This is a genomic window from Lysinibacillus sp. FSL M8-0337 (genome assembly GCF_038593855.1).
In the GTDB taxonomy this organism is placed as follows: Bacteria; Bacillota; Bacilli; order Bacillales_A; family Planococcaceae; genus Lysinibacillus; species Lysinibacillus sphaericus_D.
In genome coordinates, this window is record NZ_CP151996.1 from 3,286,038 (window position 1) to 3,343,708 (window position 57,671).

General features: G+C 39.0%; 55 protein-coding genes, 1 riboswitch and 1 other annotated feature. Of the genes, 8 read left to right on the plus strand and 47 right to left on the minus strand.

The genetic code is table 11. From position 1 onward, the window contains the following. Positions 1-72: 72 nt before the first annotated feature. The 4 genes from MKY08_RS15920 to MKY08_RS15935 form a co-directional block, all read right to left on the minus strand. Positions 73-531, minus strand: coding sequence for a thioesterase family protein (locus MKY08_RS15920; protein ID WP_069513661.1), 459 nt, complete (start codon positions 529-531; stop codon positions 73-75). A gap of 212 nt (positions 532-743) precedes the next feature. Next, on the minus strand, positions 744-1,523 hold the full coding sequence (gene sdhB / locus MKY08_RS15925) for a succinate dehydrogenase iron-sulfur subunit (protein ID WP_024363272.1): 780 nt from the start codon (positions 1,521-1,523) through the stop codon (positions 744-746). A gap of 5 nt (positions 1,524-1,528) precedes the next feature. Further along, a complete protein-coding gene (gene sdhA, locus MKY08_RS15930; RefSeq protein WP_069513662.1) occupies positions 1,529-3,283 on the minus strand; it encodes a succinate dehydrogenase flavoprotein subunit in 1,755 nt (584 codons plus the stop codon). Positions 3,284-3,350: 67 nt separating this feature from the next. Then, a complete protein-coding gene (locus MKY08_RS15935; RefSeq protein WP_024363274.1) occupies positions 3,351-3,959 on the minus strand; it encodes a succinate dehydrogenase cytochrome b558 subunit in 609 nt (202 codons plus the stop codon). 272 nt (positions 3,960-4,231) lie between these two features. On the opposite strand from MKY08_RS15935, the gene MKY08_RS15940 reads away from it, so the two are divergent. After that, positions 4,232-4,666: a YslB family protein gene (locus MKY08_RS15940; protein WP_069513663.1), complete on the plus strand. Its 435-nt coding sequence runs from the start codon at positions 4,232-4,234 to the stop codon at positions 4,664-4,666. Between the two features lie 101 nt (positions 4,667-4,767). On the opposite strand, the gene MKY08_RS15945 is transcribed toward MKY08_RS15940, so the two are convergent. The 13 genes from MKY08_RS15945 to zapA form a co-directional block, all read right to left on the minus strand. Further along, positions 4,768-5,997, minus strand: a complete 1,230-nt coding sequence (locus MKY08_RS15945) for an aspartate kinase (protein WP_069513665.1) — start codon at positions 5,995-5,997, stop codon at positions 4,768-4,770. Positions 5,998-6,100: 103 nt separating this feature from the next. Beyond that, positions 6,101-6,278: riboswitch (Lysine riboswitch) on the minus strand. A gap of 137 nt (positions 6,279-6,415) precedes the next feature. Further along, a complete protein-coding gene (gene uvrC, locus MKY08_RS15950; RefSeq protein WP_069513667.1) occupies positions 6,416-8,206 on the minus strand; it encodes an excinuclease ABC subunit UvrC in 1,791 nt (596 codons plus the stop codon). 156 nt (positions 8,207-8,362) lie between these two features. Continuing rightward, positions 8,363-8,674 carry a thioredoxin gene (gene trxA, locus MKY08_RS15955; protein ID WP_024363864.1) on the minus strand — a complete coding sequence of 104 codons (312 nt, stop codon included), beginning with the start codon at positions 8,672-8,674 and terminating at the stop codon, positions 8,363-8,365. Between the two features lie 181 nt (positions 8,675-8,855). Next, positions 8,856-9,833, minus strand: a complete 978-nt coding sequence (locus MKY08_RS15960) for an electron transfer flavoprotein subunit alpha/FixB family protein (protein ID WP_069513669.1) — start codon at positions 9,831-9,833, stop codon at positions 8,856-8,858. A 51-nt stretch (positions 9,834-9,884) separates the two neighbouring features. After that, positions 9,885-10,658: an electron transfer flavoprotein subunit beta/FixA family protein gene (locus MKY08_RS15965; protein ID WP_024363862.1), complete on the minus strand. Its 774-nt coding sequence runs from the start codon at positions 10,656-10,658 to the stop codon at positions 9,885-9,887. 110 nt (positions 10,659-10,768) lie between these two features. Further along, positions 10,769-11,542, minus strand: a complete 774-nt coding sequence (locus MKY08_RS15970) for an enoyl-CoA hydratase (RefSeq protein WP_069513670.1) — start codon at positions 11,540-11,542, stop codon at positions 10,769-10,771. 14 nt (positions 11,543-11,556) lie between these two features. Then, on the minus strand, positions 11,557-12,138 hold the full coding sequence (locus tag MKY08_RS15975; RefSeq protein ID WP_024363860.1) for a TetR/AcrR family transcriptional regulator: 582 nt from the start codon (positions 12,136-12,138) through the stop codon (positions 11,557-11,559). 237 nt (positions 12,139-12,375) lie between these two features. Next, entirely contained in the window at positions 12,376-14,067 is a 1,692-nt protein-coding gene (locus MKY08_RS15980) for an AMP-binding protein (protein WP_069513673.1), read from the minus strand. Between the two features lie 457 nt (positions 14,068-14,524). After that, positions 14,525-14,938 carry a DUF350 domain-containing protein gene (locus MKY08_RS15985; protein ID WP_010860124.1) on the minus strand — a complete coding sequence of 138 codons (414 nt, stop codon included), beginning with the start codon at positions 14,936-14,938 and terminating at the stop codon, positions 14,525-14,527. A gap of 21 nt (positions 14,939-14,959) precedes the next feature. Then, on the minus strand, positions 14,960-17,326 hold the full coding sequence (locus tag MKY08_RS15990) for an endonuclease MutS2 (RefSeq protein ID WP_069513675.1): 2,367 nt from the start codon (positions 17,324-17,326) through the stop codon (positions 14,960-14,962). Between the two features lie 18 nt (positions 17,327-17,344). Then, positions 17,345-19,054: a DNA polymerase/3'-5' exonuclease PolX gene (gene polX / locus MKY08_RS15995; RefSeq protein WP_069513677.1), complete on the minus strand. Its 1,710-nt coding sequence runs from the start codon at positions 19,052-19,054 to the stop codon at positions 17,345-17,347. A 259-nt stretch (positions 19,055-19,313) separates the two neighbouring features. Then, complete coding sequence (locus MKY08_RS16000) at positions 19,314-19,859, minus strand: CvpA family protein (RefSeq protein ID WP_069513679.1); 546 nt, start codon at positions 19,857-19,859, stop codon at positions 19,314-19,316. A gap of 5 nt (positions 19,860-19,864) precedes the next feature. Beyond that, positions 19,865-20,125, minus strand: a complete 261-nt coding sequence (gene zapA / locus MKY08_RS16005; RefSeq protein ID WP_024363855.1) for a cell division protein ZapA — start codon at positions 20,123-20,125, stop codon at positions 19,865-19,867. A gap of 135 nt (positions 20,126-20,260) precedes the next feature. On the opposite strand from zapA, the gene rnhC reads away from it, so the two are divergent. Next, positions 20,261-21,187, plus strand: a complete 927-nt coding sequence (rnhC, locus tag MKY08_RS16010) for a ribonuclease HIII (protein WP_069513680.1) — start codon at positions 20,261-20,263, stop codon at positions 21,185-21,187. 288 nt (positions 21,188-21,475) lie between these two features. On the opposite strand, the gene pheT is transcribed toward rnhC, so the two are convergent. The 6 genes from pheT to MKY08_RS16040 all read right to left on the minus strand — a co-directional run bounded on the left by pheT (position 21,476) and on the right by MKY08_RS16040 (position 29,806). Continuing rightward, entirely contained in the window at positions 21,476-23,893 is a 2,418-nt protein-coding gene (gene pheT / locus MKY08_RS16015) for a phenylalanine--tRNA ligase subunit beta (protein ID WP_069513681.1), read from the minus strand. 12 nt (positions 23,894-23,905) lie between these two features. Beyond that, complete coding sequence (gene pheS / locus MKY08_RS16020) at positions 23,906-24,943, minus strand: phenylalanine--tRNA ligase subunit alpha (protein ID WP_069513965.1); 1,038 nt, start codon at positions 24,941-24,943, stop codon at positions 23,906-23,908. Between the two features lie 486 nt (positions 24,944-25,429). Next, complete coding sequence (locus MKY08_RS16025) at positions 25,430-26,194, minus strand: RNA methyltransferase (protein ID WP_069513682.1); 765 nt, start codon at positions 26,192-26,194, stop codon at positions 25,430-25,432. A gap of 112 nt (positions 26,195-26,306) precedes the next feature. After that, the gene (locus MKY08_RS16030; RefSeq protein WP_069513683.1) at positions 26,307-27,275 is read right to left on the minus strand and encodes a sensor domain-containing diguanylate cyclase; all 969 of its coding nucleotides are present in this window, start codon (positions 27,273-27,275) and stop codon (positions 26,307-26,309) included. Between the two features lie 27 nt (positions 27,276-27,302). Then, the gene (locus MKY08_RS16035; protein WP_069513684.1) at positions 27,303-28,097 is read right to left on the minus strand and encodes an alpha/beta hydrolase; all 795 of its coding nucleotides are present in this window, start codon (positions 28,095-28,097) and stop codon (positions 27,303-27,305) included. A 359-nt stretch (positions 28,098-28,456) separates the two neighbouring features. Then, complete coding sequence (locus MKY08_RS16040) at positions 28,457-29,806, minus strand: FAD-binding oxidoreductase (protein WP_069513968.1); 1,350 nt, start codon at positions 29,804-29,806, stop codon at positions 28,457-28,459. A gap of 174 nt (positions 29,807-29,980) precedes the next feature. Here MKY08_RS16040 and MKY08_RS16045 point away from each other — a divergent pair, with 174 nt between their 5' ends. The 3 genes from MKY08_RS16045 to MKY08_RS16055 all read left to right on the plus strand — a co-directional run bounded on the left by MKY08_RS16045 (position 29,981) and on the right by MKY08_RS16055 (position 31,922). After that, on the plus strand, positions 29,981-31,387 hold the full coding sequence (locus MKY08_RS16045; protein ID WP_069513686.1) for a LysM peptidoglycan-binding domain-containing protein: 1,407 nt from the start codon (positions 29,981-29,983) through the stop codon (positions 31,385-31,387). 172 nt (positions 31,388-31,559) lie between these two features. Then, positions 31,560-31,718 (plus strand): YfhD family protein, encoded by a 159-nt coding sequence (locus MKY08_RS16050; RefSeq protein WP_105928897.1) that lies wholly within the window; start codon positions 31,560-31,562, stop codon positions 31,716-31,718. 12 nt (positions 31,719-31,730) lie between these two features. Beyond that, complete coding sequence (locus MKY08_RS16055) at positions 31,731-31,922, plus strand: H-type small acid-soluble spore protein (RefSeq protein WP_024363847.1); 192 nt, start codon at positions 31,731-31,733, stop codon at positions 31,920-31,922. A gap of 104 nt (positions 31,923-32,026) precedes the next feature. Here MKY08_RS16055 and MKY08_RS16060 read toward each other — a convergent pair whose 3' ends face one another. Beyond that, positions 32,027-34,180: an EAL domain-containing protein gene (locus tag MKY08_RS16060; RefSeq protein WP_256093263.1), complete on the minus strand. Its 2,154-nt coding sequence runs from the start codon at positions 34,178-34,180 to the stop codon at positions 32,027-32,029. Positions 34,181-34,392: 212 nt separating this feature from the next. Beyond that, on the minus strand, positions 34,393-34,917 hold the full coding sequence (locus tag MKY08_RS16065; protein WP_256093264.1) for a sigma-70 family RNA polymerase sigma factor: 525 nt from the start codon (positions 34,915-34,917) through the stop codon (positions 34,393-34,395). A gap of 236 nt (positions 34,918-35,153) precedes the next feature. Between MKY08_RS16065 and sspI the strand changes: the two genes are divergently transcribed. Next, positions 35,154-35,363, plus strand: a complete 210-nt coding sequence (sspI, locus tag MKY08_RS16070) for a small acid-soluble spore protein SspI (RefSeq protein WP_024363844.1) — start codon at positions 35,154-35,156, stop codon at positions 35,361-35,363. Between the two features lie 77 nt (positions 35,364-35,440). Then, a complete protein-coding gene (locus MKY08_RS16075) occupies positions 35,441-36,820 on the plus strand; it encodes an FAD-linked oxidase C-terminal domain-containing protein (RefSeq protein ID WP_069513688.1) in 1,380 nt (459 codons plus the stop codon). 222 nt (positions 36,821-37,042) lie between these two features. Here MKY08_RS16075 and MKY08_RS16080 read toward each other — a convergent pair whose 3' ends face one another. From MKY08_RS16080 to MKY08_RS16140, 13 genes are all read right to left on the minus strand, one after another. Continuing rightward, complete coding sequence (locus tag MKY08_RS16080) at positions 37,043-37,555, minus strand: GNAT family N-acetyltransferase (protein WP_069513690.1); 513 nt, start codon at positions 37,553-37,555, stop codon at positions 37,043-37,045. 72 nt (positions 37,556-37,627) lie between these two features. Continuing rightward, complete coding sequence (locus MKY08_RS16085) at positions 37,628-38,335, minus strand: amino acid ABC transporter permease (RefSeq protein WP_069513693.1); 708 nt, start codon at positions 38,333-38,335, stop codon at positions 37,628-37,630. A 13-nt stretch (positions 38,336-38,348) separates the two neighbouring features. After that, on the minus strand, positions 38,349-39,050 hold the full coding sequence (locus MKY08_RS16090; RefSeq protein WP_069513695.1) for an amino acid ABC transporter permease: 702 nt from the start codon (positions 39,048-39,050) through the stop codon (positions 38,349-38,351). 24 nt (positions 39,051-39,074) lie between these two features. Continuing rightward, positions 39,075-39,899 carry a transporter substrate-binding domain-containing protein gene (locus tag MKY08_RS16095; protein WP_069513697.1) on the minus strand — a complete coding sequence of 275 codons (825 nt, stop codon included), beginning with the start codon at positions 39,897-39,899 and terminating at the stop codon, positions 39,075-39,077. Positions 39,900-39,915: 16 nt separating this feature from the next. After that, the gene (locus MKY08_RS16100) at positions 39,916-40,194 is read right to left on the minus strand and encodes a glutaredoxin family protein (RefSeq protein ID WP_069513699.1); all 279 of its coding nucleotides are present in this window, start codon (positions 40,192-40,194) and stop codon (positions 39,916-39,918) included. Between the two features lie 15 nt (positions 40,195-40,209). Next, entirely contained in the window at positions 40,210-41,223 is a 1,014-nt protein-coding gene (locus tag MKY08_RS16105; RefSeq protein WP_069513700.1) for an LLM class flavin-dependent oxidoreductase, read from the minus strand. Between the two features lie 47 nt (positions 41,224-41,270). Beyond that, entirely contained in the window at positions 41,271-42,599 is a 1,329-nt protein-coding gene (locus MKY08_RS16110; RefSeq protein ID WP_069513702.1) for an LLM class flavin-dependent oxidoreductase, read from the minus strand. A gap of 201 nt (positions 42,600-42,800) precedes the next feature. After that, positions 42,801-43,697 carry a LysR family transcriptional regulator gene (locus tag MKY08_RS16115; protein WP_069513703.1) on the minus strand — a complete coding sequence of 299 codons (897 nt, stop codon included), beginning with the start codon at positions 43,695-43,697 and terminating at the stop codon, positions 42,801-42,803. A gap of 297 nt (positions 43,698-43,994) precedes the next feature. Then, positions 43,995-44,960, minus strand: coding sequence for an ornithine carbamoyltransferase (gene argF / locus MKY08_RS16120; RefSeq protein WP_069513704.1), 966 nt, complete (start codon positions 44,958-44,960; stop codon positions 43,995-43,997). Positions 44,961-45,252: 292 nt separating this feature from the next. After that, complete coding sequence (locus MKY08_RS16125; protein WP_069513706.1) at positions 45,253-45,468, minus strand: helix-turn-helix transcriptional regulator; 216 nt, start codon at positions 45,466-45,468, stop codon at positions 45,253-45,255. Positions 45,469-45,837: 369 nt separating this feature from the next. Beyond that, complete coding sequence (locus MKY08_RS16130) at positions 45,838-46,320, minus strand: DUF2975 domain-containing protein (protein ID WP_069513710.1); 483 nt, start codon at positions 46,318-46,320, stop codon at positions 45,838-45,840. 208 nt (positions 46,321-46,528) lie between these two features. Then, positions 46,529-47,617: a M42 family metallopeptidase gene (locus MKY08_RS16135; protein WP_069513711.1), complete on the minus strand. Its 1,089-nt coding sequence runs from the start codon at positions 47,615-47,617 to the stop codon at positions 46,529-46,531. 108 nt (positions 47,618-47,725) lie between these two features. Beyond that, on the minus strand, positions 47,726-48,211 hold the full coding sequence (locus MKY08_RS16140; RefSeq protein WP_069513712.1) for a dUTP diphosphatase: 486 nt from the start codon (positions 48,209-48,211) through the stop codon (positions 47,726-47,728). Positions 48,212-48,314: 103 nt separating this feature from the next. Here MKY08_RS16140 and MKY08_RS16145 point away from each other — a divergent pair, with 103 nt between their 5' ends. Continuing rightward, positions 48,315-48,710 carry a sigma-w pathway protein ysdB gene (locus tag MKY08_RS16145; RefSeq protein ID WP_069513713.1) on the plus strand — a complete coding sequence of 132 codons (396 nt, stop codon included), beginning with the start codon at positions 48,315-48,317 and terminating at the stop codon, positions 48,708-48,710. A 61-nt stretch (positions 48,711-48,771) separates the two neighbouring features. On the opposite strand, the gene MKY08_RS16150 is transcribed toward MKY08_RS16145, so the two are convergent. From MKY08_RS16150 to MKY08_RS16190, 9 genes are all read right to left on the minus strand, one after another. Continuing rightward, complete coding sequence (locus MKY08_RS16150; RefSeq protein ID WP_069513714.1) at positions 48,772-49,044, minus strand: DUF1294 domain-containing protein; 273 nt, start codon at positions 49,042-49,044, stop codon at positions 48,772-48,774. Between the two features lie 248 nt (positions 49,045-49,292). Further along, positions 49,293-49,652 carry a 50S ribosomal protein L20 gene (gene rplT / locus MKY08_RS16155; RefSeq protein WP_069513715.1) on the minus strand — a complete coding sequence of 120 codons (360 nt, stop codon included), beginning with the start codon at positions 49,650-49,652 and terminating at the stop codon, positions 49,293-49,295. Between the two features lie 58 nt (positions 49,653-49,710). Next, on the minus strand, positions 49,711-49,911 hold the full coding sequence (gene rpmI, locus MKY08_RS16160) for a 50S ribosomal protein L35 (protein ID WP_069513721.1): 201 nt from the start codon (positions 49,909-49,911) through the stop codon (positions 49,711-49,713). A 31-nt stretch (positions 49,912-49,942) separates the two neighbouring features. Then, on the minus strand, positions 49,943-50,446 hold the full coding sequence (gene infC / locus MKY08_RS16165; protein ID WP_024363824.1) for a translation initiation factor IF-3: 504 nt from the start codon (positions 50,444-50,446) through the stop codon (positions 49,943-49,945). A 95-nt stretch (positions 50,447-50,541) separates the two neighbouring features. Then, positions 50,542-50,687, minus strand: a sequence feature (ribosomal protein L20 leader region). Between the two features lie 152 nt (positions 50,688-50,839). Next, the gene (thrS, locus tag MKY08_RS16170; protein ID WP_069513723.1) at positions 50,840-52,774 is read right to left on the minus strand and encodes a threonine--tRNA ligase; all 1,935 of its coding nucleotides are present in this window, start codon (positions 52,772-52,774) and stop codon (positions 50,840-50,842) included. Between the two features lie 394 nt (positions 52,775-53,168). Then, on the minus strand, positions 53,169-54,098 hold the full coding sequence (dnaI, locus tag MKY08_RS16175; RefSeq protein WP_256093266.1) for a primosomal protein DnaI: 930 nt from the start codon (positions 54,096-54,098) through the stop codon (positions 53,169-53,171). Between the two features lie 24 nt (positions 54,099-54,122). Next, entirely contained in the window at positions 54,123-55,496 is a 1,374-nt protein-coding gene (locus MKY08_RS16180) for a DnaD domain protein (RefSeq protein WP_069513727.1), read from the minus strand. 18 nt (positions 55,497-55,514) lie between these two features. Continuing rightward, positions 55,515-55,985 (minus strand): transcriptional regulator NrdR, encoded by a 471-nt coding sequence (gene nrdR / locus MKY08_RS16185; RefSeq protein WP_024363821.1) that lies wholly within the window; start codon positions 55,983-55,985, stop codon positions 55,515-55,517. A gap of 168 nt (positions 55,986-56,153) precedes the next feature. Beyond that, positions 56,154-57,176: a glyceraldehyde-3-phosphate dehydrogenase gene (locus MKY08_RS16190; protein ID WP_069513729.1), complete on the minus strand. Its 1,023-nt coding sequence runs from the start codon at positions 57,174-57,176 to the stop codon at positions 56,154-56,156. Positions 57,177-57,671 lie beyond the last annotated feature (495 nt).

Here is a 57,671-nt window from a genome sequence, read left to right on the forward strand (position 1 = left end):
ACTTGCCAAGTGGAATCCCGTGCCCTCCATTCTACCTCACTTACAAGGATGAAGCACTCACTGAATAGCAAATTACATAATCGCTAACTGTGCTAATTGCGCCTTTTCTTCTTCTGATATCGGCACGCTTTTACCTGTTCGTGGATCCATTTGTACTACTGTACCACGACCTGTAAAGCATACTTCATCCTTTTGATTTTTCGCCAAGTAATGGATATCCATTGATGAGTTACCTAATTTCGCTACTTTTGTATATATACGAAGTACATCATTAAAGAAAACTTGCTTTCGATAATCACATTGTAAATCTGCTACAATCGGAATACCCTTTACCTTGTCATCCAATGCAGAAGGCATTAAGATGCCTAAATGATTAAAATAATCGATTCTAGCCTGTTCAAAATATGTAAAGCTAACGGTATTATTCATATGCCCATACATATCCGTTTCTGAAAAACGAACACGTACCTCAATATAAAATGAAAAATCCTCTGCCCATTTCTCAAAGTCTTCAATATAATTTGCTTTCATATCCCCAACCCCTTTGTGTGATTGCCTACTGTTAATCTATTCGTATTACCATAGTTCAAAAATGAATACAAATTCATTATATAGGAATATAGGCAATTATGATAGAAAAATCAGAAATTTTAGTGTTTTATTCATGATTTCACTCATCTTCTATCTAACAGTCTATAAAAAAACTCCCTTACACTATTGTGTAAGGGAGTAGCATTGTACAATTAGTCAACGTAATGGTCAGAACCGAAGAAGTTACGGAACATTTGCACTGTTGTTGCACGGTTTAAAGATGCGATAGATGTTGTTAAAGGAATACCTTTAGGACAAGCAGCTACACAGTTTTGAGAGTTACCGCAGTTAGCAAGACCGCCGTCACCCATAATTGCATTTAAACGTTCGTCTTTAATCATTGCACCTGTTGGGTGAGTGTTAAATAGACGTACTTGTGATAATGGTGCTGGTCCAATGAATGAAGCTTTTTCAGACACGTTTGGACATGCTTCCATACATACACCACAAGTCATACATTTAGATAATTCATAAGCCCATTGACGTTTACCTTCTGGCATACGTGGACCTTCACCTAAATCATACGTACCATCGATTGGTACCCATGCTTTAACTTTTTTCAGTGCGTTGAACATACGATCACGGTCAACTTGTAAGTCACGTACAACCGGGAAAGTTTTCATTGGCTCAAGGCGAACTGGTTCAGTCAATTGATCAATCAATGTTGAACATGATTGACGAGGACGACCATTGATTACCATTGAACATGCGCCACAAACTTCTTCAAGACAGTTCATATCCCATGAAACTGGTGTAGTTTTTTCACCGTTTGCCATCACTGGATTTTTTTGAATCTCCATTAACACAGAAATAACGTTCATACCATGACGGTAAGGAACTTCGAATTTCTGCCAGTAGCTTTGGCCACCTTGTGTATCTTGACGTAAAATTTCAACTTTTACCATTCTTCCAGTATTAGCTGCGATTTCCATAATTCTTAGTCTCCTTTCGCAGAGTAGTCACGTTTACGTGGTGGGATTAATGAAACGTCTACTTCTTGATATGTGATAACTGGCTCGCCCGTAGCTGGGTCGAATTTCGCCATCGTTGTTTTTAAGAAGTTTTCATCATCACGTTGCGGGAAGTCTGGTTTATAGTGCGCACCACGAGATTCATTACGTAGTAAAGCGCCTTTTGTCATTACTTTCGCTAGGTAAAGCATGTTTTTCAACTGACGTGTAAAGTGAGCACCTTGGTTACTCCATTTTTGAGTATCGTTGATGTTAATGTTTTCCCAACGTTTTTGGAATTCACCAAGTTTTTTATATGTTTCTTCAAGTTGGTCGTTATAACGTACAACTGTCATTGTAGCAGTCATTAACTCACCAAGCTCTTTGTGAAGAAGGTAAGCGTTTTCTGTGCCGTCCATTTTCATGATAGCATCCCACTTAGCTTGTTCTTCTTTAACACGTACATCATAAATATCTTGCGATAAATCTTCAGCATGCTTTTTAAGATGTTTAACGTAATCTACTGCATTTGGACCAGCAACCATACCGCCATAAATTGCAGATAATAATGAGTTTGCACCAAGACGGTTTGCACCATGTTGAGAGTAATCACATTCACCTGCTGCGAATAGACCAGGAATTTCAGTCATTTGGTTGTAGTCAACCCATAATCCACCCATAGAGTAGTGAACTGCAGGGAAAATTTTCATTGGTAATTTACGTGGGTCATCACCTACGAATTTTTCGTAGATTTCAATGATACCACCAAGTTTTACATCTAATTCATGTGGATCTTTATGAGAAAGATCTAGGTATACCATGTTTTCGCCGTTGATACCAAGTTTTTGGTTTACACAAACGTCGAAAATTTCACGTGTTGCGATATCACGTGGTACTAAGTTACCATATGCAGGGTATTTTTCTTCTAAGAAGTACCAAGGTTTACCGTCTTTATATGTCCAAATACGGCCACCTTCACCACGAGCAGATTCTGACATTAGACGGTTTTTGTCGTCCCCAGGAATCGCTGTTGGGTGAATTTGAATGAACTCACCATTCGCATATGAAGCACCTTGTTGGTATACGATAGAAGCAGCAGAACCTGTGTTAATAACAGAGTTTGTTGTTTTACCGAAGATAATACCAGGGCCACCAGTCGCCATAATAACAGCGTCTGCACGGAATGATTGAATTTCTTCTGTACGCATGTTTTGAGCTACGATACCGCGGCAAACGCCGTCATCATCGATAACAACACCAAGGAATTCCCAGTGTTCATATTTGTTAACTAAACCAGCTACTTCGTGAGAACGAACTTGCTCGTCCAGCGCGTATAGTAATTGCTGACCAGTTGTAGCACCTGAGAATGCTGTACGGTGCATTAACGTACCACCGAAACGGCGGAAATCAAGTAAACCTTCTGGTGTACGGTTGAACATTACACCCATACGGTCCATTAAGTGAATAATACCAGGGGCAGCATCACACATACCTTTAACTGGTGGTTGGTTCGCTAAGAAATCCCCACCATATACTGTATCATCAAAGTGAATCCAAGGAGAATCCCCTTCACCTTTTGTATTTACGGCACCATTAATTCCGCCTTGCGCACATACAGAGTGTGAGCGTTTTACAGGAACTAATGAGAATAAATCAACTTCAGTACCAACTTCAGCTGCTTTAATCGTTGCCATCAGACCAGCTAAACCGCCGCCGACAACAATTATTTTGCTTTTCGCCATGATTATTTCTCACTCCTCTTAAAAAATTGCAATGATTGCATGTACTCTTATAGTAGCTTCTATTGAATTATACGAAAGCTAAAATAGCAGCCACACCAACTACACTTAGAATTACGAAAAGAACGTTTGTTACATAAGTAGCAATCTTTTGAGACTGTGGTGATTGTGTAATACCCCAGCTTACTAAGAATGACCACAAACCATTTGTTAAGTGGAAAGTTGCTGATAAAATACCAACAATGTAGAATCCAAGCATAAATGGATTTGCAACGATATTTGCCATCATGTCGTAATCAACGTGTGTACCAAGCGCTTTTTGAATACGAGTTTGGAAAATATGCCATGCAATGAAAATTACTAAAAATACACCTGTGAAGCGTTGTAATGAGAACATCCAGTTACGGTATGTGCTGAAACGCCCTGTATTTGGTGTAGCTGTGAATGCAATGAACACACCATAAAATGCGTGGAACATTAATGGAATGTAGATGACAATCCACTCAACTAGGATAAGAAATGGAATTTTTTCCATTACTGCGGTAGCATCATTGTAACTTTCTGCTCCGCCTGTTGCTGTAAAGTTAATGAATAGGTGCATCGTTAAAAACAGACCTACTGGAATGATCCCAAGTAGAGAATGTAAGCGACGCCATAAAAACTCTCGATCTTTCGACAAGACTGTTACCCCCCTTAGTACTTAAAATAGCACAACAAAAGAAGTCATCATTTTGTAAATGATACTCCATTGACTGTGTATTTCATCATGGTACAATATTATGACATGTTTATTGTACTCTCAAGAGCTACGAGCGTCAAGGTAACATAGAGTTTTTGCTAGACCTTATTAAAGAAGTAATCTAGTACATAACGTGTCGTTTCTTCTCGAAAAATCTATCATTACTTTATTGGTGCTAAATTATAAGAAAATTCTAAGAAAGAAGGATTTCTATGTTAAATAATCCATCTAATACTATCTCATCATTTGGATATGAGTTAATTCGTGATCATGTCCTATCTTCAATACTCGGTAAACATGAGGATGACGTACTATATTGGGCTGGCAAGGAGCTTGCGCGGAAGTTTCCTTGTAAAAGTCAAGATGAACTTATCGCATTTTTCGCAGATGCGTGCTGGGGTACTCTAGTATTGACAAAGGAGTCTAAAGATGGACGTATTTTCCATTTAGTGAATGAACCAACCCTTTTACAAATTCAAAATCGTAGCTTTAGACTTGAAGCAGGCTTTATTGCTGAACAAATTCAGCAAGTAAAAGGTTACTTGACTGAATGTTATGATGAGAAGCGTGAAAAACAACAGCTTGTCACGTTTACAATCAAATGGGATGTTAAAGAACGCATTATGAATACAATAACAAATGAATAAAAGTCTAAAGGATTTTTTTGGTAGAAAAGCAAACCTTATGCGTGTAGACAAAAGGCAACAAGATGTTACTCTTGATGCCTTTTATCATTTTTATATAGTAGTTACTGTTTGTGAATCTCTTCTTCTAAATTAAACTCCTCGTGTAATGCATTGGCAGCACGAATCATTTCGTCTTGCGGTACAACAACAGAGACTTTAATTTCCGACGTACTCACCATTTTTACTGGAATATCCTCTCGACGTAAGCGATCAAACATTCTGGCAGCTACTCCAGGATTCGATGCCATCCCAGATCCAATAATCGAAACTTTCGCTAAGCCAATCTCAAAATCAGCAAAGCTAAAACCAAGCGACAATTTACTATTTTCTAACACACGTAAAGCTTCAGCGAATTCCTCTTTTAAAATGGTAAAGGATACAGATGGTTTCACACCTTCAATAATAGCTTGAACAATAATATCAACATTAATGCGGTTTTCTGCCAGTATCGCAAACATATCTGCTAACGAAGCAGTAGAATATGTATCATAGCCAATTGTTAGACGAATAATATCTGCTTCGAAAGCAACACCACGTACAATTAAATTTTTCTCCATTTCAACTTCCTCCTTCAATAAAGTACCGACTGTATCCACTACACTTGAACGAATAATCACCGGTATTTGGAATTTTTTTGCCAACTCCACTGCACGTGGATGTAGAATATGTGACCCTAAATGCGAAAGTTCCAACATTTCATCATAGGAAATCTCCTGTAACTTTCTCGCTTTTTCAATATGACTTGGATCAGCTGTATAGACACCATCGACATTTGTATAAATCTCAACACGCTCCGCATCTAATGCTGCTGCAATGGCTACTGCTGTCGTTTCCGCTCCACCCTTACCAAGTGTTGTAATATTGTTGGCAGCATTTATCCCTTGTTCCCCAGCAACGACAACAATTTGTCCTTGCGTCATATGCCCTTGCATGCGACGAACATCGATTTGATCAATACGTGCATTAAAATGTTTTGCATCTGTCTGCACACCAGCTTGCCAGCCAGTTAATGACACTGCATCATAACCGGCCTCTTGCAAAGCGATTGCAAATAGTGCACTTGATAGTTGTGAGCTCGTCGATAACAGTACATCCATCTCACGTTTAGAGGCATCATCTGATAATGCACGTACCATTTTCGTTAAGTCTTTAGCTGTACGTCCCATCGCTGCTGTCACTACTACTACATCATAGCCACGCTCTTTTTTTGCCATTGCAATTTTAGCGACCTCCTGAATCCGCTCTGTTGAGGCGATTGCAGGTCCACCAAATTTCAATACAATACTTGCCATTTTCATCATTCTCCTTTTTTAGATTCGTTTCTAGAACAGCAAAAAGGCAGCCTTCACATAACGTGAAAGCTGCCTGCAACATGTACAATAAAATAGCTTGCGCATGTGTGATAGCTCTCCGAAACGTCAAGATTCGACAGTCCTACATCTGTTAAATGCAAAACCAGCAAAGTATCGGAACAACGATACTTCACTTCGGCAAGCTCCCCTTTCACACATCATCACTGGATTTGTCCATCCTTCGATGTGCTACTATTGAACCTTGCACCTCTATCATCACTTAAAATAGTGAAATGTAATTTTTTCCTTTTATGAAAATGCTGCGTTATTATGCTTTACTGCACAATCGTTCATACAAGGATCGTTAGAACATAATGGTATTACCATTGCCATGTTCTATTCCAACATTAGCATATGTCTAATCCTTTGACAACGTCTGCTGCTGAAAATAAGTGTAAATAATGTTCGCTAAGTTTGCAGGCATTCCTGCTTCTTGAAGGGCAAGCTCACTCGCCTCACGAATCTTTTTAACTGAGCCAAAATGCTTCAATAGCTGTTGCTTTCGTTTCGGTCCAACACCTTCAATGCCATCGAGTACAGATTGAATAGCATTTTTTTCATGCTGTTGACGTAGGAATGTAATAGCAAAACGGTGCACTTCATCCTGAATACGTTGAAGTAAATAAAAGCCATCACTCGTTCGTTTTAATGCGACAACATCAGGCGGATCTCCGAATAAGAGCTGAGATGTATTATGCTTATCATCTTTTGCTAAACCAGCGATCGGAATAACAAGACCAAGTTCATCTTCCAACACTTCTCGTGCCACTTCCATCTGTCCTTTACCGCCATCTATTAGCACTAAATCGGGCAATGGCAAGCCTTCTTTTAATACCCTCGTGTAACGGCGTCGTATCACTTCCTGCATTGCCCCGTAATCGTCATGTTTTGCGGCTGTTCGTGTTTTGTATTTACGATATTCTTTCTTTGCCGGTTTACCATCAATAAAAACAACCATTGCTGATACTGCATCCGTACCATGCATATGACTATTATCGAATGCTTCAATGCGCAGTGGTGCTGAAATGCCCATTGCTTCGCCTAGTGCTTCGCATGCGCCAATTGTACGTTCTTCTTGTCGTTCAATCAATTGGAATTTAGCTGCCACAGCAATTTCCGCATTTTTCATAGCCAAATCAACTAGCTCTTTCTTTTGCCCTCGCTTGGGTGTCAGTACTTTAACCCCTAATAATTCGGTTAAAATTGCCGCATCAATAGCCTGTGGAATGAAAATTTCTTTCGGTTTAATATGCTCTAGCTTTTCATAAAAGCGTCCGACAAACGTTAAAAATTCTTCCTCCACGTCCTGATAAATTGGGAAAATGGAGACATCCCTTTCAATTAACTTGCCTTGACGAACGAAAAACACTTGCACACACATCCAACCTTTTTCAACTGCATAACCAAAGACATCACGGTTGGTCGTATCACTAGACACGATTTTTTGTTTTTGCATAACCGTCTCAATATGTGCAATTTGATCGCGGAACTCCTTCGCGCGCTCAAATTCTAGTTGCTCTGCAGCAACTAGCATCTTGTCCTCCAGTTCTTTTTTTACTGTCTCAACACCGCCATTTAAGAACTTCGTCATATCTTCAATCATATCGTGATAGATGTGAGCATCAATATCCTTTACACACGGAGCTAAACACTGTCCCATATGATAGTACAAGCAAACCTTGGCTGGTAATTGCACACATTTTCGCAGTGGATATAGTCTATCCAGCAGCTTTTTCGTCTCACTTGCTGCATAAGCATTTGGATAAGGGCCAAAATATTTCGCCTTATCTTTTTTTACTTTACGTGTTGTAATAAGTCGTGGATATTTCTCGTTCGTAATTTTCAAATACGGATACGTTTTATCATCTGTAAGCATGATATTGTATTTAGGATCGTGTAGCTTTATAAGGTTCAACTCTAAAATAAGTGCCTCCAAATTTGATGAAGTCACAATATACTCAAAATCTTCAATTTCGCCAACAAGGCGTTGTGTTTTGCCTTCGTGTGTTCCTGTAAAATAGGAGCGCACTCGATTTTTTAGCACCTTTGCCTTACCTACATAAATAATTGTCCCTTGTCGATCTTTCATCAAATAGCAGCCAGGCTGATCTGGTAAAATATCAAGCTTTCGTTTAATTAAATCATTCATCGCCTACCTGCCCCCCTTTTTTTGATGCTAAATAAAAGCGCCATTTGCGATGCCTAAACGGATATCAAATATCAACATTTAACGGTGCTTCTCTTTTATTATATAACGAAAAAAAGCCGAGCACATCTAAAGATGGCTCAGCTCTTTTTTTACGAATTAAGCATGTTTTGCGATGAAAGCTTCTAATGCTTCTTTTGGTTGGAAACCAACAGTTTTGTCTACTAATTCACCATTTTTGAATAAAAGCAGTGAAGGAATAGACATGATTTGGTATTGTGCAGCAGTACCTTGGTTGTTATCTACGTCAACTTTGACGATTTTAGCAGCACTACCCGCAGCATCCATTTCTTCAAGAACTGGTCCAATCATTTTACATGGTCCACACCAAGCAGCCCAAAAGTCGACTAATACTAAGCCTTCTTTAATATCATCTTGGAACGTCGCATCTGTTGCATGTACAATTGCCATTTGAAATCCTCCTTAAACTTACTATGTTTGTAGTATAGCATGGTTAATTTATGTTGAGCGAACAATCTGCCTGCAATGTCTAATTTAGGCTTTACATACAATCGGCATCCTGTTCCCCTATTTCACTATTCTCCATTTTTTCTTCTCTCAAGCATTAAAAAAGCTAGGGAAGACCCCTAGCTTATGCGTTCACTTTTAACGCTTTAAATTCTTCAATTAGCAATGGAATCACTTCGAATAAATCTCCTACGATACCGTAGTCTGCTACTTTAAAGATATTTGCCTCAGGATCTTTATTAATCGCTACAATGACTTTTGAGTTTGACATACCCGCTAAATGTTGGATAGCCCCAGAAATACCTGCTGCGATATAAAGGTCTGGTGTCACAACCTTACCCGTTTGACCGATTTGTAATGAATAATCACAATACTCAGCATCGCATGCTCCACGAGATGCACCAACTGCACCACCAAGTAAATCTGCTAATTCTTTTAGCGGTTCGAAGCCTTCCTCTGATTTAACACCACGACCACCTGCTACTACCACTTTGGCTTCTGAAAGATCTACGCCTTCTGAAGATTTACGTACAACCTCTTTAATGATGGAACGTAAGTTTGTAATATCAACCGTAATAGACGATACATCACCTGTTTTACCTGGCGCTTTTTCTAAAGGTGCAATATTGTTTGGACGGATAGAAGCTAACACTACGCCATCTTTTACTTTTACCTTTTCAAAAGCCTTACCAGAATAAATTGGACGGATGAAGACTACATCGTCACCGGCACCTTCAATCGAAGTGACGTCAGAAACAAGTCCTGCTTGTAATTTACTCGCAATTTTAGGCGATAAATCTTTACCGTTAGCTGTATGACCAAATACGATGCCTGTTGGATTTTCTTGCTCGATAACAGCTAATAAAGCTTGTCCATAGCCATCTGATGTATATTGTTTTAAATGTGGATGCTCCACTGTCACAACACGATCTGCCCCATGCTCGAATAATGCACTTGCTAACCCTGCAACCGCATCCCCTAAAAGTACGCCTACAACTTCGCCGCCATCAGCGATTTGTTTTGCTGCTGCAATTGCCTCGAAAGATACATTACGTAAGCTTCCTTCACGAACTTCACCTAATACTAATACTTTTTTTGACATAGTATATTCCCTCCGTTACCCTTTAAGATTCGATTTGCGTTAACAAATGACTTAAACTACTTTCGCTTCTGAATGAAGTAGGTTGACTAGCTCTTTTGCTTGAGCAGAAAGCTCGCCTTCTAAAATACGACCTGCTGCTTTTTGAGCTGGCAAGTAAATGTCGACTGTTTCTACTTTTACCTCAACATCATCTTCATCGATATCTAAATCATCTAATTCAAGCTCTGCAAGCGGTTTCTTCTTCGCCTTCATGATGCCTGGTAAAGATGGGTAACGTGGCTCATTTAAACCTTGTTGAGCAGTTACTAAAAGTGGTAAAGATGTTTCAATTACTTCTGAATCTCCTTCGATATCGCGCACGATTTTTGCAGATGTGCCATCGATTTCAAGGTTTGTAATAGTTGTTACATAGTTAATGCCTAATAAATCGGCAACTCGTGGGCCTACTTGACCAGAACCGCCGTCAATTGCCACATTGCCTGTTAAAATTAAGTCCGCCTCTTTATCTTTTAAGTACTCAGCTAAAATATAAGCAGCTGCATTTTGATCTAATTCATCTAGATCATCTTCTGTATTAATAAGAACCGCTTCGTCAGCACCCATGGCTAACGCTGTACGTAATTGTTTCTCTGCGTCTTCGCCACCAATTGTGACAACTGTTACTTTACCACCAGCTGCGTCACGAACTTGGATTGCTTCCTCAATTGCATATTCATCATAAGGATTAATAATGAATTCAGCGCCGTCCTCTTGGATTTTACCACCTGACACAACGATTTTTTCTTCTGTATCAAACGTACGTTTAATTAATGCAAAAATATTCATATATTCATACCCCCTGCAACGTTTTTTGATTTCCAAGTAAACTTGTAAATATTATATATTTTCAACGTAGATGAACTCCCCTTTCAGTCGTTACCTACACTGATGGAAAACTATTTGCCAGTAAACACAGGCTCGCGTTTTTCAATAAATGCTTGAATACCTTCTTTAGCATCTGCTGATACAAAGACCGTACCAAAGGATTTAGCTTCTGCTTCAATACCTTCATAGAATGAAGCCGGCTTCGCATATTGCAATGCTTGAATTGCTTCTTTCAAAGCGATTGGGCTCTTCTTAGCGACTTTTTTAGCAATCTTTAGCGTTTCCTCAAGTAATGATTCATCGGTAAATGCACGGTTCGCTAAGCCCCATTGCACAGCTTCTGCTCCTGAAATAGGTTCGCTTGTAAACATCATCTCCGCTGCTTTCGCTACGCCAACATAACGTGGTAAACGTTGTGTGCCACCAAAGCCTGGAATAAGACCTAGTTGTAATTCAGGCAACCCTAATTTCGCAGATTCCGTTACAAAGCGCATATGGCAACTCATTGCTAGTTCGAGACCACCGCCAAGTGCTGCACCGTGAATCGCTGCAATAACAGGTTTTGAGAACGTTTCAACACGTTCAAATACTTGTTGCCCATTGCCTGCAAGCTTTGTGAATTCATCTCCAGACTCAACTTCTGTAAATTCCTTAATGTCTGCACCCGCTGAGAAGAAACGGCCTTCACCATGAAGTACAAGGACACGTACAGCGTCATCGTTTTCTACGGCATCTAGCACAGCATCTACTTCTGCAATGATTCCACGAGATAATGCGTTTGCTGGAGGACGTGCAATCGTAATAATTGCTACTCCATCTTCTACTTTCCAACTTAGAAATTCCATTTCTCCACATCCTTTTAAGCTTTAATGCCGTTCAGGATTAATGCCTGAACTTTCGGAACCTGTTCTATCAAATCATATCGATAGTCATTCATCACCCACGATGTAATCGTTTCGTCAATTGTGCCAAATACCATTTGACGTGCCAAACGTACATCCATCGTTTGATTGAACTCACCAGTAACCATACCTTCAATTAGAATCTGATCAAGCAATTGCAAGTAATCTCTTAATACTGCATTGATCTTTTGGCGTAAATCTTTATTTGATTGACGAAGTTCTAATTGAGTCACAGTCGCTAATGATCGATCTGTAGCTAGAACATTAAAATGATTTTCAATCATGCGTGAAAGTTTGTCTTTCGACGTGCTTCCATTTTCTATTATATCTTGTAATGACTCTACAAAAACAGCCATTTTTTCATTAAAGACAGAAATTAATATATCTTCTTTATTTTTAAAATATAAATAGATCGTTCCGTCAGCCACCCCAGCTTGTTTTGCGATCTTCGATACTTGCGCTTGGTGATACCCATTTTCTGCAATAACGAAGACAGCTGCATCAATAATTTGCTTATATTTTGGCTTATCTCGTTTCATCTTTATATCACCACCTAAAAAACATACGCACGCCCATTTCCATCTGTGGCACTTTGCTTATTTGCCAATCAGTACTAATAAGTGCTGAAGTTCCCGATACAAAAATTTGAGCGGTACATCCTAGCTAAATACGGCGTGGTCAATAGAAACAAAAAAAATATGAAAATATGAATGGTTATTCATTCATATTTTCATATTATATTTTACACTCGCGCTTGTCAATACTTTCACACGTAGTTATTTTGCTTCTTTATTCGCTAATTTTGTTTTTTCTTCATCCACTAAGGAACGACGCAAAATTTTTCCAACAGCTGTTTTTGGTAGTTCATCTCGGAATTCATAAATGCGTGGCACTTTAAAAGCAGCCAAGTGCTGACGACAGTATTTATTTAATTCGTCTTCAGTAATCGAATATCCTTCTTTTAATACAATATATGCTTTTACTGTTTCTCCTCGATACGGATCAGGAATACCTGCTACAACGCATTCTTGAATTTCTTCCCGTTCATACAAAACTTCTTCGACTTCACGAGGATAAATATTAAAGCCACCCGCAATAATTAAATCCTTTTTCCTGTCCACCACATAGAAGTAACCTTTCTCATCCATATAGCCAAGGTCTCCTGTTAAAAACCAGCCATCTGCAAAAGTTGCAGCCGTATCTTCTGGACGATTCCAATAGCCCTTCATAACCTGTGGACCTTTGACAGCAATTTCACCTACTTCACCGACAGCAAGTTGTTCTGTATCCCCCGTACGTAAAATGACAGAATCGGTATTCGGCCACGGTAAACCTACTGAACCGATAACCCGGTTACCCCAAATGGGTGTTGCGTGCGTTACGGGAGAGGTTTCAGTTAACCCATAACCTTCCACAAGCTTCCCACCTGTTACGGCCTCAAATTGTTCCTGTACTTCTACAGGCAGTGAAGCGGAACCACTTAAACATGCTTTAATAGACGATAAATCATACTTCGCAATATCTGGATGATTTAATAAACCAATATATAATGTCGGTGCACCAGGGAACAATGTTGGCTTTTGCTTATCAATTGTTTTTAAAGCTGTTTCAGCATCAAACTTCGGCAACAATACCATTCTATTTTGGGTAAAAACAGATAGTAGCATCACAGTTGTCATACCATAGACGTGGAAGAATGGCAGAATACCCATAATTGTTTCCTCGCCATGTACGCATTTATACATCCAGGCATCACACATTGTCGTATTGGCAATTAAGTTTTTATGCGTTAACATAACGCCTTTCGGGTACCCTGTCGTCCCTCCTGTATATTGAAGCAATGCAAGGTCTTCTTCGAAATCAAATGGCAGTTCAATCATTTTTACAGGTGAAGACTTCATGATTTCTGTAAATAAATGATTTTGTCCACTATGCTCTACTTTCACACTAAAACCGTACTGCTTTTTTTGAATAAATGGATATACTAAATTTTTTGGAAATGGTAAGTAATCTTTAATTGCTGTTACAATGACATTTTCAAGATTCGTTTCTTTCATGATTTTCATAACACGTGGATACAAGATATCCATTACTAAAATTACCTTCGCACCAGCGTCCGCCATTTGGTACTGCAATTCTCGTTCAGTGTAAAGTGGATTTGTCTGTACTACGACTGCGCCGGCATACATTGCCCCATAGTAAGCGATTACACTTTGTGGCGTGTTTGGTAGCATAATCGCTACACGATCTCCTTTTTCCACGCCAAGTGCTTGTAAGTAGTTTGCAAACTTAAGTGCAGATTCATATAACTCGGTATACGTCAAATCCTTACCCATGAAATGAATTGCCACTTTCGATGGCTTCTTTTTATAGGCACGCGTTAAAAACTCTTGCACAGGAATTTCCTCAAACGTTAAAGACGGTGGTACTTCTTCAGGATAATTTGCTAGCCATGGTTTTGCTGTCATACGTCCTCTCCCCTTTGTCCCAAACTTTGTAAATTCTTATTTTAATTATAATGAAAAAGGAATGTACTTTCAAACGTAAAATAGAAAATAAATGCATTTTCGATTAATTATTATGCATTTAACAACATTTATATTACTACCCCTTAATGTCTTCTCCGTTGATATCATTATGAATACTCATTCATTGTTTTGCTTTTTATGCAACTGATTGCCATTATATTTCTATATTAGAAAAATTTTTTTAAAAAAGCAGTTTCCATCAACGTGCGATTGGTTTTGTGGCGATTCCTACAGATTTCTAAACAAAAAAAACTGTAGACAAACTTGAAATTCAAGTTTACCTACAGTTAAATCCCTCGTCTCATTATACGGTCAACATATAGTAGACGCCGACTGCCAAAAATGCGATACAGACTACGATTAGAACTTTCGCTAATTTTTCCATCCTATAACACTCCTATGCAATACTTGCCCCAATAACAAACGATAAACCGACTGAAATCGTAAAGGAAATAAAGCCAACTGAGCGATTGTCGTTAGCAATTTCTTGATCTACGTTAAAACGAGGGGTCATAAATTCAAATAAGAAATATGCAACAATTAGCAACGTGAAGCCAAATAGTCCCCAACCAATCATTTCACTCAGCGTGCTATGGCGAGCAATTGAATATCGAAAAATATTACAAATACCTAATATTTTACCACCCGTTGCAAGCGCCACAGCTACATTACCATTTTTTATTTCTTCCCAGTTTTTATATTTCGTAACGACTTCGAACAATGCCATCGAGACGACTAAACATAACACAACAACACTAAAATATCCTGCCGTTTCGATAATTGGATATCGCCAAAAGCTAGAATTTAGCATTTTCTCCGTCCCCTTTACAGCTTATTTCAATTCCACAACAGTGACGCCAAATCCACCTTCGCCTGCTTCTCCAAAACGGAAGGATTTCACCCGTTTATGTTTTTTCAGGTAACTTTGAATGCCCTGACGTAATGCTCCTGTTCCAACACCGTGGATAATCGACACTCGACCATAGTTTGCAAGTAGCGCATCATCTATATATTTTTCAGTGCGAATTAAGGCATCCTCATAGCGCTCCCCACGTAAATCTAATTCTAATTTCACATGGCTATCTCGATTTTTCACACCAGCAACACGTTGTATAGGTGCTTTCTCTGGTTTAATGTATTCAAGATCGGTATCGGCAATTTTCATTTTTAAAATGCCCATTTGTACAACCCATTCAACATCAGACACTTTTTCAAGCAACGTACCTCGTTGACCATAGCTTAACACCTTTACCTCATCACCGACAACCAAGTTTTGTGCTCGCGCCTTGACTTGTGCTGCTTTTTTCAATACTTTGTTATGCTCAAGTGGTGTCGCTTCTTCCAATCGTTTCCGCGCCTCAATCAGCTCGTGTTCTTTCACTACTTGATCGGCATTTTTACGCATTTCTCGAAGCTCTGAAATAATCGTTTCAGCTTCTCGTTTCGCTTCTTCGACAATTTTGCGTGCTTTTTCTTTCGCTTTTTTATCAAGGGCTTCTTTGCGTTCTTCGTAAGCTTGAAGCTTGTCCTGAAGCTCTTTACGTAGTGCTTCGGACTCTAGTAGTAAATCATGGGAACGCTCTGCATCATCCTCTGATTGGCGTCTAGTTGCTTCTAAGGACGCAATCATGGATTCCACCTCATGACGATCCGTTCCTGTAAAGCTTTTAGCACGATCGATAATTGACTCTGGCAAACCGAGACGACTAGAAATTTCAAAAGCATTGGAGCGACCCGGTACACCAATAAGTAAGCGATAAGTCGGACTCAACGTTTCAATATCGAATTCCACACTTGCATTAGCAACACCAGGGCGATTATAGCCGTACGCTTTTAATTCAGGATAGTGCGTCGTTGCCATGACACGAGCGCCACGACCATGCACTTCATCTAAAATAGAAATCGCTAAGGCAGCTCCTTCTTGTGGATCCGTTCCGGCCCCTAATTCATCGAATAACACAAGTGATTCGTGATCAAATTGCTGTAAAATGTCGACAATGTTCACCATATGTGATGAAAATGTTGAAAGCGATTGTTCAATTGATTGCTCATCACCAATATCAGCAAAAAGTTGCTCAAATACCGCTAGCTCTGAACCGTCTAATGCCGGCACCGGTAAGCCTGCTTGTGCCATTAATGTACAAAGGCCTACTGTTTTTAACGTCACGGTTTTACCACCCGTGTTGGGTCCTGTAATTACAATAGCCGTAATATCTTTGCCAAATTCGATGTCATTGGCAACCGCCGTTTCGATAGGTAATAGCGGATGGCGTGCGCGCACAAGACGGATATAACCATCCTTGTTCATTTTAGGCATCGTACATTTATTGGCTTGGCCATACTTACCCTTTGCCAAAATAACGTCAATCTCACCTAATAGTTTTACTAAATTAAATAAATCAGGTGCCACCTCTTCAACCATTGCACTTAACGCAAGCAAAATGCGCTCAATTTCAACTTGCTCTTTCATTTTGAGACGGTGTATTTCGTTATTCGCTTGTACAACTGAATCTGGTTCAATAAATAACGTTTGACCAGACGATGATTGGTCATGCACAATGCCACCATAGTGATAGCGGTATTCTTGTTTAACTGGAATCACATAACGGTCGTTACGAATCGTTACAATTGCATCTGAAAGCATTTTGGCTGCATTACTTCCTCGCGTTAAGCTCTCTAGCTTTGAACGCACTTTAGCCTCTTCTGCTCGTAGAGACTGGCGAATAGAGCGCAACGTTTGACTTGCAGAATCTAAAACAGCACCATTGTCATCAATACAGTTATTAATTTCATGCTGTAAACCTGTTAATACAGGCATCATTTCCTTTTTAGCGATAAAATGAGGGATTTCAATAATTTCATCTGACTCTAAATCTTCTAAGAAATTCCGCAGTATTCGGCTAGCTCGAATCGTACTAGACACTTCCATTAATTCCATCGCTGAAAGCATGCCTCCGATTTGAGCACGTCTTGCTGCTGGTCGTACATCGAAAATACCACCCATTGGCACATTGCCTTTTACACGTAAAATGGATAGCCCTTCATCCATTTCTTCTAATAATTGAACGACTTTTTCAAAGTCTGTTTGTGGCACAAGTTCATCAATGGCTGATTTGCCGATTGAAGAAGTACAGTATGTAGCCACTTGTTGACGTACCTTATCATATTCTAGTGTTTTCAATGCGCGGTCTGCGATCACTGAGAACACCTCCTCAACCTATTTATTTCGTCGAATGAACGACTCGAACTGTTCGCTCGTCCATGTATTGACAATCATATCTTTTTTCAGCCATGCCCTATTTGCATAGCGCACACCAATATCCATAAAACGTAAATGCGCAATATCATGTGCATCGGTATTAATCGCTACTGGTACACCTGCTGCAACAGCCATTTCTAAATGCTCAACGCATAAATCTAAACGATAGGGATTGGCGTTCAACTCTAAAATTTTACCATATTCCTTTGCCCATTCAATCAACTGCGCGATATTTGGATTATAACCAGCCCGGTCTTCAATAATGCGACCCGTCGGATGAGCAATCATATGTACATACGGATTTTGCATCGCGGTATGTAATCGCGCCATAATTTTATCCTGTGATTGTGTAAAACTCGAATGAATGGAGGCAATCACGAAATCCAATTTCCGCAGTACTTCATCATCAAAATCTAACGAACCATCTGGTAAAATATCCATTTCTGTGCCTGCATATAAATAAAAGTCAGAATGTGTTTCGTTAAAAGCATCAATTTCAGCTCGTTGCTTCACTAAGCGTGCAGGTGTTAAACCATTTGCCACTTTTAAATATTGTGAGTGATCGGTAATAACGCTATATTGATAACCACGGGAAATAAGCGCCTCGCCCATTTCCGCCACAGAGTACGCGCCATCTGACCATGTTGTATGCATATGCAAATCAGCAACAATATCCTCTAGCTTAACTAAATCCTTGACTTCACTTTGCCGGTCAAACTCTGTTGACCCTGTTCGTAAGCTAGGCGGGATAAATGGCATATCAAAATGGGCAAAAAATGCCGCTTCGTCTGCAAATGTCAGCACAGAACCATCTGCTTGCTCTACACCATACTCACTAATTTTTTCCCCACGTGTTTTGGCAAGTTGGCGCATGCGAACGTTATGCTCTTTTGAGCCTGTAAAATGGTGCAAGGCTGTGGCATACTCAACATCCTTTACTAATCGAAAATCAACACTTACAGCATCATCTAAATCTAAAATAACGGAAATTTTTGTATCTCCGGCTGCCACTACCTCTTGAATAGCGAGTGCACTCAATATTTTTTCTCGTACCGTCTCTACTGCTTCAGTGACAACAATAAAATCAATATCTTTACTTGTTTCAGATGCACGACGGAAACTGCCTGCTACGGAAAAACGCGTCACTTCTTCCATACTACCGAGAAGTGCTTCAATTTGTAAAACGACAGGCTCAAGTTGCCAAATTGGCAAACGTTCTGAACGATTGGCAAAATTAGCAAGTTCCTTTAAAATCTTTTCTTCTGTTTTGGCGGCAAAGCCTGATAGCTCGCGCACTTTACCCGCTTCACATGCAGCTTGTAAGCTTTCAGCAGAGTCTATGCCTAGCTCTTGGTGAAGCTTCGCAATCTTTTTGCCGCCTAAGCCTGGTAACTTCAGTAATGGCAGTAATCCTTTCGGGACAATATCTTGTAATTCTTTAAGCAGACTCGATTCACCTGTCTCGATTAAGTCTTCAATAACAGCAGCGGTGCCTTTACCGATTCCTTTAAGCTTTGTTACATCCTCCATCTCACTAAGCGAGCGCTCGTCACCTTCTAATGCTGCTGCAGCTTTGCGGAATGCGGATACTTTGAACGGATTTTCACCTTGTAACTCCATATATAATGCAATTTTTTCTAATGTACGAATAATTGTTTTTTTGTTCATTTAGAATTCCCCCTATCGTAAAAACACTTCCCTCTAGTCCGAGAGAAGTGCATCATTTACTATTGCCTATTCATTACGGCTTTTGCGCAACTTTGTTTTAGCTTACATTGCGATAGGCAATCAACATTCAACAAATTTTACAATCGGCTTGTGCACAAAACAGCTATGCCCTTAACAGAAATTTCGCCATTTAGCAGATTTCTACGGTCAAATGAGTGAATACTACATTCAATTTTCCATGCGTAGATGCCAAATTGTATTAGGAAGCATGGAGATAAATATACCACCAATTTTGGAACATCTTTGTAATAATCGGCGTATGTTCCAAAATAAGGCCTGATATAAACGACTTCGACATTAAATTCTGAATGAAATCAATCGGTACTAATGCCATAACATACAATACAATAAACAAAATCAAATAATTTTCAATCATGCCAAGCAGTGCACCAAGCCAGCGATTGACCGTACTTAACACTGGTAAATACGCAATGAAATCAAAGATGGATGCCACTATTTGCAAGGCAATCTTTACTGCAAAGAAAATAACCGCAAACGCAATGACACGATAAAATGTTCGGTCTAAATCTAAGCTGTCAATGACAACTCCAAGGCTTCCCGAATCTGTAACACCTGGATATGGCACCCAAAACACAAATTTCTGTGCTAATGGCTTATAATAAATATACGCAACAATTAGGGCAACAACAAAGCTAACTATATGCATCATTTGTACAATGAAGCCACGTTTTGCCCCCACTAGCAGTCCACCTAATAGAACTACTAATATAATTAAATCTAGCATTTACTTCAACCCTTTAATTTTTTCAATTCTTCTTCTAGTAATTCTATTTGCTCTTTTAAGAGTAAATAATCATGCACCGTATTTACGGCTGTAAGGACGGCAAGCTTTGTGCTATCAAGTGAGGGATTATGTAAATTCATTTCGCGCATACGGTCATCAACAATAGAAGCGACAAGTCGCATATGTCCAATGGATTCGGAGCCGACCATTTTATATGTATGACCATATATTTCCACAGAAATTTTATTCTTTTCTTGATTTTCCATAGTCGCACCCTCCAGTAAAATCTTTTTGCTCACAGTTTTATTCGTTATGAGCAACGTCCATACAAAAAAGCTATATATTATCATACCATGAAAGGTATAAAATTGTGAACAATGAGGATAGAAAGGAACGGTTTAATGTCAAATATTGTACTTTTAATTTCAACAACTGCACAAAAAGAGGTAATGTCCTACTACGCAAATTATTATGTGGAGCGAAAAGCACCTGGTGTTGTGTTCGCCGCAAAACTGCCTGATACAGCCATTACGATGTATAAATCAGGAAAATGTATGTTTCAAGGAGGCGGTGCTGAGCGAGAAGCCGCACGATGGGGAAGCTCTGGGGCATCAGCTACGCAAAAGGCTTCAACTGTTGGTGTAAAAGGAGATACACTTCCAGCAGGTTTTGCCGCCATGTCTGTGTTAGGCTCTGACGAAACAGGAACTGGCGATTATTTCGGACCGATAACAGTGGCAGCCGTTTACGTTCCTTCTTCAAAAATAGAATTGATTAATGAACTTGGCGTGAAAGATTCTAAAATGCTTACGGATGACTATATGCGAAAAATTGCCCCTGATTTACGTGCGGCATGTATTCATAGCGTACTCGTATTGCGCAATGAAAAATATAATGCTTTACAAGCAAAAGGCTATTCACAGGGCAAAATGAAAGCGATGATGCATAATAAGGCACTTGGACATACATTAGCGAAAATGGCGCCCGAAAAACCTGCACATATTTTAATTGATCAGTTTGCAGAACGCGGGGTGTATTATAATTATTTAAAAAATGAGCGTGAAATTGTCCGAGATGGCGTCCTATTTTCAACGAAAGCAGAACAATTACATGTTTCCGTTGCCACCGCTTCCATTTTGGCTCGTGCAGCATTCTTAAAAGAAATGGATCGACTCAGTGAGCTTGCTGGCGTGACGTTACAAAAAGGTGCATCTAGCAAGGTTGATGCCTTAGCAGCCCGTATTTGGCGTGGACAAGGCGAGGAATTTTTACGCTCCATTACGAAATGGCATTTTGCCAACACCGAAAAAGCTCGGAAGTTAAAATAGATTTATAGGGGTTTCTGCCGTTGATTTCTGCTACGGACTGGAAGCTTTCCGCTCAGCCAGTAAGCCGCAACCCTCGCTAAAAGCGTGGAATGCCCGCATCTTATGTGCTGTGCTGTCCCGCAGGAGTCTCCAGCCCTTTGCTGCAATCAGGTGAATATAATTGCAAAACTATTTTATGCTCATCAATAATATAAAAAAGACAAAAGGCATCTAGAGCGAACCTCTGGATGCCTTTTGTCAACATTCTGCGCTATCTCCGTATTCGAGACAGCTTATAATTAATGTAAATTAACGTACTTCTGTTCCTTCAATTGTAGCAATGGCTTTCAATACTTTATTATGCGCAGCAACAACTTCTTCATCTGTTAACGTGCGTTCTGGATCGAAGTATGTGAGGGAGAAGGCAACAGATTTTTTACCTGCCTCCATTTTTTCACCTTCATAAACATCGAATACTTTAATATCCTTCAACAGTTTCACTCCTGCCGAACGAATAATCGTTACTACTTCACCCGCTGTTGTTGCGCGATTCATCACAAGTGCGATATCACGAGACATCGCTGGGAAACGAGGCACCGGTTTATAGCCAAGTGGCGCTTCACTTGCATTGGCTTGTAGTAATGCTACTAGATTCATTTCCATCACGTACGTATCTTTTACACCCCTTGCTTTTTGCTCCGCAGGATGTAAACCGCCGATAATACCCACTTGTTCGCCATCTAATAAAATGCTAGCGGTACGACCAGGATGTAAGCCAGCTACTTCTGCTTTCACAAACGTAATGCGCTCTGTTAAACCAAGCTTGCCAATAACACCCTCGATAATACCTTTCAATACGAAGAAATCAACTTCTTTTTTCTCACCTTGCCAAGCATGATCTAACCATTTACCCGTTAACACAGCTGCTACATGCTCTTCCTCAAACGGTAAGCCCTCTGCTGTTTGACCAAGGAAGACAGAACCAACCTCGTATAATGCTACGCTATCCGCTTTACGTGCTACATTATATGCCGCCGCTTCGATTAAATGTGGAATTAAGCTTTGACGAAGTGTTGAACGTTCTTCACTCATTGGCATTAATAAACGTGTTACGGGCTCCGCTTTTAGTGCAAAGCGTTGTGATAACGCCTCAGACGTTAATGAATAAGTAACCGCTTGATAAAGCCCCGCACCTTCCATATAGTTACGTACAACGCGACGATTTGCTTGATAAGCTGTCAGTTGCCCAACTTGGTTGGCACCTTCTGGTAAAGTCATAGGGATTTCATCGTAGCCATATAAACGTGCAATCTCTTCGACGATATCTTCTTCGATTTTAATATCTTGACGACGTGTTGGTGCATCAATGATTAATAAGCCATTTGCTGCTTCTACACCGAATTTCAAACGCTCTAAAATCGAAAGCATATCTTCTAATGAAATTTTCATACCAAGACGTTCGTTAATAAAATCTGGAGAGACTACAACACGTGCTGGTGTTTTATCTAATTCATCTACGATACAAGTGCCTTCTAACACTTCACCGCCAGCTAATTCAGCAAGCAATGCCGCTGCACGTTCAGCTGCAGGCACAACACGGTTAGGGTCAACACCTTTTTCAAAGCGAGCTGAAGCATCTGAACGAAGACCTAGATTGCGTGAAGTTTGACGTACTGTTAAGCCATCGAAATAAGCAGATTCAATAACAACGGTCGTTGTAGATGCTGTTACTTCCGAATTGGCTCCACCCATTACGCCTGCAATTGCCACTGGCTCTTTGCCATTCGTAATCACTAAATCAGATGCCTTTAATGTACGCTCTTGGTCATCTAAAGTCGTGATTTTTTCACCTTCTGTTGCTTTACGCACAACGATTTCACCTGTTGCTAAGCTATCATAGTCAAATGCATGAAGTGGTTGACCATATTCCATTAAAATATAGTTTGTCACATCGACTACATTGTTGTGTGGACGTACGCCAGCTGCCATCAAACGGTGCTGTAACCACATTGGTGATTCTGCTATTTTAACGTTTTTTACAACTTTCGCTACGTACATTGGGTTCGCTTGTAAGTCTTCGACACGAAGCTTTAGTAAATCCTCCGCTTTGTCAGAAGATGTGCTATAAGCGATTTCTGGGTACTTTACTTCCTCTGATAGAATAGCACCCACCTCATAAGCTACCCCTAACATCGAAAGCGCATCTGAGCGGTTTGGTGTTAAGCCAAGCTCAAGCACTGTATCACGAAGACCTAAAAGCGCTAGCGCATCAGCGCCCACTTCTGCATCTGCTGGTAACACGTAAATGCCCTCTGCATAAGCTTTCGGTACTACCTTCCCTTCAATACCAAGCTCTTGTAATGAACAAATCATACCGTTCGATTCGTGCCCACGTAGTTTTGCTTTTTTAATTTTAATGCCACCTGGTAAATGTGCACCTGGACGCGCAACAATTACTTTTTGACCTGCATCCACGTTTGGCGCTCCACAAATAATTTGTTGTGGTGCTTCTTCTCCAACATCTACTTGGCAAATATTTAATTTATCAGCTTCAGGGTGTTTTTCTTTTGATACAACATAGCCGACAACAATTTTATCCATACCGCTTGCACGGTCAATTACTGCGTCTACTTCAATGCCTGAGCGAGTAATTTTTTCTGCTAATTCTTCAGGCGCTAAGCCTTGTGTACTTACATAATCTTTTAACCATTCTAATGATACTAACATTTATAGTCCCCCTTACGCCTCTGTTCGCTCGAATTGTGATAAGAAACGTGTGTCACTTGTATAGAAATGACGAATATCGTCGACGCCATATTTCAACATAGCGATACGTTCTGCTCCAATACCAAATGCGAAACCAGAAACTTTCTTCGGATCATAACCAGCCATTTCAAGTACATTTGGGTGTACCATACCTGCACCTAAAATCTCAATCCAGCCTGTGCCTTTACATACGTTACAACCTGCACCACCGCATTTGAAGCAAGAAATGTCCATTTCAACAGACGGCTCTGTGAATGGGAAGAAACTTGGACGCAGACGAATCTCACGGTCAGCACCGAACATTTTTTTCGCTAGTGTATCTAATGTCCCTTTCAGATCACTCATACGAATATTTTCACCAATAACTAAACCTTCAATTTGCATGAATTGGTGAGAGTGTGTTGCATCATCATTATCACGACGGAATACTTTCCCTGGACAAATAATACGAATCGATTCGCCTTTTTTCGCTTCCATTGTACGTGCCTGAACTGGAGACGTATGTGTACGTAATAATATTTCCTCGGAAATATAGAATGAATCCTGCATATCACGTGCAGGGTGACCTTTTGGTAAGTTTAACGCTTCAAAGTTATAGTAATCCTTTTCCACTTCTGGACCTTCCGCAATTTCATAACCCATGCCGATAAATAAATCTTCAATTTCTTCAATAACGCGTGTTAAAGGATGACGGTTACCTACTTTAATAGCACGCCCTGGTAATGTGACATCAATCGACTCACTTGCTAATTTTTCGGCAATTGCTGCTTCTTCTAATACAGTCGCTTTTGTTTCTAACACTGCTGTAACATTTTCACGAACTGTATTAACTAAAGCCCCCATTTTTGGACGTTCTTCAGCCGATAATTTCCCCATTCCTTTTAGTAAGTCTGTGATGGGTCCCTTTTTCCCTAAATAAGCGACACGCACATCATTTAATTCTTTTAGATTTGCTGCTGCTTCAATTTTTGCTAGCGCTTCTTGTTCTAACTGCTTTAATTGCTCTTCCATGTAAAAAACCTCCTTGATCATATAAATGCCCGCTTGCTCAAATGGCATAAAAAAACCTCGCCCCCAAAAAAGGGACGAGGACATATTCGCGGTACCACCCTAGTTATTGCGCGCTTTTAGTGCGCACAATCACTTCATTGCCATAACGACTCGATTGAAGCCGGCTTACCTTTACAGCATCTATTCTTGCTGGTCCCGGTAGCTGCTCGCAGGATGAATTCAAAATTGCATTGGTTCGGCGCTGGCTCTCAATCTCCGGCCTACGCTCCCTGTCGTCCATTCACAATCTTTACTACTTCCTGGTCAAAGCATTTCATTATACAGAATTACATTTTAAATGTGATTATACAATATGATACCACTTCAAATCAAGGGGCATCTGTGCAAGCTTCACTTTAGCATTATTTTATCGGCGTTGTTGGAAGGTTTACTTTACAGGTGATTTACACTTGTTTATCGGTATTAACCTCCATTATATACCAATTTTTATTTGACAAAGCCATATAACACAATACCTGTTGCAACAGCGACATTTAACGATTCTGCTTGTCCGAAAATGGGAATAATAATGTTTTGATCTGTCATCGCTAATAGCTGTGGATTAATGCCACTACCTTCATTGCCCATCATAATCGCAAAAGCACCCGTATGCTGAATTTCATGATAAACGACTGCATCCTCATCAAGAGCTGTCCCAAATACAGGTACACCATTGCCCTGAAGCATATCAATCCAATCTTCTAATTCACCACGGATTACAGGAATATGGAAATGTGACCCTTGGGCAGAACGCAGTGTTTTCGGGTTATATAAATCTGCACAACCTTTGCCTAAAATCACTGCATCGAGACCAGCAGCATCTGCTGTTCGAATCATTGTGCCAATATTACCTGGGTCTTGCACAGCATCAATTAGAAGTACCTTGCGCCAAGAAGCCATTGCATCTTCTTCTACTGCTAGCTGTTTGCATACTGCAAAAACTCCTTGAGAGGTCTCTGTTTCAGCAAATTCTTTTGCTACTGCTGCTGTTACTTCCACCATTGCTACATTGTCGATTGGCCATAGCAACGGTAAATCAACACCCTCGCGCACAATGAGCTGTAACACTTGATTGTCGTTTTTCAACGCTTCTTCTACTAAATGGAAGCCTTCAACTAAAAACTCACCCGAACGTTCCCGCTCTTTTCGCGTAGTTGCTAGCTTTTTCCAATATTTCACTAACGCATTTTGCGTAGATTCTATTCTTTTCATCGTAGTTTGTACCGCCTTTATCCTATTTACTGTTCATTATTATACAGTAGAAAACCGCAAATTACATAGTCCAGTAAAACGTAGTGAATTGTCAGAATTGTTTGCGTGCCAGTCACTCAAATACACTTACTCTGTTTCTTCCGTTCTCTTTCGAAGTATATAAAGCCTGATCCGCCTTTTTCAAAATCGTCGCATCGGAATCGTTCTCGGTTGCTGTGGCAATGCCGATACTTATCGTAATGCTTCCTGTCTGCCATTGAGCCTGCTCAACCGTTTGACGAAGGTGTTCGGCAATAGCCCAACAATCATCGACACTGGTATCAGGTAAAATAATGACAAATTCTTCTCCACCATAGCGCGCTACTACATCGCCAGGACGAGCTTGTGCATCTAAAATTTGCGCCAATTGGGCAAGCACCTCATCTCCTACTTGGTGTCCAAATGTATCATTGACCTTTTTAAAATGATCGATATCCAAAATTAATAGTGAGAAAGGGATCCCCGTTTTACTGAACATAGCAAACTGTTCCTCAAGTTTATCTTGAAAAAATCTTCTGTTTTTCAAGCCTGTTAGCTTATCCGTAATGGAAAGTTCTACAAGCGTAGCGTTCATATTTAATAGCTCTTCTTGTTTGTGCTCAATTGCCAAATGGATTTGCTTTAATTTTGCTAATGCTTGATCCTTTTCTAAATAAGCTGCCTCTAGTTGCTTTTTAGCCGCACGTAATTCTAATTCATAATCAATGCGCTTTTTCATCGGCACAAAAATGCAATCAATACATTCTACCTCTCCCACCGCATATTTCCGACCGTTCAACAGAAAAGGAATGGCTGTACCATTGTCATGCTTTAAACTGATGAATAATTCTTCCACATAATCGTGCAAATTAATGGTCGGGTAAAAATATGAATGAAAAATCATTTTGTTAGGCTTTGACATGAGAATTTCAATATGCTGGTGTAATATATCCACCCGTTCATAACCCATCCACTGCAGAAAGGTCTGATTCACCTCAATCATGATGCCATCAAGTGTAATGGCAATAAATCCACAAGGTGCATAGTTCAATCGTTTATCCATGTCTGATAATAATCCTTTCATTTTCCATTAAAGAAATTGTGTAATTAAATCAATCGTTTCTTGCGGATGGCTAATATGTGGATAATGGCCTTTTGCTGTCATTAAACGCAACGTACTAGCTTTTAAATGCTGATGTAGATATTCTCCAACCTCAATTGGAACGATACTATCATCCGAACATTGCATGATTAAAATAGGGACACTTGCCTTAGATAAATCACTTCGATGATCCGATAAAAAAGTAACTTCTGCAAACTCCCTTGCAATGACCGGGTCTGCTGATTTAAAAGTTTGTTCAAGCTCATTTGTTAATTTTGGAGATTCAGGATTATTCATAGCAATAGGCGCTAGAAAACTAGCCCAACCCAAAAAGTTCATTTCCATCATATCTAATATTTCGATAATGTCACTTAGCTCAAATCCACCAACATAGCCATCTCTATCATTTAAATAACGAGGTGAAGGGCCAATCATGATTAGTTTTTCAAAATAATCTGGGCGTTCAATGGAGGCAAGTAAGCCAATCATTGAACTAATAGAATGACCAATAAAAATGACCTGTTGCAGTTCAAGTGTCTCAATGATATCCAAAACATCCTGTTTGTAACCCTGAAGTGACTGGTATTTTTGAGATTGATAGGCATTAAAATCAGAATTACCTGAACCAACATAATCAAATAAAATAATTTGATAGTGTTCCTCAAATGCAGGTGTAATATAACGCCACATATTTTGATCGCAACCAAATCCATGTGCAAATAATATTGGTTGCTTCCCTTTGCCGATTATTTTCACATTATTGCGTACAACTACATCCTTCATCGCATTTACTCCCTCTAGAAATATATGTAATATCTCCATTTTGACGGTGTATTCAATAATTATCAAGGGAAATAACGAGTGTGAAATGAATAATAAAAGGCATCGGGCATAATTTTTTAATAATTTCGAAACAAGGGCTCTGTGTTTTTCCATTTTTGCTGTGAAAAATAGCTCTTTTACAAAAAAATTTAGTAACTAGTTGAGGCTAGCTACAACAGGAACCCCTGCGGAAAAGCACACAACGGAGGATATGCAAGCTATTGAGAAATTCGCCAGTTTACCTTTAAAACATAGCAAAAAGTGTTAGATTGTGCGCACGCAATCTAACACTTTTTCCTTATGTCCAAACTTTACTTTCACTACAGCCATTTTCGAATCGGAGGGATACTTTGCTGGAATCGAAATACATTGAAAGGATCGTATTTGGTTTTCACTTCTCTTAACCGTCTGAAATTACGCCCATAGTATGCAGTTGGCCAGTTTTCAATCGATTGATCTGGAAAGTTCACATAATCACCCATTGTAAACGGGGATAATGTCCTTCTTAACTCTTCCACCCACTGCACATTTTCCTTTTCATCTTGAGTTTGTTCCCATGAAGTGATGTACTCTTGGGCAATAAGAGCGTCCCGATAGTAATAGGCAGTACGATTTGGTGCAATGTGACTAACAGCACCTCTTAGCGATTGGTGCCAGATGCTCGCATTTCTGTTGGGCGCATTTGCTAAAAATTGCTTCATAGTCAAGATGGCAGCATGAGGAAATGGTTTTTCAATAAAGGAACCTGATCTTTTACGGAGTGCCGGCTGGTTACCACTCGGGACATCAAAAAATCGTACCGCTTTCATGTACGGGACTTCTTTTATCCATACATCCGTTGGTGAACCACTTTTCCTTAATGGTCGTAATAGCTTTTTTAATTCCGATGCCGCGCCAACAAATATACCTTGCACAACAATGTCCCCTACTTCCTTTGCTTTTAGCTCTATTTGTGAGGTTAAACGTTCATCTGTATAAGGCGCCCATTTCTGCCATGCATCAAAAGCAACCTCAAAATCATCCCAGTCCCATGTAATATTGAAAAGAGACACTTCCGCTATAGGATGTAGCTTAAACGTAAGTGCTGTGACAACTCCGAAATTCCCCCCACCGCCACCACAGCTAGCCCAAAATAAATCACTATTCATCTGCCGATTTGCTCGAATCAGCTCCGCTCCTTGATGACCACTCGCTCCAACCATTTCAATTTCAATTAATTGATCGCAAGTAAGCCCAAAAGGACGAGAAAGCATACCGATACCTCCACCAAGCGTTAAACCCACAATTCCTACACTACTTTCAGTTCCTCCTGGGATTGTCATACCATGTTCCCATAATGTACGGTATACTTGCCCTAAGTTCGCACCCGCCTCAATGCGAGCAGTTCCATAATCTAAATTAATGGTTATGTCGTTCATTTCACTCACATCAATGACTAAACCGTGATTGATTAAGGAATAATTTTCATAACTATGACGCCCACTCCTGATTCGGAAGTCCTCATTATTTTCCCTAACCCATTTTAACGCATTCACGACATCTTTCGTCCTTTGGCAAAAGACAATTTTACTCGGGAATTTTGGCAAACTTAAGTTATTATTTGTCCTCGCTTCATCGTAATCTGGATCACCTGGACTAACAATTCTTCCTGTGAGCTTTACTTTCTTCAACATACAGCCCCTTTCTCCAATAATGCAATGCGCATGTACTATACTATGTATATTTATTGAGGAAAAAATATGCATTTTAAAATGGGAAAGAATGAAAAATAACATGGCATTTCATCATCAGCTATCTATTTTGTTTCATATGATGCATTAACAAAACCTATTAGGGGGAGAACAATGTTAATACATGTAGTGCGTGCTGGTGAAACATTATGGCACATTGCAAACCGTTATGCTGTGCCACTGCAAGCGATTATTCAATTAAATGCGTTATCTAACCCAAATCAATTAATAATCGGACAATCACTCGTGATTCCTTCTGCTTACACAACGCATATCGTCAAAAAAGGGGACACATTATCGACGATTGCCAAACAATATAACGTATCCATGCAAACAATTATTCATATGAATCACCTTACGAATCCAGATGTTTTAACACCTGGAACAAAACTGATTATTCCTCCCATTACACATACTGTACAAGCTGGCGAAACATTATCACAAATCGCTAGCCACTATGGTACAACCGTTCAAGCGATTGTAGAAGAAAATAGCATGACAAATCCAAATATGATTTTTGTCGGTTCACAGTTAGTTATTCCTAGAGCCAAGCCTTCCATTGAAGTAAATGCCTATACGTATCAACCGCCTGAAGAAGCTGTTCAGTCATTACATGCAATCGGTCATCTTCTCACTTTTTTTAGCCCGTTTGCTTATATGATAGAGGAAGACGGTACATTACAACCGATTAATGACCAGGCAATGATTGACGCAGCACAATCGCAAAACATCCTACCAATGCTAACTATTACAAATTTTACATCTACAGAAAGCGGCTCCAACTTAGCCCATATTATTTTATCTAACGAACCGTTACGTGAAAAAGTGGTGGATAATCTATTACATGTGATGCAGGATAAAGGCTATAAAGTGTTAAACATAGACTTTGAAAACGTCCTTCCAACAGACCGAGAACAGTACAACCAATTCCTTCAATTAGCCGTTGATCGTCTACACCCACAAGGTTATTTAGTATCAACTGCACTTGCTCCAAAAACAAGACCTTCTTCAGCAGGGTCAACATATGAAGCATATGATTATGAGGCGCATGGCAAAATTGTGGATTTTGTTGTGTTAATGACCTATGAATGGGGCTATCGCCTTGGACCTCCACAGGCCATCTCGCCCATCAATGAAATGAAGAAAGTTGTAGAATACGCTCTAACAATAATTCCCGCTAATAAAATTTTTTTAGGCTTTCAAATTTATGCACGGGATTGGCTAGTTCCTCATGTCAAAGGGCAAGAAGCGGAAACCTTTAGCCCGCAAGAAGCCATTACAAGAGCCAAACAGTTCAGCGCTACAATTCAATATGATCGCACTACACAATCACCATTTTTCCGCTACGTTGACAAGCAAGGAAGAAATCATGAGGTTTGGTTTGAAGACGCCAGAAGCGCTCAAGCTAAATTCGACCTACTCAAGCAGTATCATCTTCGTGGTGTGAGCTATTGGGCTTTAGGTTTTCCGTTCCCTCAAAATTGGGCGCTATTAGAAAATGATTTCTCTATAAAAAAATAAGGACTACTACTAGAATTTCCCGAAACGCCTATCTTTCATAAGCTTTTATTAATCTAGGCCAAACCTTTTGACATCCTTTCATGAATTTCTTATGTTTCCCTAGTATTTCCCATGATAAAAATAGCACTTGAAAGCCATATTAAGAAATATCAAACTGAAAGGAGATAGCACAATGGGAAGAGATAATAAACAAGGGAAAAGCCAAAATAAAGGTTCATTACCACAGACACCAAAAAACCAAAAAATTGCACCTGATAAAGTAAAAGAAGAGTTTTCCCAAGAATTCACAGAACTTATTAATGCTGTGACGAAAAACAAGCAAAAAAAATAAGGGGGTATTCAATTGGAGTATCAACGCGCACAAGAAATTGTTGCCTCTCCATCGGAATATGAAGTGAGCTACAATGGCGTTTCTATATGGATTGACAAGCTACATGATGATCGCAAAACAGCCACTGTGCATTTACGACGCTCGCTAGAAGAACGCTCTGAAGTCAATATTTCAGAATTGAAAGAAGAATACCTCGTTCATTAAAATAATGAGGCCTCCCCAAAAATCCGCATTGTACTTAATTAGGTGCAATCTTTTTGCAGCCTAATTAAGTCAAAGCGGATTTACCATTTTCATTCACTATCTTTTTAAATGTTGTATTCTTCCCCGTTAAAACGCTCTAAAATGTCATTTGCATGCATATGTAAGTCTTTAAACGTTGTTGCAAGCTGTTCAGCTGAAATAGGCTTACTAAATAAATAACCTTGTATATAATCGCAATCCCCTGCAACAAGGAAAGCAAGTTGCGCAATTTCCTCTATCCCCTCAGCGACAACTTTTAAACGTAAATGCTTTGCCATTGAAAGAATCATGGACACGAGCGCTTCATCATTTGGGTCATGTTGAATATTATGTACGAAAGCACGATCAATTTTTAAACAGTCGATTGGAAAATCTTTTAAATATGATAAAGACGAGTAACCTGTCCCAAAATCATCGACAGCTATTTGAATCCCCAGTGCCTTTAATTCATGTAATAACTGCGTCATTTGATCAATATTCATTGTCATACTTTCTGTAATCTCCAATTGAAGATAGCTTGGTTCCAACTTACTTCGTTGCAAAATCTCTCTCACCATTTGTACTAAATCTTGCTGAAATAATTGGCCAAGAGATAAATTAACCGCAACTTTCATTGGCGGCAAGCCTTGCGCTTCCCATGCTTTTACTTGTAAGCATGCTGTTTCAAGAATCCATTTACCCAAAGGAATAATTAGCCCTGACTCTTCTGCTATCTCGATAAACGTATCAGGTGGGACAAGTCCCCGATCTGGGTGACGCCAGCGCACTAGCGCCTCGACAGATTCTATTTTTCCTGTTTTCAAATTAATTTGTGGCTGATAAGCCAAATAAAATTCCTGACGCTCGAGCGCCCTATGTAACTCCTGCTCTAGTAAAATACGATCTGCCACACCGGTTGACATGTGCTGTTGGTAAAATAGAAGACGTTGCGGTAGTTGGCTCGCTTCACGCATTGCTAGCTGCGCATGCGTCAATAACTGTTCCGCCGAACAATTGGCGTCATTGAATGCAATGCCAATATTGACATTGCCTTTTAATGAAAAAAGTTGTACTTGCAGCGGTTGATTCATGACACTTTTTAAATTCAAGCAAAACTGTATCAATTCTTCTTTTGTTTGTACATGATTAATATAAATAACAAACTGGCTCTCCCGTAACTTTGTCGCAAAATAATGTGGTGGCAGCATCGCTTGAATTCTTTCAGCTACAAGTTTCATCATCTTATTAGAATAACTAATGCCTAAGGAGTCACTAATGGTTGCCAGACGATCAATTTCAATGGAGATAATGGCCTGTTGCCTACCATCCTTACGCAGCTTCTCCTTTAATGTTTTTAAAAGAAGACGCTCATTCGGAAGTTGGGTAATATCATCATGATAAGCTTGAAAAGTTAGTTCCTTTTGCGACTGTTCCAAGTCTAGCTTAATTTTTAATAGCTGTTGATAGGGCTTTTCAACTGATGTATAGTAGATAGCCTTTAAAAAAATATAATATGCAAAAAATTGATAAAAGAGTGCAGCGAACATCCAAATACCACTAAAGTTATTGCTACAAACAAATAAAAAATCGCTCAAAATCAAGTAAACTGACCCACTCATTAGCCATACAGTTTGTTTAGGTGCCTCCTTATAATGCTTACTTAAAAAATAGATTGAAACACCTTGTAACAGCGCAGTTAATAATTGCACGCTACTTTGTATTGTTGTCACAAATTGATTGCCTCCAATAAATGGTTGTACCTTATACAATATCATGAGTACTAAGGCAACAGTTAAAACAGCAATGCCATAAGCAATCCTACGATGTGCCAACGTTAACTTTTTTCTAGGCTTTACAATCATAAGTAATACACCAATTACTAAAGCGAAGCGCATGAAAATCTGTATCCAAACGCTTATTAACATTATGTCTAGGCTTTGAGAAACCGCGATAACAATGTTCGCAATTTCTAACAAAGCAACAACGAAAAATATACTACCTATGTATAATGTTTGATTTGATAATAGCTGTGAAAAGGTTAACCATGAATGAATAGCAATGGTCATAGTAAAAACTACGATTAAAATTTTCATGATTAAACTTAAATAAACAAAGCTACCTTCAAAAATAGCAAAAAGCTGATGGTTAAAAACGATTAGTGGTAGTAATAGTAGCAACGGTATCGCACTAAATCCAAGCTCCTTTTTGTCTATAACTATATTATTACGCGCGTTTTCCAATACTAACCCTCCATACCAAGTTAAACTCATTTTAAATAGATAGGTATTTATATCTATTAATTCATAGCAACGATATTGAAATTGTATATATCTTAGACTTCTTACAAATCATAGCACTTTTATTAGACTTTGTATGCACCAAGCGAAAGTATGCTAATATTCAATTTATTTTGATATTAGCATACTTTTACTATCTTTTTGTAGTAATATCTTTATTGACGGTAATGGCTACGGAGCTTACACATCAGTCTAGTACGTCTCTTTTTGACTGCCGCTACAGACAGATGTAGTTCTTTAGCTATTTCATCATACGTATAGCCCTCTAGGTAATAAAGTTGCAGTATCTTTCGGTCTAACTCATTTAAATTACCCATGATCGTCTCTACTAATAAGCATGCCTCTAGTCGATTAATTTGTTCCCGCTGACACCTTATACGGTTTAATTTGTCATCAGCTAGAAATGTCACGTTGTCTTGGAATTGTTTATTCTTTGATAGTTCTTTCAAAATTTCTCCTTTAACAGTTGTATAAATATAAGCAGAAAACTGCCCGTTCGATGGATTGGCCTTTTGATAAGCTTTCCACACAGCAATTGCTGCAATATGACGATAATACGCAAAATCTTTGTAAATATGGCACTTTAATAAGATAGAGGTAATCATCGGTTGGACTAATTCTAATATTTCCTCAAATGGCTGTTGTGGCGAAAGAAGTTGTTTGTGCTTGCCTTGTGACACTATTACTTTCCTAACGACTTGTGCACAGTCCATTATTCCTAGGTGTTAATAGCTTAACGTGCGACTACAAAATCGTCGAAAAACGCTTTTATAAAAAATCATCAACGAAATAGTTAAAAACTCGCCTTAATTTAGCAGAAATATTAAGAAGTATTTAAACAAATCGTATGTTTTACCTTCAGATGATACATATTTCTTTTTTCACTGGACACATTATGACTAAGGAGGCGAAATAGATGAATTTTCAAATAAGAGATGCCATATCAGCAAACGTACATGGACAATCAGCAGCAGAATTTAAGGATATAGTGCAAGATGCTATTTCACGTGGTGAGGAGCATCTACTTCCTGGGCTTGGTGTATTTTTTGAAAAATGGTGGCAACAATCAACTGCTGAAGAACAAGATGCATTCGTACAAAAGCTTGAAAAAGTATTTGCACACTGATTTTTTATGAACACTTCATTCCAATTCCACTAATCGCATGATAAATTAGATTTATCAGAAAGTTTGGAGGGATTGGAATGACTGTTGCAATAGAGCTACTAGTAAACCAACTTAGAGAGGTATTATCGGATGAGCAAGTGTCGACAAACGACACAGTACGAGAACTACATGGCAAAGATGAATCTCATCATGCGATGAACTTACCAGATATCGTCGTCTTCCCACGTTCTACAGGAGACGTAAGTGCCATCATGAAAATCGCACATGCCAATCTTATACCCGTTGTTCCATTTGGTGTTGGCTCAAGTTTAGAAGGCAATGCTATTCCGATTGCCAATGGTATATCTATCGATTTTTCTGAAATGAATGCAATTTTAGAGATTCGTCCAGAAGATTTATTAGTAAAAGTGCAACCAGGTGTGACACGTGCACAATTAAATAAAGAACTAAAAAAACATGGACTACAATTTACGGTAGATCCAGGAGCGGATGCGACACTTGGTGGTATGGCAGCAACAAACGCCAGCGGTACGACAGCAGTTCGTTACGGCGTAATGCGCGACCAAGTACGGGATTTAGAAGTAGTACTTGCAGACGGAACTGTAATTCATACGGGCAACTTAGCAGCGAAATCTTCTTCTGGCTATCATTTGAACGGTTTATTTGTCGGTTCAGAAGGTACGTTAGGATGCTTTACAGAACTGACATTGCAAGTTTACGGTATTCCAGAATTTGTGACTGCTGGCCGCGCCGTCTTTGAAACAGTAGGCGATGCTGTCAGTGCAGTAGCCGCATTATTACAGGCAGGCATCTCCGTTGGTCGCGTTGAACTAGTCGATGAAGCTTCTATTACACAAGTGAATATTTATAATGAAACAACGTATGATGAAAAACCTACGCTATTTTTAGAATTCCACGGCAATGATGCAGGTATGCGTGCAGATATTGAATTTGCTTCAGAAATCTTTGAGGATTTCGGCTGTAAAAGTGTCCAATTTGAACAAGACAATGCAGCACGCAATAAGCTGTGGGAGGCACGTCATTCTTTAGCCTATGCATATATTCATGCGTACCCTGGTAAAAAACTGATGTCAACCGACGTCTGCGTACCGATTTCAAAATTAGCGGAAACGATACTCTATGCACGCGAACAATTAAACTCAGTCGGTCTAGTAGGAGGTATTGTCGGACATGTCGGGGACGGCAATTTCCATGCCTTATTAATGTTAGACCCAACGAATGCGCAGGAAAAAGCTCAAGCTGACCGTTTTAATGAACATATTGTACAGTATGCGTTACTTCGCGGTGGAACTTGTACAGGAGAACATGGTGTAGGGATTGGGAAGATGAAATATCAATCGATGGAGCACGGTGCCTCATTACTTGTTATGAAAAGCATTAAAGCAGCACTTGACCCACATAATATTATGAATCCAGGAAAAATTTTCAACTTGTAGTAGCGATAAATTTTTGCTTTCATTTATTGAGAAAAAACACGACCCCTCCAACTCAGGAGAAGGTCGTGTTTTTAACGTGATTAAAGGTGACAGGCACCTGTTTCACGCTCTGTACCAAGTGCACGTGGAACCATTGTTTCGACGAGATAATCTTCTTCTTCGTAAATGATTTTCTTGAAACACCTAACAATACCCGTTGATTACTTTTCAGCGGGTTATTGGTTATAAATCATAGCGGAAGCTTTTCACCAAGATATCACCTTTATAAAACTCTTTTGACTCGTCTCGGACAAAACCTAGTGATAAATAAAGGTTGATGGCAACTTGCATAATATCTCCAGAATGTAAATAGAGAGATTGATCTTGACGCTTGCGAGCAAAAGCAAAGCTTTCTTGTAATAATTTTTTAGCCACACCTTGCCCCCTCCCTTTCGGATGAACTGCTAATAAGCGTACAATCGTTGACTCAATACCAAGTTCAGGAAGACCGTATGCTTTTTCAGCATTTGTAAATAGTTGCAAGCCTCCTACAATTTCCTGCTCACGCTTTGCAACTAATATCGTCTCTGCATTTGGATTGCCAACAGACGCCCGAATATCTTGTAAATATTGAGCCCAATGCGCTGGGTCTTTGTAATCTTTCTCATACTGCGCATAACTCTCCACAAGCACTTCCAAATAAGCTGGATAATCTTCTTGTCGTAAATGTTCAATAACAATTTGTGCTACTGTCATCAACAACACTCCTTTCACTTCTTTTTTGATTAGAAAACTGGATAAGCACTCATACGTTGAAATTGCACACAACTAGATACTACCCTTACGATAAGCCGTCACCCTATGTTCGATTTGGTGAGCAAACCATTCCACAACTATAGAAACACCCCAATAGATTAAGCCGACTGCTATAAATGCCTCTAAAAACTTTAAATTAACGGAAGCTACGATATTCGCTGCGCCTGTTAACTCTTTAATTGAGACAAAAAATGCCAAAGACGTTGCATGTAAAAACCCAATAAAGACATTTGTAAAATTCGGTATGGATTGACTAAATGCTTGAGGTAATATTAAGCGTCGCATTGCCTGCGAAAACGTTAGCCCAACTGCATACGCCGCTTCTAATTGCCCTTGTGGCACACCTAAAATACCAGATCGTATAATTTCTGAAGCATAAGCCCCCGCACTTAACGTCAACGCTAGTAAGACAAAAAATAATATTGGAATCGTATTTGACTGAAAGTCCAATTTCAAAGCTTGTGCAATTGCATCTACAACAATTGGTATTCCAAAGTAAATAAGCATAATATGCATAATAATCGGTGTGCCTCTGAAAAAAGAAACGTAAAAATTTAATAACGGTGCTAGTATTTTTAGTTGTTTTATGCGAACAAAGGCGACGATGATGCCGATTAAAATACCTAAACAAACAGGTGTACATGTCATAAACAAAGTTAAAGGCAATACCTTAAAAATTTCCTGTAAAGCGTGCCATATAAACGCTATATCTATAGTCATTGTTTGTTCCTCCCTAGCTCATCGCTACTTCTTTCATATAACGGTTGAGATAGCGTTCATTACGTTTCAACACCTTTTCTGCGAACAACACAATCACATAATAAACGACTGATAGTGCCAAATAGATTTCTAGTGCTCTTGTAGTCGAAGCAATCAGCGTTTCTCCTCGACCGACCATATCCATAACACCAATCGAAAATGCCAATGACGTATCCTTTAACGAGCTAATCATTGTATTCGACATATTTGGAAAGGCGATACGTAGCGCCTGTGGCAAGATAATACGTAAAAATGCTTGCGCTCGATTTAAGCCGACAGCGTAAGCTGCTTCTAATTGCCCACGGTCAATCGTTAAAATAGCCGCTCTAAAAATTTCTGCAAACGATGCAGCATTACTGAATGTATACGTTATGATGACAAAATACATAGCATCCATTCTTGTTACATCAATATGAATCATCTTTAATAGAGCAGGTATGCCGTAAAACACTAGAAACAACTGGATTAAAATAGGCGTACCACGAATAAACGAAATATAAATCGTAACCATTTGTTTTAAAATGGGTATTTGCAATAGCTTTGGTAGGGCAACTACGATACCAAACAATATGCCAAAAACAATCGAAAAAAATAAAATCTCCAGTGTTACGGGTAAATATTGAAGCAATATCGGAAGTACATTCGCTATTAGCATCCAGTCAAAATCATTGCCCATACTTCCCTCATCCTCTCTTATGTGTTAGAAATCTACAGTATAGTCATCACCTAACCATTTTTTACTAAGCTCGCTAATTACGCCTTCTGTTTTAAGCTCTCTAATCGCCTCATCAATACGCTCCTGTAAAGGTACTTCATCTTTATTTAGTAGGAAGTAAACTTTCGAGTTTAATAGTGCGTCACCCACTACTTTTTGTTGAGCTTCATTGCTTTCGTTATAGTACTTCACTGCAAATGGGGTTGTAATAATCGCATCAAGACGACCTGTCGCAAGTTGATTATTAACATCCACTGATCCAGAGGAGTACACAATATTTGCCCCTAAATTATGCTCTTTATTATATTTTTCAATAAAAACAGCAGAGTTGCTCGTTGGCGACACACTGACATTTTTGCCTGTTAAATCAGCAATCGATTGGATGTCATTATTTTTCGCATTGACCGTTACTTGTAATGGGAATACATTATATGGCTCCTTGTTAAATAGAAATTTTTCTTCCCGTTCACTATTGACCTCCATCTGATGTGCGATTAAATCAATCTTCCCTGTTTCTAAACTTAGTAATAAGTTTGAAAATTCCATTGTTTTAAATTCAAAATTATACTCCGGTAGCTTTTCATCAATCGCTCTGACAAGCTCCACATCATAGCCTGTTAAATTCCCCTTATCATCAAGGAAGCAAATATTAGGAAATTGCGTACCTGTTCCAACTAGTATTGTTTGAACGTTATTTTTACCTTGTGCTTTTGCATCTTTACTACTATCTATTTGTGATTTTTCTGTACTTGAGCAAGCCGTTAAAAATAACATCAGTACGCATGTTAAATAAAACGTTAATTTCCTCATCGTATCACTCCCTTTCCTAAACTTGTGTTGGTAAATGAATAGCAAGTGCTGTCTTAATATGTTCAAGCCCAAGTTCTGTAACGGCTTTGTACACACCATCCTCACTTGAACCAATTTCAACTACTGGCACATAGCGTACGCCATACTTTGTATCAAGAATGTCACGAAAAGCATCGTTATGTGTAACATCAACTGTTCTATAGGTAATTCCTTGCCCTTGTAAATAGGCTTTAACTTCCTCACAATAGCTACAACCTTGCTTTGACCATACAACTACATCTATTTTTTTTGCCATGTTGGATAATCCTCCTTAACTTACTGCTTCATGTTGTTGTAAATGTAAATTTACTGGACTTAATAAGTCAAATGACCGCTGTCGTTCAAATGCCTTTAAAATCGGTGTATGCAAAATAAACTCATCAATTTGATATTGCTTGTGAAAGGCATCAAATGTGGCTTTTATCTCTTCAGGCGTACCGTATAAAACATCTGCATCATACTGCTGTACAGTGAACGCTTCTCCTGATTCCTGCCCGAATTTTTCTGCTAATTCCACCGATTGTAGCGTCAAACTACGACCACTTGCCAAATGTACTTTCGTAATTTTTTGTTCTCCTACTAATGCCTGTGCCTCCTCTTTTGTTGGTGCGGCAAGGGTTGCAATTGATAATGCAAAATGACCATTTGGAAAATGTGTGCGATAGGTCTTAGCGGCTTCCTGTAAAACTGCTGGATCACTATTGATAAAGCGTGCAAAAACAAAGGCAATGCCAAGCTTACCTGCAAGGGCTGCACTTTGGGGGCTTGCGCCAAGTAAAAATAACGACGGTTTTACTTTAGGAATAGGTGTTGCCTGAACTCCATTTAGCTCATGCTCTGATGGTAGCGCGTTGTCCATTAATTGCTGTAAAAACGTTAGTCGTTCCTCAAAGTCCTCACCATTGTTCACCGTGCCAAATTGCAATGCCTTTGTGGACAACGGTAGACCTCCTGGCGCTTTTCCAATGCCCAAATCTACTCTCCCTGGTTCTAACGTTGCGAGCACATGGAAATTTTCTGCCACTTTGTATGGGCTATAATGTTGTAACATAACACCCCCTGAGCCAATACGAATTGAGGTCGTTTTTGCAAGTAAATACGATACTAAAACTTCTGGTGATGTGCCTGCTAATGTATCGGTATTATGATGTTCTGACACCCAAAAACGCGTATATCCTAACTGCTCAGCCCTTTGTGCTAACGCTACTGTATTTTGCAATGCTTGCTCGTTTGTTGCATTGTCGATAATTGGGCTTTGGTCTAAAATGCCTAAAGAATAACTCATACAATACCTCCTTAAAATATTTTTATTCAAATAAGTTTACTTGGTTTTTAAACAGACTGTGTGACATAACGACTTTCTTTAAATGGTAATCCTAAATTACCTCGCAATGTATCTGCCTCATATTGCTCTCTGTATAGACCTCGTGCCTGCAAGATAGGTACTACTTTATCGACAAAATCATCAAGTGCATCAGGCACTGTTACAGCTACAATAAAGCCATCCGCTGCTTCTTTTTCAAACCATTCTTGTACTAAATCAGCAATCTGTTCAGCAGTACCAAAAAATGTCGTTTTCGGTGTAGCTTCACGTAATGCCACTTGACGAAGTGTGAGCCCTTCTTCTTTTGCATAGGTTTTTATATAATCGGTCGTGCTACGGAAGCTATTTGCTCCAATGTCACCTAGCTCTGGGAATAATGCATCCACATCATACTGAGTAAAATCATGATGATCAAAATAACGACCAAGATAGGCAAGTGCACGTTCAATGGAAACAAGCTCTACTATTTCTTGATACTTTGCCTCGGCTTCTTCGATTGTGTCTCCGATAATAGGTGATATTCCTGGGAAAATCTTCACTTCATCGGGATTTCGTCCAACATCTGCAACCGCTGTTTTGACTTTTTTATAAAACTTCTGTGCTTCTTCGAGCGATGCACCATGCGTAAATATGGCATCCGCATCCTTTGCGGCTAAGCGGATACCCGCATCCGAAGACCCTGCTTGGAAAATAACAGGTTGCCCTTGTTTTGAGCGCGCAATATTGAGTGGGCCTTGTACCGAAAAGTATTTCCCCTTATGTTGTAAGGTGTGTAGCTTTGCTGGATCAAAAAATACGTCATTTTCCACATCTGCTATAAAAGCATCATCATCCCATGAGTCCCAAAGTCCCTTTGTCACCTCTAAGTATTCCTCAGCAATTTGGTAACGTTCTGCATGACTAGGATGCTGGTCAATTGTTTTATTATAATTTAACGCCGTGCTCTCTAATGGTGTCGTCACCACATTCCATCCTGCTCGCCCATTGCTAATATGATCGAGCGATGCAAACTGTCGTGCTACTGTAAATGGTTCACTATAGGATGTGGATACCGTCCCTACAAGTCCAATGTGGTTTGTTGAAACTGCTAGTGCCGATAATAACGTTAACGGCTCAAAACGATTTAAAAAATGAGGGATTGACTTTTCATTAATAAATAAACCATCTGCAATAAAAGCAACATCAAACTTCCCTTGTTCCGCCTTCTGCGCTTGTTGTATATAAAACGGCAAGCTTACACTTTGATTGCTTGCTACTTTTGGGTGACGCCAGCTCGAAATATTGCCACCTACACCATGAATAATCGCCCCAAATCGAATTTTATCCTGTCTAACCATACCTGTTCTCCTCCTTAAAAATTTTTATTTTTACTAAACTTAGTGGTTAAGTATGTTTTTAGTTAAAAAATAATATTTCACTTATACTGTCGGGCAGACATGCATAAATAAAATAGGATTGAGGAAGATATTACCGTTCATTAAACGATTATGCAATAGGTCTTATAATAGAAAAAATTTTTCGAGCTATAAATTTTTTTATCATGAAAACGTTTGGGTATTTTCAAACTGAATAGCTGTATTTAAAATATTGTCCCAAAAAGCAGGTTCCAGTGTATCTTTCTTCAAATAAGTTAAAAAAATATGCTGGTTCATATCGAATAAATGTTTCACATCAATCTCAACAAACTCGCCGCTTTCAAGCTCGTTTTTCACACATAGATGTGGCAAAAAGCTCATATAACCTTTCGTTCGAATAAATGCCTTCGCTACTTCTAAATGGTCTGTTCGCACTTCAATATTTGCCGATACGCCTTCTACCTCGAACATTTTATGGACATAGTTCCAATCAAATGCGCCACATTCAAAAAACACCATTTTTTGCTGCGCTAATTCTTTTGCCTTTAGCACTACCCCTTGTATCAATGGATGGTCCCGATGCATCACGAGCTTTACTGCATTGCTTAATAACAACTCATTGCATACTCCTTGTTGATGCACATATTGCATAAACCCTATATCAATTTGGTGACTCTGTAATTTTTCTAATAGGATTGTTGTAGGACCTGTGATGATTTGAAAGCGCATGTGAGGAAAGCTTTCCTTCCATTTAGGTAAGGCATATGCCAAAAAATATTGAGCTGTCACACCGTTCGTACCAATACAAACTTCATTTGTTGTTTGCGTTTCCTGTAATTGTTTTTTTCCTTGCTGAAACGTTTGCACAATCTGTGTGGCAAATGGTAAAAAATCTTTTCCTTTCTCTGATAAAATGACACTCCTTGCATCACGATAAAATAATTCAACGTTTAACTCACGTTCCAATGATTTGATACGAGCTGTAACTGTTGGCTGTGATAAAAACAATGCATTGGCAGCCTTATGAATGCTTTTATAATGGACAACATATAAAAATGCCTCGATATGATCAATGTTCAAATAAAGCCCTCCTAAAATTTCGTATTGTCCCTATTATATCGATATCCATCAATTTTCTCTATAACAGATTGGAAAACTATGTTATTATCAATAAACATAAAAAAAAAAGCAACCCAGCGTCTCCCAGGTTACTTTCACTATGTAGCGATGAGGTCATCCATCTTGACAACGTACATCGCGCGCAGCTACATCCCTCTGTCTGTATGCTACTTTATGTTATTCACAGATGACACCCACTGTTGTCAATGTGAACTCTCTATATAGCAACTCTCCATAAGAAAGTTATCTAGCCTAACGTTAAGCCATAATAGAAGCTAGAACAGCTTTTTGAGCATGAAGTCTATTTTCTGCTTGCTCAAAGATGTAAGAATTAGGGCCATCTATAACTGATGTTGCCACTTCTTCTTCGCGATGAGCTGGTAAGCAGTGTAAGAACATATAGTCTGACTTTGCATGTGCAACAAGTTCATCGTTGATTTGATAACCAGCAAAATCTTGTAAACGTTTTGCAGCTTCCTCTTCTTGCCCCATTGATGTCCAAACATCTGCGTATACAACATCTGCATCTTGGACTGCTGTTACAGGATCATTTGTAATCGTAATGGTACTACCATTTTTCTCTGCAATCTTTTGTGCTTTTGCGATAACTTCCGCATCACACTCATAGCCAACAGGCGTTGCAACAGCTACATGCATTCCTACATGTGCAGAAGCGACTACTAATGAGTGCGCTACATTATTGCCGTCTCCAACATAGGCAATTTTAAGACCTTGTAATTCACCTTTATTTTCAAAGATTGTTTCTAAATCTGCCAATGCCTGACAAGGATGATAAATATCCGTTAAACCATTAATAACAGGAATTGTTGCATGCTCAGCTAACTCTTTAACCATTGCATGAGAGTTTGCACGAATCATAATGCCATCTAAATAACCTGATAACACATGTGCAGTATCATAAATTGATTCACCGCGTCCAATTTGTAAATCACGTGCATGCATAAACATACCTTTACCGCCCAATTGTTCCATGCCTACTTCAAATGAAATACGAGTACGCGTTGAATGTTTTTCAAAAATCATGCCGAGTGTTTTACCTTCAAGTAATTTCGGACATTTACCTTCTTTTGTAATAATTTTTAGTTGAGATGATAATGCAACTAACTGCTGAACTTCTTCACTTGTATAGTCTAGCAAAGTTAGTAAGTCTTTTCCTTTTAAGCTTGACACTAACTTTAACTGTACCTCTTCTAATAATTTCATAGCCTTCGCTCCTTGCTTTTGTTACTGTTGAACTTAGTATACACATGCATAAATATAAAATCAACTGAATTTTTATGTTTATTTTCAAAAATTAGAATTCATCAGTTATTTGTGACAAAAATACGTCAATTTGAATATTTATGCATACGGAATGTATTGTCAGCATACTACTGCCATAGTTACATTGATAACCATTTCATATAACCTGTTTGTTATCATAAAAAAAGAGCCTACCCGAAGGCCTGCTCTGGTCACACTTATGCAGTTATTTAAAGCTATTCTAGATATTCTACTACTCTTCAGTATCACTTCGATATTCTAAAATATCGCCAGGCTGACAGTCTAACGCCTTGCAAATCGACTCTAAAGTAGTTAAGCGAATTGCTTTTGCCTTTCCATTTTTTAAAATAGAAAGATTCGCCATTGTTATGCCAACCTTTTCCGAAAGCTCTGTTACGCTCATTTTTCGTTTAGCTAACATCACATCGATGTTAATAATTATCGCCATATCCTCAACCTCACACTATTCAATCATTTTCTGATTTTATGTCTACGATTTCTTTATTCAAGCGTTAGGAAAACATCTGATTGCGATAACATTCGTAGCAAATGTAAAATACAAACCGAATGCCAGCAATTCCACTCTATCACCTTTACTTAAAATCGCAACAACGAGAATTCCCGCTACAACAAAAGCACTGATAACAATAGCACAGAACTTGATCACTTTTAAAGCCTTGACTGATACTTCTGAACATGTCTGTTCCTATTCATGTTAAGCAACAGCTTATATACATTGATAGCACGTAATAAAACATGGTAAAGAAAATACATAAGTTGCTATTAAAAAAGCATTCGTAATGCTAAGTTACTCACCTCAAACAACTAAATCGTTTTCAGATTTAATATCGACCGCTTCCTGTAAAAGTCGTTGAAGAACAGCAGCAAATACTGCTATTACCATAGATGCAAAAGGTACAAGCAGTCCAACAAAAATCACACCTGGTGCATCGTCTTTCTCAGCAAAAAGGTAAAAAAGTGGCAAAATCAGGACATGTAAACTACTTATGATAATGGCACAATATTTAATCTTCTTTAAAGATGTAACAGACAGTTCCGAAAAGGCTTTGTTTTGATCAATGTAGCGTAATAGTTGAAACGCCTGATACAAAGCAAAGTAAAACGGAATGGAAGATGCATACAAAATAATGGATACGATATATTGTATCGAAGAAAACGCAGGTAATAACTTTTCTGAAAGCTTCCCTAGCTCCGGTACAAGCAAAATACATAGTGCTAAAACTGGGATAGCCATGAGTATGACCGCTATTTTTAAAAACAAAGTTGTTGCTATTTTCATGAAAACACCTCATTGGTTTATATTCAATATGATTTTAATACAATTTTTATCGTATTACAATAAATAAACATTGATTTACATTGAAATATTACCTTTCTATCCTCCGTAAGCATGCCCACTCGTATTGTTAGGGCATGCTAAAACATAAAAAAACCTTCTAACAAATTGTTAGAAGGCCATACTGCATTATTTATACTTATTATAACGATTAATCAAATGTTATTTTGTTCACAGCATCACGGTCTAATTTTTTGATGACTTCAACCATTAGCTTAACAGCGTTATCGTAGTCATCACGGTGTAAAATCCCTGCATGTGAGTGGATATAACGTGTCGCAATACCGATTGATAAAGCAGGTACACCATTAGCTGTTACGTGGATTGAACCAGCGTCTGTACCGCCACCAGCCATTGCTTCAAATTGATATGGAATATTGTTTTCATCCGCCACATCTAAAACAAATTCACGTAAACCACGGTGTGAAACCATTGATGCATCGTAGACAACGATTTGTGGACCTGCACCCATTTTACTAGTTGACTCTTTCGGTGTTACCCCTGGCGTATCACCTGCAACACCTACATCAACAGCAAAACCGATATCTGGTTGAATTTTATGAGTTGCTGTTTTCGCTCCACGAAGACCTACTTCTTCTTGTACATTCCCTACAGAATATAGGATATTTGGATGTTTTTCATCTTTCAATGCTTTCATGACATCAATGGCAATTGCACAGCCAATGCGGTTATCCCATGCTTTTGCTAATAAATACTTATCATTTTTCATGACATTGAATTCGAAATAAGGTGTTACCATGTCACCTGGACATACTCCCCATTCAAGTACTTCTTCTTTAGAAGCAGCACCCACGTCGATAAACATATCTTTAATGTCTACCACTTTGTTACGTACATCGGCTGGTAAAATATGAGGTGGTTTAGAACCGATTACCCCAATAATTTCTTCACCTTTGCGTGTTGTAATTGTCACGCGTTGCGCAAGCATTACTTGGCTCCACCATCCACCCACTGTTTGGAATTTGATGAATCCTTTATCATCGATTTGAGTGACCATAAAGCCTACTTCATCTAAATGACCAGCTACCATAATTTTAGGGCCGTTTTCATCGCCTACTTTTTTAGCGATGACGCTCCCTAAATGATCTGTTTCTACAGTATCTGCATATGGTGCGATGTATTTTTTCATAACCTCGCGTGGTGCACGCTCGTTGCCCGCAATGCCATTCGCATCTGTTAAATCTTTAAACATTTGCAAAGTTGAATCTAGTTGTGTCATCCTTTTGCCTCCTACATTTTGTATCCCCTCTATTATACTTCGTTTACCGAAATATTCCTAGTGAGTCGTCTGAAAATTGATGTTTTTTTTACTTTTTAGTCTAGTAAATTAATAGCCACTACGTTGGCGATTATAATTTTCTTCGTTTTTTTCAATATACGCTGACACGACATCCTCAAATGTAAAACCGAGATTATATGCAAGTAACCCATAGCATTGCCAAATCGCTGCATAACTATGCTCTGTTGGGTGGCTTATAAATGTTAATATGTAGTTTTGCGTCATTAAAAATGTCTCTGTTAAATCACGCTTCTCTTCAACAACTGGCCATTTTTCTATAGCCGTATAGCCTTTTAATAACCCTAGCGATAAAATAAAGTGAATCGAATCCACATACTCCTCTAAAATCACTTCCCGCGCTGATGGCCCTTTCGTACTCCAAAACTTAAAGCAACGTGTTTCATTAGCAAGTTCCGCCAGCTCAACCATTAACGCTAAGCCTTTTTCTTTAAAGACATCGTGTTCGATTTTTTGTGTTTTTTCAATAAAATTATCAAGTTCTTTTTGCATCGTAAATAATTGTTGTAAGTTCATTTTTTTCTCCTAAATTTCTAAAAATTTTTTGTATAAAGTGAAACTAAATGTCACCCCCAATCGTATAGGTAGGAATAACCTTTCTTCAAGGGGGAATTTTAAGATGTTACCGTTACTTATTCGACTTGCTGTGATTGCGCTTATTATCTATGTATTCTATAAAGCGATTCGATATATAACCGATCCTAAACGAAAACTCGATGAGGCCTATGAAAAGGGCCAATATTACTTTTATGATGACGTAAAAAATGTTCGAAAGAATTTCTTTATTTCTTATAAGGGTGCGCTGTTTGAAGGTGAAAAATACTTAGGTACGACCGAAGATGCATTTGAGGTCGTTACAATTTTTGTTGGTGCCCGCGACACTGCAACTTTACAAGGATTTACAAGGAGTGACTTCGAATATCTCCAACAAGAAATTTTATTTAACTATCCTAACGCGAAAATCAACTGGAAGCAACCCATTGAACAACTTATGCGTGACACATCCTCTTCATGAGGTTGTGCCACGCATGTGCGTCAGTGCCAGTCACGCACACAATTTTATACAATTTACGTTTTTATAATGAGCTACTCCATAATTGCACGATTATAAAAATTTGAATTGCTGCAATCAATGGAAAGCCAAAGGCAAAACTGTTATGGCGTGTTTTATGACGGAATAAATACATACCTAATACGCCACCGACAGCACCTCCTGCAATTGCCAAGGTAAACAATGTACGCTCCGCAATGCGCCACTCCTGCTTTTTTGCACGTGATTTATCCATGCCCATCATCACAAGCAATACAACTGAAACAATTGCCATATAGGCAAGTAAAGCTTGAGCCATTAACACAACCTCCTATGTAAAAAAGACTGATGAAATAACCCCACCAGTCTTCACTATACACTAATTTATTCGCACTTGTCGCTTCGCTTCAATGCCAATTATTTTTTGCCTCAGTCGCTTTGCTTTCGAGGCAGAAATTTATTTATTTTGCCCCTGCCGCTTCCGCTTTCGGGGCAGAAACCTTATTTTGCCCCTGTCGCTTCCGCTTTCGGGGCAGAAATAAAAAAGAGCGACTTAGTCGCTCTTTTTTATTTCGCTACTGCTTTTTTAGCAGCTTCTGCTAATTGTGTGAATGCTGAAGCATCTGTTACAGCTAAGTCAGCTAACATTTTACGGTTAACTTCGATACCAGCAACTTTTAAACCGTGCATTAAACGGCTGTAAGAAAGACCGTTCATGCGAGCAGCTGCGTTGATACGAGTGATCCATAATTTACGGAAATCACGTTTTTTCTGACGACGGTCACGGTATGCATATTGACCTGATTTCATTACTGCTTGGTTAGCAACTTTATATAATGTATGTTTAGAACCATAGTAACCTTTAGCTAATTTCAATACTTTTTTACGACGTTTGCGCGTCACTGTTCCGCCTTTTACGCGTGGCATATGAATTACCTCCTGCTTTTCATTAAAAAATGAATATTAGTTTATTTTGTGTTATCAATCATTTCATGTAAACAAGTAATGATTTGATGCGTTTGAAGTCACCAGATGATACAACGTTCGCTTTACGTAGGTGACGTTTTTGTTTCGTAGATTTGTTTGCGAATAAGTGGCTTCCGTAAGCACGGTCATATTTTAATTTACCTGAACCCGTTTTTTTGAAACGTTTCGCAGCTCCACGGTGAGTTTTCATTTTTGGCATGTCGAATTCCTCCTAAACTGTTCGTCTAATATTATTTCTCGTTCTTTGGTTGAAGAACTAAGAACATGCTTCGGCCTTCCATCTTCGGTTTTTGTTCAACCGTAGATACTTCAGCACAAGCTTCAGCAAAACGATCTAACACACGTTGACCAATATCTTTGTGTGTAATCGCACGACCTTTGAAACGTAGGCTACATTTTACTTTATCACCTTTTTCAAGGAATTTAATCGCATTACGTAGCTTCGTTTGGAAATCATGTTCATCGATTGTTGGGCTCAAGCGAACCTCTTTCATTACGATGACTTTTTGATTTTTACGAATTTCACGGTCTTTCTTTTGCTGTTCAAACTTAAATTTACCATAGTCCATGATACGAGCGACTGGCGGCTTGGCTTGAGGGGCCACAAGGACAAGATCCAAGTTTACACGAGTGGCGATTTCTAGCGCTTCGTTACGTGTCTTTACACCAAGCTGGTCACCATTGTGATCGATTAATCGAAGTTCACGTGCGCGAATGCCTTCGTTTACATACATGTCTTTGCTAATAGTAATCCACCTCCAAGTAGTTGTCGCGAATACATGGTTTGGGCAAAGCCTTGCCCGGTTGAACGGTACATCCTCTTGTCATGTCCATAAAAAAAGGACGGACATTTTTGAAGATGTCCGCCCGCTATATGTGCATGCGTAAGTGTACGCAAAACAATTCAACGTGTCATACCTGTTCACAGCCTAAGCGTTGTATCAGGTGAGAAGCGGGCAGCCTCTACTTCAACCACAAACTTTGTATTCATTAACCTTAATTATATTAGCATGTACAATTTAGATTGTCAAATATTTTTACAATCTCATAATTAGTATGTGTAATACACTTACAGTTTATACGTCATTATAATACAAAGAATTAAAGATAATCAAGTACCTTATTAATTAAAAACGTGCAACTTCCGCTTTAATATTCGCTAAGAACTCTTCGAATGAAATTGTTTCTGAATCTTTTGAGCCGTAACGACGCACGTTCACACCGTTGGCTTCAACTTCTTTATCGCCAATAACAAGCATGTAAGGAATCTTTTTCATTTGTGCTTCACGGATTTTGTACCCTAGTTTTTCTTCACGATCATCCATTTCCACACGTAATCCAGCTGCTGTCAACTGCTCTTCGATTTGTTTCGCATAGTCGAAGTGCGCTTCGTTTGATACTGGGATTACTTCTACTTGTACTGGTGCTAACCAAGTTGGGAATGCCCCTTTATATTCCTCAATTAAGAAGGCAACGAAACGTTCCATTGTTGACACAACACCACGGTGAATAACGACTGGACGATGTGGTTTACCATCTTCACCTACATATGTTAAGTCAAAGCGTTCTGGTAATAAGAAGTCTAATTGTACAGTTGATAATGTTTCTTCTTTACCAATGGCAGTTTTTACTTGTACGTCAAGTTTAGGGCCATAGAACGCCGCTTCACCTTCTGCTTCAAAGTAATCTAAGCCAAGCTCATCCATTGCTTCTTTTAACATGCTTTGTGCTTTTTCCCACATTGCATCGTCATCGAAGTACTTCTCTGTATCTGCTGGATCACGATAAGATAGACGGAATGAATAATCTTTTAAATCAAAGTCTTTGTACACTTCTAAAATTAACTGCACAACTTTTTGGAACTCTGCTTTAATTTGGTCTGGACGAACAAAGATATGTGCATCATTTAACGTCATCCCACGTACACGTTGTAACCCTGAAACAGCGCCCGACATTTCATAACGGTGCATTGTTCCAAGTTCAGCAATACGTAATGGTAAATTTCGATAAGAGTGCATGCTGTTTTTGTAAACCATCATATGGTGTGGACAGTTCATCGGACGCATAATTAATGTCTCATTATCCATTTCCATTGGTGGGAAAATGGAATCTTGATAATGATCCCAGTGACCTGAAGTTTGATAAAGCTCTTTAGAACCAAGTACTGGTGTATAGACATGTTTATAACCAAGCGCTAATTCTTTATCTACGATATAACGTTCAATCACACGACGGATTGTTGCACCATTTGGTAACCAAAGTGGTAAACCTTGACCTACTTTTTGAGAAGTAGTGAATAATTCTAATTCTTTCCCGATTTTACGGTGGTCACGTTCTTTTGCTTCTTCCAACATTTGAAGGTGGTGCTTTAATTCTTCTTTTTTGAAGAAAGCTGTACCGTAAATACGTTGTAGCATTTTGTTATCAGAGTTCCCTCTCCAATAGGCACCTGCTAATGATAATAATTTGAACTCACGAAGTTTACCTGTTGAAGGTACGTGAATACCGCGACATAGGTCGAAAAATTCCCCTTGGTAGTAAATAGACACTTGCTCATCAGCGGGAATCGCTTCAAGTAATTCTAATTTATATTCGTCGTCGATTTCTTCATAAATTGCTTGTGCTTCTGCACGGCTAACGTTTTTACGCTCTACTTCTAGATTTTCAGCAATGATTTTTTTCATTTCTTTTTCGATTGCTGGTAAATCTTCAGCAGTAATTGGTGTTGGTGCATCAATATCGTAGTAGAAGCCTCCCTCAATAACCGGACCAATACCAAGTTTTACTTCAGGGAATAAGCGTTTAATCGCTTGTGCTGTTAAATGGGCTGTTGAGTGACGAAGAATTTCTAATGCTGCCTCATCATCTTGTGTAATAATGGCAATTGTTGCATTTTCTTCAATTGGTGTTTTTAAGTCTACTAATTCCCCATTTACTTTCCCTGCATAAGCTTTTTTACGAAGTCCTGGGCTAATAGATAATGCCACATCATCAGTAGATGTACCTTTTGCAAATTCCTTTACAGCGCCATCTGGGAACGTTAATTTAATCATGTCTGACATTTTGTTGCACTCCTTGTTTGGTTAAATTTAGTGATGCATGATGAAACAGCGAATCTTATGGTTAACGTAAGCTTGCACAAAAAACCCTAAAAAACAAAAAAGCCCCGTCCCTCACAAAAGGGACGAAGCGTATGCTCGTGGTTCCACCCTTCTTCCTTCCGATAAAATCATCAGACGAAGCTCAAGGCTAGCTAACGGGCTAGGGACCGGCGAAAGATTATTCCCTTTCGCTGCTCAGTAGGTAGTAAAAAATGTGTCCAAACTAGGAAGCTTACAGCCGATGACTTCCCTCTCTAAAAGCCGTTACACAAAATTCATGTCCTCATCATTGCATTGTGCTATATAGTATATGAGACAGTATACGCTCGATTGTCGTAAAATGCAACTGTCAATGTTACAAACGTCGATTTTTGCCACGCATTTCTATTGGCTCCGTCAAAGCTTTCACACGTTCCATAATACGTCCAGCCTTTACAACCTCAATATCCCCTTTTTGGGACTGTGCTAAGTGATGCTCTAATTCATCATAGTTAAAATTAGAGGTAATGAATGTTGGCAATTGTTCTGCCATTCGATAATGGAAGATTGTTCCTAAAATTTCATCACGTGTCCATGCTGACATTGTTTCTGCCCCTAAATCATCAAGCATCAATACCGGCGCTTTTTTCACATAATCTATTTTTTCATTTAACGTATTATCACCGATTGCATTTTTCATTTCACGTAAAAATTCTGGTACAAAAACGACCACTGAACGGATTTTTTTGGAAGCCAGTTCATTCGCAAGTGCACCAAGCACAAAGGATTTCCCTACACCAAACTTCCCATATAAATAAAAGCCTTTCGTTGGTAGCTGCCCTGTTTCCTCTGTTTTCTTAACAAATTGTGCCGCCCGTTGCGCGATAAGCACACGGGATTCATCATCAATCATTAAATCTTGGATTGTCGCTTGCAACACATCTTTCGGCATATGCATACTAGCAATCATATTTGCAACATCCCGACGTTCGTCCTCACGCACCTTTTGTTCACAGCGTACGTAATCAATTTCAACCGTATTACGTACAACACGTAAAGTCGGAATAAAACCTTTTAAATAATTGGTGCAATGCGCTGTATGATCACAACCACAGCACACCGTCGATTGACTAATAAATTCATGAAGCTTTGGTAAATTGCGCTCAACAGCATCGTAGCTTAGTTCTTCTGCGTGTTCTGCTAAAAAGGCCTGCACACGAGGATGTTCTAAAATCTCTCGCCTCATCGCTTCATATCGCTCTTGAAATGATGGTACATTAATGGCTCTTTTTAATGCTTTATTAATTGGTTCGATTACCGTTCACCTACTTTACTTATCGCTTTTTCCAAGCATTGCTAATATTTTTTGGCGCTCTTTTTCAAAATCCATCGTACTTGAAGAAGCACTCTCGTCTGGTTGCTCATTGCGTTTATAAAACCATTCAGGTACTTTTTCCTTACGCTGATTATCCGCTCGCCCTTTGACATACTGATTATTATTTTTAGCCGGCACCTGTGGTTTATTTTTCCACGTTGTATATTTATCATGTTCTTGACGTGCAAGCTCCATTGCTTCCTTTGCCGTCTTAATGTTTTTTCGTACCCAATGATCGGCAATGGTTTCCACATACTTTTTAGGAAGCTTCATATCCGTAGATAGCATGACATATTCAAGCAGTGCATTGACCACGCCTACTGGCATCCCATGCTGAACGATTAAGCTCTCAGCTAATTGTACAGATGTTTGTAATGGCTCTTTGCCGTTATTAATATCTCGCAACACTTGGACAGGAGGTGTTGACTCTAAATAATGTTGCAACTCCTGATCTTTTGTTTTTTGAACAGCATCTTCCTCAACCGGTGGCGCGTATACTTTGGCAAGCTTTGGTGGCTCTTTTGAAACAGTAAGCTTATAAAAATCGGCTGCCGCTTTGCGTAATCGTTCTTGTGAAATACCCAACTCATCATCAAGCGCTAAAATAACAACTTTTTGCATATCCAATGCCGTTAAATGATAGAGGAATGCTAATTTGGCAATTGTTTCACGCACTTCAAGCGTAAGTAAATTTGCGGGTACTAACTGGTCAGATAATCCTGCCTGTAGCAACTCAAAATCAAATTGCTCAAAATAAAACGGATAAACCTTTTGTGCATTTTCTTTGCTATCTATGCCACCCTGCAAATCGGTAGGAATATTGGTATTAACCGGTTTAAAAACATCCATAAAGGCGCGTGATACATCTTTATATGCTGTACCCCTTACTGGCTGAATAAAACGTTGGCGCAACTTCCGATATGCCTGCTCTCCGATTTTACTAAACAAAAACATTGATAATAAAGGATCTTTCATAAAGCTATCTGCATCAAGCGGGCGTATAAGCTCGTATAAAAAGCTTCGCTGTTCTGCCTCTTCTTTTTTCCAAGTTCGCAATAAACCGATTGCTTCAAGTGCGATGCGTGCTTCGAACACTTTACCGATTGGTAGTCCTAGCACATTCATTAAATAATAATGATTCATTTGCTGTTTAGGCATTTGCTCTGCTTCAGCCCATAGTGTTAAATAAAGACTGATTGGCTCAGCACCCGTTAAAGGTTGATAAAATAATGTTACTAATTGACGTTCCATCGTGGAAAGCGCATGAGGTAGACGAATGTCAAAAGTATCTGCGGGTTGCAATTCTTTATACAAATGAATCAACGTCATTCACCCTCTCTGTTTTCCCTAAGATTTTTGCTCTGTTTGACGTTGAATAATTTCTTTTATTTCCTCAATAAATACATTGATATCCTTAAACTGACGATAAACCGAGGCAAAACGAACATAGGCCACCTCATCAATTTTTGCCAAACGATCCATCACCATTTCTCCAACATCCTCTGAACGTACTTCAGCGTTCCCAATACGGCGAAGGTCTTTTTCAATAGATAGTACAAGTCCCTCTAAAACATCTAAAGCAACCGGACGTTTTTCACAAGCACGAATAAGACCGCGCAGTACCTTCTCGCGGCTAAACTCTTCCCGTGAGCCTTCTTTTTTCACAACGACTAACGGTGTTTCTTCAATTTTTTCAAACGTTGTAAAACGAAAGCCACACGACTCACATTCACGACGTCTACGAATTTCTTTATTATCATCTACTGGCCTGGAATCCACTACGCGTGTTCCGTTAAATTGGCAAGAAGGACATCTCATATTTTTACTCTCCTGATTCCACAACAATTTGATATTTGTATTATAACAAATTTCCTACAAATAAGAAAAGTTCATTTGGTGCCAGGCACTCAAACAATTTGCTTTACATCGTACCTAACAAAAAAAGCACATTGAAACCATAAGATTTCAATGTGCCAATAGCGTTCATTATGCGTTAACTGTTTCTAGCGCTTTTGCAACTTTTTTCACTAGGTCTACAACACGTGCAGAATAGCCCCACTCATTGTCGTACCAAGCAAGTACTTTTACTTTACGATTACCCATCACCATTGTTGAAAGTCCATCAACTGTAGATGAGTAAGTTGTTGTGTTGTAATCAGCAGATACAAGTGGCTCAATTGAGAAGTTTAAAATGCCTTTCATTGGCCCTTCTGTTGCTGCTTTGACAAATGCAGCATTAACCGAATCAACTGTCACGTCTGTATTTAAATCTACAACAAGGTCAACTAGTGATACGTTTGGTGTTGGAACGCGAAGTGCCATACCGTGAATTTTGCCTTCTAATTCTGGTAACACTAATTTTAATGCTTTTGCAGCACCTGTAGATGTTGGAATAATCGATTGTGCACAACCTCGCGCACGACGTAAATCTTTATGTGGGTTATCTAAGTTTTTTTGGTCATTTGTATATGCGTGAACTGTTGTCATTAAACCGCTTTCGATACCAAATGTATCATTTAACACTTTTGCAACTGGTGCTAAGCAGTTTGTTGTACAAGAAGCATTTGAAATAACATCATGTTTTTCAACATCAAGCTTTTCATCATTTACACCTAAAACAATCGTAACATCTTCGTTTTTACCTGGTGCTGTTAAGATTACTTTCTTTGCGCCTGCTTCAAGGTGCATTGCTGCTTTCTCACGATCATTGAATTTACCAGTTGCTTCAATTACAATATCCACGCCCATTGTAGCCCATGGTAATTTTAATGGATCACGTTCGCTAATAATTTGGACACGTTTACCATTTACAATTAAAGCATCGTCTGCTGGTTCAACCGTACCTTCGAATGTTCCGTGATTTGTGTCATACTTAATCAAATGTGCTAACGTTTCCGCTGGGTAGCTTGCGTTAATTGCAACAATATTTAAACCTTCCTGTACGATCGCTTGGCGGAAAACCATACGTCCGATACGTCCGAAACCGTTAATAGCAACTGATACTGTCATTATAAAATCCTCCTGTGAGTGCATACTCATATTCATTATATACTTTATGCTGATTAGTATAACACAATTTTAAAAAAGATGAACATTATATATCCATAATAAAAAAGTTCTTATTTTCTGAAAAATAGCACCTTTTTTGAAATAAAAAAATTCAGTACTTCATGCTTATTATTACGCTTATAAACAAAAAAATGCACAGCAATAATTGCTGTGCATAGAATACCTTTGGCTACATACTGATTGATTTCTTCTACGGGCGAGCACGCCAACTAACCTAAGATGTGTAACAAGAGGGTGAAAAATAACTAAGAGGCTAGGTCAAAAGAGAAAAAGTGTTAGATTGATGGCAGTCAATCTAACACTTTTTTGCTGCGCCGCAGGAGTCACCGCCTCCGCTACCAACAACTAATGAACCCTTCTAAATTTTTATTTATTGTAAAAGCAAGAATAATTTCTCTAGTTATGTCCCAGCCTCTTTGAACTTCTATGTGTAGT

Bases quoted from the DNA above. Each gene is read 5' to 3' on its own strand.
- MKY08_RS16190 (WP_069513729.1), bottom strand. From the start codon at position 57,176: ATGACAGTATCAGTTGCTATTAACGGTTTCGGACGTATCGGACGTATG.
- rnhC (WP_069513680.1), top strand. From the start codon at position 20,261: ATGTCAAATATTGTACTTTTAATTTCAACAACTGCACAAAAAGAGGTA.
- MKY08_RS16110 (WP_069513702.1), bottom strand. From the start codon at position 42,599: ATGGTTAGACAGGATAAAATTCGATTTGGGGCGATTATTCATGGTGTA.
- MKY08_RS16085 (WP_069513693.1), bottom strand. From the start codon at position 38,335: ATGACTATAGATATAGCGTTTATATGGCACGCTTTACAGGAAATTTTT.
- pheS (WP_069513965.1), bottom strand. From the start codon at position 24,943: ATGGAAGAGCAATTAAAGCAGTTAGAACAAGAAGCGCTAGCAAAAATT.
- infC (WP_024363824.1), bottom strand. From the start codon at position 50,446: ATGTATGTAAACGAAGGCATTCGCGCACGTGAACTTCGATTAATCGAT.
- MKY08_RS15970 (WP_069513670.1), bottom strand. From the start codon at position 11,542: ATGGAATTTCTAAGTTGGAAAGTAGAAGATGGAGTAGCAATTATTACG.
- pheT (WP_069513681.1), bottom strand. From the start codon at position 23,893: ATGTTAGTATCATTAGAATGGTTAAAAGATTATGTAAGTACACAAGGC.
- MKY08_RS16090 (WP_069513695.1), bottom strand. From the start codon at position 39,050: ATGGGCAATGATTTTGACTGGATGCTAATAGCGAATGTACTTCCGATA.
- MKY08_RS16050 (WP_105928897.1), top strand. From the start codon at position 31,560: ATGGGAAGAGATAATAAACAAGGGAAAAGCCAAAATAAAGGTTCATTA.
- MKY08_RS15980 (WP_069513673.1), bottom strand. From the start codon at position 14,067: ATGACAGCAAAACCATGGCTAGCAAATTATCCTGAAGAAGTACCACCG.
- MKY08_RS16105 (WP_069513700.1), bottom strand. From the start codon at position 41,223: ATGAGTTATTCTTTAGGCATTTTAGACCAAAGCCCAATTATCGACAAT.
- MKY08_RS15940 (WP_069513663.1), top strand. From the start codon at position 4,232: ATGTTAAATAATCCATCTAATACTATCTCATCATTTGGATATGAGTTA.
- nrdR (WP_024363821.1), bottom strand. From the start codon at position 55,985: ATGAGATGTCCTTCTTGCCAATTTAACGGAACACGCGTAGTGGATTCC.
- MKY08_RS16035 (WP_069513684.1), bottom strand. From the start codon at position 28,097: ATGAAGGATGTAGTTGTACGCAATAATGTGAAAATAATCGGCAAAGGG.
- MKY08_RS15960 (WP_069513669.1), bottom strand. From the start codon at position 9,833: ATGTCAAAAAAAGTATTAGTATTAGGTGAAGTTCGTGAAGGAAGCTTA.
- argF (WP_069513704.1), bottom strand. From the start codon at position 44,960: ATGAAATTATTAGAAGAGGTACAGTTAAAGTTAGTGTCAAGCTTAAAA.
- MKY08_RS16095 (WP_069513697.1), bottom strand. From the start codon at position 39,899: ATGAGGAAATTAACGTTTTATTTAACATGCGTACTGATGTTATTTTTA.
- sdhB (WP_024363272.1), bottom strand. From the start codon at position 1,523: ATGGAAATCGCAGCTAATACTGGAAGAATGGTAAAAGTTGAAATTTTA.
- MKY08_RS16000 (WP_069513679.1), bottom strand. From the start codon at position 19,859: ATGCTAGATTTAATTATATTAGTAGTTCTATTAGGTGGACTGCTAGTG.
- MKY08_RS16125 (WP_069513706.1), bottom strand. From the start codon at position 45,468: ATGGCGATAATTATTAACATCGATGTGATGTTAGCTAAACGAAAAATG.
- trxA (WP_024363864.1), bottom strand. From the start codon at position 8,674: ATGGCAATTGTACATGCAACAGATGCGACGTTCCAAGATGATATTAAA.
- MKY08_RS15965 (WP_024363862.1), bottom strand. From the start codon at position 10,658: ATGAATATTTTTGCATTAATTAAACGTACGTTTGATACAGAAGAAAAA.
- MKY08_RS16075 (WP_069513688.1), top strand. From the start codon at position 35,441: ATGACTGTTGCAATAGAGCTACTAGTAAACCAACTTAGAGAGGTATTA.
- MKY08_RS15975 (WP_024363860.1), bottom strand. From the start codon at position 12,138: ATGAAACGAGATAAGCCAAAATATAAGCAAATTATTGATGCAGCTGTC.
- MKY08_RS16045 (WP_069513686.1), top strand. From the start codon at position 29,981: ATGTTAATACATGTAGTGCGTGCTGGTGAAACATTATGGCACATTGCA.
- rplT (WP_069513715.1), bottom strand. From the start codon at position 49,652: ATGCCACGCGTAAAAGGCGGAACAGTGACGCGCAAACGTCGTAAAAAA.
- thrS (WP_069513723.1), bottom strand. From the start codon at position 52,774: ATGTCAGACATGATTAAATTAACGTTCCCAGATGGCGCTGTAAAGGAA.
- MKY08_RS15945 (WP_069513665.1), bottom strand. From the start codon at position 5,997: ATGGCAAGTATTGTATTGAAATTTGGTGGACCTGCAATCGCCTCAACA.
- polX (WP_069513677.1), bottom strand. From the start codon at position 19,054: ATGAACAAAAAAACAATTATTCGTACATTAGAAAAAATTGCATTATAT.
- MKY08_RS15920 (WP_069513661.1), bottom strand. From the start codon at position 531: ATGAAAGCAAATTATATTGAAGACTTTGAGAAATGGGCAGAGGATTTT.
- MKY08_RS16025 (WP_069513682.1), bottom strand. From the start codon at position 26,194: ATGAAAAGAATAGAATCTACGCAAAATGCGTTAGTGAAATATTGGAAA.
- MKY08_RS16030 (WP_069513683.1), bottom strand. From the start codon at position 27,275: ATGGATAAACGATTGAACTATGCACCTTGTGGATTTATTGCCATTACA.
- MKY08_RS16100 (WP_069513699.1), bottom strand. From the start codon at position 40,194: ATGGCAAAAAAAATAGATGTAGTTGTATGGTCAAAGCAAGGTTGTAGC.
- MKY08_RS16080 (WP_069513690.1), bottom strand. From the start codon at position 37,555: ATGACAGTAGCACAAATTGTTATTGAACATTTACGACAAGAAGATTAT.
- uvrC (WP_069513667.1), bottom strand. From the start codon at position 8,206: ATGAATGATTTAATTAAACGAAAGCTTGATATTTTACCAGATCAGCCT.
- zapA (WP_024363855.1), bottom strand. From the start codon at position 20,125: ATGGAAAATCAAGAAAAGAATAAAATTTCTGTGGAAATATATGGTCAT.
- MKY08_RS16130 (WP_069513710.1), bottom strand. From the start codon at position 46,320: ATGAAAATAGCAACAACTTTGTTTTTAAAAATAGCGGTCATACTCATG.
- MKY08_RS16145 (WP_069513713.1), top strand. From the start codon at position 48,315: ATGTTACCGTTACTTATTCGACTTGCTGTGATTGCGCTTATTATCTAT.
- MKY08_RS16150 (WP_069513714.1), bottom strand. From the start codon at position 49,044: ATGGCTCAAGCTTTACTTGCCTATATGGCAATTGTTTCAGTTGTATTG.
- rpmI (WP_069513721.1), bottom strand. From the start codon at position 49,911: ATGCCAAAAATGAAAACTCACCGTGGAGCTGCGAAACGTTTCAAAAAA.
- MKY08_RS16140 (WP_069513712.1), bottom strand. From the start codon at position 48,211: ATGAACTTACAACAATTATTTACGATGCAAAAAGAACTTGATAATTTT.
- sdhA (WP_069513662.1), bottom strand. From the start codon at position 3,283: ATGGCGAAAAGCAAAATAATTGTTGTCGGCGGCGGTTTAGCTGGTCTG.
- MKY08_RS16180 (WP_069513727.1), bottom strand. From the start codon at position 55,496: ATGACGTTGATTCATTTGTATAAAGAATTGCAACCCGCAGATACTTTT.
- MKY08_RS16135 (WP_069513711.1), bottom strand. From the start codon at position 47,617: ATGACACAACTAGATTCAACTTTGCAAATGTTTAAAGATTTAACAGAT.
- MKY08_RS15985 (WP_010860124.1), bottom strand. From the start codon at position 14,938: ATGCTAAATTCTAGCTTTTGGCGATATCCAATTATCGAAACGGCAGGA.
- sspI (WP_024363844.1), top strand. From the start codon at position 35,154: ATGAATTTTCAAATAAGAGATGCCATATCAGCAAACGTACATGGACAA.